Origin of the sequence: Litchfieldella qijiaojingensis (assembly GCF_014651875.1) — a bacterium.
Lineage (GTDB): Bacteria > Pseudomonadota > Gammaproteobacteria > Pseudomonadales > Halomonadaceae > Litchfieldella > Litchfieldella qijiaojingensis.
Window position 1 is genome coordinate 54,293 of record NZ_BMXS01000006.1, and the last position, 56,354, is coordinate 110,646.

The following is a 56,354-nucleotide window of genomic DNA, read 5'->3' on the forward strand; positions in this document are numbered from 1 at the left end:
AGCACTTCCACCGCGTAGTGGACGAGCCTGCACGGTTCGAGGCGCTGCATCGGTTATTGCTCACCCACCGCCCCGAATCCAGCGTAGTGTTCTGCAACACCAAGCGTGAGACGCAAGAGGTTGCCGATGCCTTGTGCGAGCATGGCTTTAGTGCGTTGGCACTGCATGGCGACCTCGAGCAGCGCGACCGCGACCGGACCTTGGAAGTGTTCGCCAACAAGAGCGCTTCGATCCTGGTGGCTACCGACGTAGCGGCGCGCGGTCTGGATATCGAGGCGCTCGACGCGGTGTTCAACTATCAGATCGCGCGTGATCTCGAGGTGCATGTACACCGTGTCGGGCGTACTGGCCGGGCTGGCAGCACGGGTGTGGCCTATACCCTTCTCTCCGAGAAGGAAGCCTATCGGCTGGCACGGCTCGCCGAGTTTCTCGGTCAGGAACTCGAGGCGGAGCCGCTGCCGACCGGTCGGGGACGCGAACAGGCTCCTTTCTCACCCTGCATGGCGACGTTGCAGCTCGACGGTGGCAAGAAACACAAGCTGCGCCCCGGCGATATCCTCGGCGCGCTGACGGGAGAAGGTGGGATCAACGGTGACCAGGTGGGCAAGATCAAGGTCCAGGAGCGTAGTGCCTATGTTGCTGTCCACCGTGACGTAGCCAAGGCAGCGCTGCGGAAGCTGAGCGAGGGGAAGCTAAAGGGACGCTCGTTCCGTGCTCGTCGGGTCATCTGAAAAAGGTTTGCACATTGCTCGTGTCTAGAGAGGGCTGATTACCAAGAACCATGAAAGTACCCAAGAGATTACAACCGCTGGTCGACGACGGCATGATCGATGAGGTCACTACCCAGTTGATGAGTGGTAAGGAAGCGCAGGTGTATGTGGTGCGCTGCGGAGAGCACTTGCGCTGCGCCAAGGTCTTCAAGGAAGCCAAGCAACGCAGCTTCAAGCAGGCGGTGCAGTACCAGGAAGGCCGCAAAGTGCGCAACAGCCGCCGTGCCCGAGCGATGTCGAAGAAGACTCGCTACGGCCAGAAAGAGCAGGAACAAGCTTGGTTGAACGCTGAGGTCGAGGCGCTGTATCGGTTGGCGTCGGCCGGCGTGCGTGTGCCCCAGCCATACGGCTTCGTCGATGGCGTGCTGCTGATGGAGCTGGTAGCCGACGACGAGGGTTATGCCGCCCCCCGGCTGGATGATGTCACCCTGAGCGCGGAGCAGGCCCGCGATTACCACGCCCAAGTGATGGCCGATGTCGTGCGCATGCTATGCGCTGGCCTGGTACATGGCGATCTTTCCGAGTTCAACGTGTTGGTCGACCGACAAGGGCCGGTGATCATCGATCTGCCCCAGGCAGTGGATGCGGCCGGTAACAACAACGCTGCCATGATGTTGGAGCGTGATGTCGACAACATGCGTGCTTATTTCGGCCGCTTCGCTCCGGAACTGTTGATTACCGATTACGGCAAGGAGATTTGGGCGTTGTTCGAAGCCGGCGAATTGCGCCCGGACAGCCCGCTCACTGGTTGTTTCGAACACGATACGACCAGCGTCGATATCGATGATCTGATGTCAGTCATCGACGATGCCCGGGAAGAACAGGCCGAACGCCTGGCACAAAGCTGGGATCCGCAGTACGACGATTGACGCAGGCCCGAAACTCGGGTTTCGCACGTCACTTGGAAGCTGGCCTATCCTTTGAATTCCGGAGTCCTTAGAGGAGCCGGAAATGGTCCAGGCACATCCACAGGCCGGCTGGATTCGCGCCGCGTTGCTGGCGGCCATGGTTGCCTGTGCACCGGCCGCCGCGCAGGATGTCACGGTGTTGCTGGAGGCCTCCCAGGCGGGAGGGGAGCCCCAGCGTCCGGTCTTTGACGACGATGAATACGCCGAACTCCGGGCGGCGATGGTGAGCGACCAGATCGAATCCAGGGGAGTGAGTGATGCGATGGTGCTCGAGGTCATGCGCCGGGTGCCGCGCCACCGTTTCGCGCCGCTGGTATCGGCGCGGCGCGCCTATCGGGATGCGCCACAGCCCATCGGTTACGGCCAGACGATTTCCCAACCCTACATCGTTGCCTACATGACCGAGCGGCTGGCACTGGAAGCCGATGACCGCGTGCTGGAGGTGGGCACGGGCTCCGGTTACCAGGCGGCGATCCTTGCCGAGATCGTCGACGAGGTGGTGACCATCGAAATCATCCGCGACCTGGCCGAAAGCGCCGCCGAGCGCCTCGAACGGATGGGCTATCACAATATCACCGTGCTGCACGGCGACGGCTATTACGGCCACGAGGCGCGCGCGCCGTTCGATGCCATCATCGTCACGGCCGCGGCGTCGCACACGCCACCGTCGCTGGTGGCCCAGCTTCGCCCGGGTGGGCGCATGGTGATTCCGGTGGGGCGCAGTGGCTGGATCCAGAACCTGCTGCTGGTGGAGAAGGACGCCAATGGCGAGGTAGGCACCCGCAACCTGGCCTCGGTGCGCTTCGTACCGCTTACCGGTGGCCACTGATGGCGACGAGAGAAGTTCCGGGCCGACTCGATCTAGTGGCCGTGGCTGGCGTCTCCGCCGCTCTGCTGGCCCTGGAAGTCCTGCTGCTGCGACTGTTTGAGTTCAGCCACTGGTATCACTTCGCCGGGTTGGCCATTTCGCTGGCGTTGCTGGGCCTGGGGGCGGCGGGTACCACCCTGGCACTGGCCGGCCGCTACCGTTTCAGCCGCGGCGACGGCTGGTTCCTTAGCGGTTTGGGGATCACCGGTGCCGGTTTCCTGCTGCTGATCGTGCTGCAGTCACGGGTCGCGCTGCGCCCGGTGTTCGCTGGCTGGGATCTGGGTGAGCTTGCGCGCCTGCTGCTGGTGGACTTCGTTGCCTTCGTGCCCTTCTACGGGACCGGCCTGGCGATTGGCCAAGTCTTCTTGCGTTGGCCTGGTCGTACTCGGTCCCTGTACGCGGCCAATCTGCTCGGCAGCGGAGTGGGCAGCCTGGGGGCTGCGCTACTGCTGGTGATCGTGCCAGTGACGACGGCCCTGGCAGTGGTCGCCGTGCTGTTGTTCGCCTTGGGAAGCGTACTGGGGCTCGCTCATGAGCGACGGGGTGCGGGTGCTCTATGCGCCTTGGGTATGCTGCTGGCCCTGGCCGCCGCCATTCGCCCACCCGAACCAGCCGTATCGGACTTCAAGGCGCTGGCCGAGATCCGCCAGTTGCCCGGTGTCGAGACGCTGGCGGTCCGTCCCGGTCTGCTGGGCCGGCTTGCGCTGTTCCGTGCCGATAGCCTGCGTTTCGCGCCGGGGTTGAGCCTGGGCTGGACCGAGAACGTGCCATCGGTGGATGCGGTGGTAATCGGCAGCGACCGGGTGGTGCCCGTGGCGCGAAGGTGGCCGGCCGAGGCGGATCACATGCGTGCCTCGCTGGCCGGCTTGCCCATGCAACTGCGCCCCTCCGGCCGGGTGCTGGTAATGGGCAGTGGCGCCTGGCAGACCCCTATTGCAGCCCAAGGTCGGGAGACCACCTGGGTCGAGCCCGATGGCAGGATCCTCGATATCGCCCGGTCGCGAGGAGCGAGCGAGGCTGGCGTGACACTGGTCGAGGATGGCATCTGGCGTCACTTGATCCGCGCTACCGACGTTCCTTATTCGATCATCGTCTTCGACATGGCTTGGGAGGAGGGCGACGCCGCTTCCGAGGACTATGCACTCACGGTGGCTGGCCTGGAGCTGGCCCTGGCACGGCTGGCCTCCGACGGCCTGCTCGCCATTCCGCTGTCACTCGACTATCCGCCTCGTTACTATCCTCGCGCGATGGCCACACTGGATCGGGCCTTGCGTCAGCATGGCGCGGCGGAGCCGGGAGAACGGGTGGCCGTGCTGCGTGGCTTGCAGGCGCTGCTAATCCTGGCCTCGCCAACGCCACTGGGGGAGGCGGATCTTAGTGCGCTGCGGGAATTCGCCGAGCAGTGGCGATTCGACACCGCCTGGCTTCCGGGGCTGACACGTGAGCAGACCAATCGCTATCACCGGCTGGAGTCGCCTGTCTTTCATGACGTTGCGCGAGCGTTGTTCGAACAGCGACCGTTACCGCAAGAGGCGAGTCTATTCCATGCGGCTCCAGCCGAGCTAGACAGCCCCTATCCGTGGCGCTCCCTGGCCTGGAGAGAGGCACCGGGACTCGTCCGCGAGCTGGGTGGGCGTGGCTGGAGCTATCTCGACTGGACGCTGATCCTGTCGGTGGTGACGACTGTCGTCGTCGCCGTGCTGGCGTTCCTGTTGATCCTGTTGCCGCTGGGGCGGTTGCCACCGATCGGTCGGCCCTTCAGCCGGCTGTCGGTTGCCGGTTATTTCACCGCGCTCGGCCTGGGCTACATCGTCGTGGAACTGGCGTTCTTCCAGCGCCTGATCCTGTACCTCGGCGAGCCGGTGCTTGCCGCGGCGTTGGTCTTCGCCACCTTCCTGGTCGGCTCCGGCATCGGCAGCGCCATGACCCCGGAAAGCGCCAGCCGTACCAGTGTGGTGCGGATCTACGCCGCCGTGGCCATTGGCCTGGCGCTGGCGCTGGTGCCATTCCTGGCCGTTCGCGATCTCAGCGCTCCCGACTTTCTCCTGCGTGCCATGCTGCTGATCGTGCTGCTGCTGCCCTTGGCCTGGGCCATGGGCCGCCCCTTCCCCTGGGCGTTGCGTCAGCTCGCCGGCGAGGACCGCTGGATACCGTGGGCCTGGGGCATCAATGGCTTCGCCTCGGTGCTGGGGGCTTCGCTGGCGCCGCTGCTTTCCGTTCACTTCGGCCAGAGCACGACCCTAGCGGCGGGTGCGCTCTGTTATGTACTGGCCTTCACCATCGCCGGGCACTGGCTGGCACGTATGAATCGCGGGTGACCCCTCGGGGCATTTTCCTTCTTCCGTCTCCATCTCCTACTGTGTAGGAAAGGGAGACGCCATGAGAAGAAGCTTGCTTGCGGTCGCGGCATTGCTGTTCGCCGTGGTACTCGTCGTTGTCGTGCGTCCCGGACCCTCGGATTCACCGCCACGGTCGGCAGTGTCGAGTGAACAGGGGGATGCAGCGGAGATCGCCAACCGGCGTGGCGCGCTGGTGGATCAGGTCGTGTTCACCCAGGAGTCGGATGTGGGCCAGGTGACCGGGTTGATCGAGGCGGGCTCACACCATGTCTTCACCCAGGGGATCACCAGTACCACCGTATTCCAACGGATACGCGACTCGTTGGCCACGGCGTATGACATTTCCTATGGCACCAATGCCGAGCTTACCCTCAACCCCGTTGGCCCTACCTTTGCCAACGGTGAGCTCAATCCCTTCCATGTGCCGGAGATACGCGAGGCACTCAATTGGCTGGTCGATCGTAACTACATTGCCGAGGAAATCTACGGCGGCCTGGCCGTGCCACGCTTCCTGCCACTGAATACCGCCTTTCCGGACTATGCCCGCCTGGCCGACGTGGCTCGCGAACTGGAGCTGCGCTATGCGCATGATCCGCAAAGGGCAAGGGAGGTAATCCAGCGGGAGATGCAAGCGCTCGGTGTGCGCCTCGTCAATGGCCGCTGGCACCACGAGGGGCAGCCGGTGCGGGTCATCGTGCTGATCCGCACCGAAGACGAGCGTCACCGCGTGGGCAATTACATCGCCAATCTGATGGAAGACGTCGGCTTCACCGTCGAGCGGCATTACCGCACGGCGGAGGAGGCCTCGCGGATCTGGATTGGCGGCGACCCCAAGGCCGGGCGCTGGCATATCTACACCGGTGGCTGGATTGCCGCTGCCATCCAGCGCGATCAGGCACAGAATTTCAGCGATTTCTACACCCCACGCGGCCGTGCAGAACCGCTGTGGCAAGCCTACGACCCGACGCCGGAATTCGACGAGCTCGCCGAACGCCTGCAACGGCGCGACTACCAGAGCAGGGAAGAGCGCCAGGACATGATGGCACACGCCCTGGCGCTTGCGATGGAGAATTCGGTGCGCATCTGGCTGGTGGACCAGCTCAATGTTTCGGCGCGTTCGAGCAACGTGCAAGTCGCCACCGACCTGGCGGGTGGCTTGTCCGGTTCGATACTGTGGCCCTATACCGTGCGCTTCAAGGACCGTGTCGGCGGGGAGATGGTGTTCGGCTCGCCCGACCTACTGACCGAGCCTTGGAATCCGATCGCGGGCAGCAATTGGATCTTCGATCAGATGATCATCCGCTCGCTGCAGGATCCGTCCCTGATTCCCGACCCCTTCACTGGCTTGTATTGGCCACAACGGATCGCGAGTGCGGAGGTGGTGGTGCAAAAGGATGTCCCGGTCACTCGCACGCTGGACTGGCTCAGCGTGAAGACCGCCGCCGAGATCAAGGTGCCCGACGAGGCCTGGATCGACTGGGACGCCAAAGCCGGACGTTTCGTGACGGTGGGCGAGAAGCACGAGGATGGCATCACGGCACGCATCTGTGTGCGGATTCGTTACGAGGAGGGATATCTCGAGCGCCGCTGGCACGACGGGTCGCGGGTCTCGCTGGCCGATGTTGTGTTGCCGTGGATTCTGACCTTTGCCCGTGCCGATCCGGACAGTCGGCTGCATGACGTGGCACACCTCCCCGTATTCGAGGCGTTCCAGCGGCATTTCCGTGGCTGGCATATCGCATCCACCGAGCCGCTGGTGATCGAGATTTACAGCGACCAGATCTATCCCGATGCGGAAACCATCGTCGCCGCCTGGGCTCCGAACACTACCCCATGGCATGTGCTGAGCCTGGGGATCCTGGCCGAGCGCAATGGCGAACTGGCGTTCTCCTCGAACAAGGCCGATCGCCAGCGCGTGGATTGGATGAGTCTGGTGGCAGGGCCCAGCATCCCGGTACTGGAGCGTCATTTGCAGCGGGCGCGCGAGCAGGGCTTCGTCCCCTATCCGGCAGTGCTGAAGGAACTGATACGTGAGGGTGAGGCCACTGAGCGCTATCGTGCCCTGTCCGACTGGCATCGGCAGCGAAACCATTTCTGGGTGGGAGATGGCCCCTTCTATCTGCACTCGGTGCATCCGGTAGCGGGTAGCGTCGTACTGCGCCGCTACGAGGACTTTCCCGACCCGGCCGACAAGTGGCTGCGCTTTACCGAGCCGGAGATTCCGGAACTGGATCTCGACGGGCCGATGGTCGTGGAAAGCGGGGAGGGCGCGACGTTCTCGCTGGCGATCACCTTCGAAGGCGAACCCTATGCCCGCAAAGCGATCGAGCAGGCACAGTTCCTGTTGTTCGATGGGCGTGGCGAACTGGCCAGGAAGGGCAACGCCAAGGCACTCGGTAACGGCCACTGGCAAGTCTCGCTGCCACCCGAAACGGTTGCGAAACTGGGGCATGGCGCCAACAGTCTGGAACTGGCCGTCACCAGTCGGCGGGTGGCACTGCCATCGTTCGCCTCGCACGTCTTCGCCACGGTCCCGGAAGGTGGTTGGAGGAACTCGCCATGAGCCGGGAAACAGCGACTCGTTCCCCCGCCGGGCGTGGTCTCATGCGTGATCTGCGGCGCCTGTCGATCTATACCGTCAAGCGTCTGCTGGCGCTTTTCGTTACCGTGCTGGTCGGGGTCTACCTGACCATCGTCATTGCCAACATGGGGGGGCAGGTCGACGAGCTGCGCATGGTGCAGATCCGCAGCGAGGCTGCCGAATCGGTGCGAGCCAATCCGGACTTCCAGGGCATGAGCTCCGAGGAGCGCAACCAACTGATCCAGCGTCGCGTGGCACTTGAGGTGGAGCGGTTGCGCCTGGACGAGCCCTTCATCCTGCGTAGCGTCGACTATCTCCAGCAGGCCATCAGCCTCAACCTGGGGCGCGCCGAGCAGATGCACAGCGACCGTGGCTCGCGCCAGGTCTACGACATCATCGTCGAGCGTCTGCCGGCGACCCTGCTGCTGTTCGGTACCGCCAATCTGCTGGTGTTCTTCGTTTCGGTATTCAGCGCGTTGTCGCTATCGAGACGCTACGGCAGCTTGCTGGATCGCTGCGTGATTGCCCTGGCGCCGAGTTCGGCGGCACCAGGGTGGTTCTACGGCATCTTCCTGATCCTGCTGTTCGCTTTCGTCATGCCGGTGCTGCCCGCCAGTGGCATGGTAGCGGCGCCGCCGCCCGAGGGGATCTGGGCCTATGCGGCGAGCGTGCTGCGTCACATGCTGCTGCCGCTCACCGCCATGTTCGTGTCGCAACTGTTCGTTTCCATCTACTCCTGGCGCACCTTCTTCCTGATCCATTCCAGCGAGGACTACGTGGAAATGGCTCGGGCCAAGGGACTGCCTTCGAACCTCATCGAGCGGCGTTACATCCTGCGCCCGACCCTGGCACCGATCATCACCAGTTTCCTGCTGATGCTGGTCGGGCTATGGAGTGGCGCGATCATCCTCGAGCAGGTATTCAACTGGCCGGGGCTGGGGTCGTTGCTGTTCCAGGCCATTGGCCACCGCGACACCCCTGTGATCATCGGCTCGGTGGTGATCTTCGCTTACCTGCTGGCGATGACGGTGTTCCTGCTGGACATCCTCTATGCGCTACTGGATCCGCGCATCCGGATCGAGGGGGGCGAGCGATGACGGGCTGGCTCGATGGTTTGCGCGAACTGCGCCGCTATCCCTCGGCAATCCTGGGCATGGCGATCATCGCCCTGTTGGTAGGGCTGTCTATTTATACCGTTGTTGCCATCCCCTATTCCCAGGCGCTGGAGTTGTGGCGTGGCGGCGAGCACTGGCGGATGACCCCGGCCAACGCCGGGCCGGTATGGGCCGACCGCCTGCTCGGTGGTCGGCAGCCCATGACCATCAGTGTGTCCAGTGCCGGCGCAGACATCGAGGAGCGTGCCTTCGAAGGCGGTCGACGCCTGCGGATTCCCTTGACCTTCGAATACGAGCACGAAGGCTTCCCCAGCGAGATCAACCTGTTCCTGCGTGCCGAGGGACACGAGCAAACGCCTTTCGCGCGATTGGTGTGGGAGACGCCCGACGGTCGCGAGATCTCGCTGGGCGGGCATCGCATCGGTCGCCGCGAACGGATTTCGATTTCCCAGAACCGTGCACTCGAGCGCCGGCTGGGAGGCATGGTGCCCCACGTGGGGTTGCTGGCCGAGCCCGACACGCAGCAGGCACCCCGAGTCCAGCCGGGTCGCTACACACTGACGTTGGACGCGGTGGTGTTCGATGAAAAGGCGGATCTCGAGACCAACCTGGTGCTCTATGGCCGAGTGCATGGCATCGCCGGTACCGACCACCAACGCCGCGACCTGCAAGTCGCGCTGATGTGGGGCACGCCGGTGGCACTGGCCTTCGGCTTGCTGGCGGCGGTGGGCACTACCGTGACCACGTTGATCATCGCCGCGCTGGGTGTGTGGTACCGGGGATGGATCGATGCGACCATCCAGCGGCTCACCGAGGTCAACATGATCCTGCCGTTGCTGCCGGTGCTGGTGATGGTCGGCACACTGTACTCCACCAGTATCTGGTTGATGCTCGGTGTCGTAGTGCTGCTGGGCATTTTCAGCGCCGGTATCAAGATGTACCGGGCGATGCTGCTGCCAATCCGCGAAGCGCCCTATATCGAGGCGGCCCAGGCGTATGGCGCCAGCAACTTGCGTATCGTGATGCGCTACATGATCCCGCGCATCCTGCCGGTGCTGATCCCGACCTTCGTCACCCTGATTCCCACCTTCGTGTTCCTGGAGGCCTCGCTGGCCGTGCTGGGGCTAGGGGACCCGGTGCTGCCTACCTGGGGTAAGGTGCTCAACGACGCCCAGGCCCAGAGCGCGCTCTACAACGGCTATTACTACTGGGTCCTGGAGCCGGCGGCGCTGCTGATGCTGACCGGCCTGGGCTTCGCCACGCTGGGTTTCGCCCTGGATCGCGTGTTCAACCCGCGCCTGAGGAGCCTGTGATGAGCGACCGGACACTGCTCGAGGTGGAAGACCTGCACCTGCACTACCAGACCCGGCGGGGTGTGGTGCGTGCGGTGGACGGCGTGAGCTTCGACGTGCGACGCAATGAGGCACTGGTGGTGCTGGGCGAGTCCGGCTGTGGCAAGAGTTCGCTGGCCAAGGCACTGATGCGGGTGCTGCCGCGTAACGTCCACCAGGTGTCCGGCCGAGTTACCTTGGACGGGACCGAACTGTTGGCGATGAGCGACGAAAGCTTTCGGCGTGACGTGCAGTGGGTACGCATGGCGTTGGTGATGCAGGCGTCGATGAATGCTCTCAACCCAGTGGTACGGGTTGGCGAGCAGGTCGTCGAGCCACTGCGTGTGTTGCGGCAATGGCCGCGGGCACGGGCCATGGCGCGGGCGGTGGAAGTCTTCGAGTTGGTGGGAGTATCGACCGACTTCCTGCAGCGTTATCCCCTGGAGCTGTCTGGCGGCATGCGTCAGCGCGTGGTGTTGGCCATGGCGCTGGTCGCCGAGCCGGAACTGGTGATCCTCGACGAGCCCACCTCGGCGCTGGACGTGCTGACCCAAGCCGGCATCATGAACCTGCTCAAGCGCCTCAAGCGTGAACTGGGCACCAGCTTCATCCTCATCACCCATGACGTGGCGACGTCCAGCGAGCTCGCCGATCGCGTGGCGTTGATGTACGCCGGGCAGATCGTCGAAGTCGCCGATGCCGTGCAATTCTTCACCGAGCCAGCCCATCCCTACTCGAAAATGCTGATGGCCAGCGTGCCGCGCCTGCGTCAGGAACACCGGCCCGAGCCGATTCTGGGACAGCCGCCCAGCCTGCTCGAGCCACCGAGCGGCTGCCGCTTCGCCGACCGCTGCCCGTCGTGTTTCAAGCGTTGCGCCCAGGACCCCAAGTTCATCCGACTCGGCGATCGTCGGCGGGTGCGCTGCTGGCTGTACGCGGAAGGAGGCGACCGATGAGCGAATGGCAGCCGGTTACCATCGTCGGGCACGGGGAGCCATTGCTCTCAGTCAGCGATTTGCACACTTGGTTCGAGCTGCGCCAGTGGGGCTTTCTGCGTGTGGGCGCGGTACGCGCGGTCGATGGGGTGAGCTTCGAACTCGCACGTGGCGAGTCGGTGGCATTCGTGGGCGAGAGTGGCTGCGGCAAGAGCTCCCTGGCGCGTACCTTGCTCGGGCTGCATCGACCCACGCGCGGCGAGGTGCGCTTCGCGGGGCGCTCGTTGGGCGGGTTGAAGGCGCGCGAGCTCCAGGCCTATCGGGCCAAGGTGGGCTATGTTCAGCAGGATCCGTTCGGCGCGCTACCGCCGTTCCTGGACGTGCGACGAATCCTTGCCGAACCGCTGATCGTGCATGGGGTGAAGGACCGTGCCCAGCGCGACCGCCGTATCCGCGCAGTACTGGACGAGGTGCGGCTGTCGCCAGCAGAGGAGTTTCTGCCCAAGTTCCCGCACATGCTTAGCGGCGGCCAGCAGCAACGGGTGGTGATCGCACGGGCACTGATCCTGGAACCGGCAATGATCATCGCCGATGAACCGGTCTCGATGCTCGATGCCTCGGTGCGGGTGGAAATCCTCAATCTGCTGCGCCACATTCAGACCCAGCGGGAGCTGACGCTGGCTTTCATCACTCACGATCTGTCCTCGGTGCGCCATTACGCCGAGCGGATCTTCGTGATGTACGCGGGGCGAGTGGTGGAAACCGCCGGCGTGAAGGAACTGCTCGACCACCCCCAGCACCCTTACACCCAGTCGCTGCTCGCGGCGATCGCCGATCCGGACGCGGCGAATGCCACCAAGCAGCGCGAGATTCCCGGTGGCGAACCGCCCAGCCTGTTGCATCCACCCAAGGGCTGCCGTTTCCACCCGCGCTGCCCGCATGCCATGGCCGGCCTTTGCGACGTGGACGAACCGCCCGACTTCGAACCGCGACGCGGTCATTACTCGGCCTGTTGGCTGCATCGCTGAGAGGACACCGTCATGTCGTCACTGGAGGTGTCATGAAGCTCATGCTCTGGGGAGCCGGTATGTCGTTCGCCGGCTTGCTGCTCCTGATGACCATGGTGATTCGCTTGATCGAACCGAGCCTGGCGCTGTCGCTGCTCGGCTATGCCGGGTTGCTGGTCGGTATGCTGGTGGCCGTACTCGGTGCCGTGAACAAGGCAAGCCAAGTGTGTGGAGTAGAGCAGCGCAGAGACCGTGCTTAGCCAGCTCTGACCGCTCCCCTCCCTCGGCCGGCGTCGCCCGACGCCGGCCCGTCCCTGTCTCACCCGCGCCTCTCGTCAGGACGCGGTCACGATAGCGTCGCGGGTGGTGCCCAGCAGTTCCAGTAGCTCCTGGGACTCACGCTCCGGAACACCGTGCTCGTCGAGCACCCCGACGAAGATCTCGACCATGCGATCCCACTCCTCCGCGGTGATGTTCAGGTGGGCGTGAGATTCCTGCATCCCACGACCATGGTATTGACAAGGCCCGCCCGTGGCCTCACAGACGAAGGCCGTCACATGGTACTTGAGATAGGCCGCCGGGACTCGCTGGCGCGCCTCGTCGATGGCCGGGTTCTCGTTCAGCTGCGGATCGGGGATCAGCGTATCCAGAAAATCGCTGACCACCACGCTGATGGGCATAAGCCCGCCCAGTCGCTGATAGAGCGAAGCCTCCTCGTCGTCCTGGGCGAATGCCAGGGCCGGTATGCCCAGGGCGATGACGGTGAACGGAACGATGAGCCACTGCAGCGTCTTGCGGTTGCCTTTCATGATCCTCCCCCTCGCGCCCGACTCGACAGCCTTCCCTGCCAGGCTGCCGGTGATAGCGTCGTTTCATGGTCTCGGTTGGCCGGCACGTCGCGTGCCGGGTATGGACAAGGACGCAGGTGAAGGCGAAAGAGTTCCCGACCACCTGACCGGTCGGACCATCCGGTTATGAGTGTGCAAGGCTAGGCCCTGCCATACTGACCTCAACGACCACAAAACCGGGAGCCGGCATGTTTCCTCTCGCCAAGACCGCGATTGTCGTTGTGGTCATCGCGACAGCGGGTTTCGCCGCGGCCGAGGCCGAAAGCCAGGACGTCCAGAAGTTTCCGGATGTCGTGGACGTCCAAGTGGCGGCCAGCGGTGACAACCGCTTCGATTTCGATGTGACCGTTTCCTCGCCGTACGACTCCCCGGAGCGTTATGCGGATGCCTTTCGCATCATGAGTGCCGACGAGGAGGTGTTCGGCGTACGCGAGTTGCTGCATGACCACGCCAGCGAACAGCCCTTCACCCGGCGCTTGTCCGGTGTCGAGATACCCACCGACATTAGCGAAGTCATCGTGCAAGCGCGCGACAAGACCCACGGCTACGGTGGCGACACCATGCAGGTCGAATTGCCGGGGCGGTGATCTCCGGCGCCGATCAATCGCTGCCCCTTAATTCTCTCGATGAATCACGAACGTCAACTTCTCCACAGGTAAGCACTCCTTCTCCGTGCAGGGTTGCAGTGCCAGTTCGGCCACCAGTGGGCGAGGGGAGGACGCGCTTGCTTCCAGGGTGATAGTCACGCTCCCCGAGTGGATCGACTGGGTATGGCTGGCGCTGCGTTCTGGCGCCGGGTAATCAATCCTCGTATCTTGCCACTCGCTCGCGTCGCGAAGGGTGAGCCGCGTCGCTTCGGGTGTGTCGCTGTCGTGGTCTTGGATATGCCAGCCCGGTTGCATTTCAAGGGTGAAGGCCGCTTGCAAGTGCATGTCGTCGGGCCATTCGCAGCGACAACGGACGCGAATGGCGCCGTCGGCGAGATAGTGGAGCAGACCCGGGGTGGGAGACTCCCACTGACACATGCCCTGCAGGAAGACCGGCGCAGCCAGCGGCATCTGCGCGATAGCCCCGGAGAAGGCCTCGATCTGACGCTCGATCAGCGGGCCTAGTTTGGCGTCGCCGGTGCGCTGGTAAAGGGAGATCAATACCGGCAGCATTAGTGAATTGCCACACACGGTGGCACCATCCATCAGGCTCTTGCTGCGCAGCAATTGTGGCCCCGTGGTTTCGGGTGGGGCGACGAAGAACCCACCGCCGTCCTCATCCCAGTGCCGGGCAAGCAGTTCATCGAGCAACGATCGGGTACGCTCGAGCCAGTGTCGTTCGCCAGTGGTGTCATACAGGGCCAGCAGGGCTTGAAGATAATGTGCGTAATCCTCCAGTTGCGCCGGTATCGAAGCCACGCCGTCGAGACTGGCCCGCCATAGCCGACCATGTTCTTCGTCGTGGTGGTGCTGCCACAGGAACTCGGCGGCGGCGATGGCAGCGTCACGGTAATCGGTTCTTCCCAGGGCATTCGCAGCCTGGGCCAGCGCGGCGATGACCATACCGTTCCACTCGGTGATCTGCTTGTTGTCGCAGAGTGGTGCTGGGCGCTTCGAGCGCGCGGTGTAGAGCTGCCGCTTGAGGTCGGCCAGGGCCTTGTCGAGCGACTCGCGTGGCATGCCCAATGCCTCGGCCGTCTCGTCCAATGGCCGGGGTAGATGGAGCACGTTGGCGCCCTCGAAGTTGCCTTCGCGGGTCACTCCGTAGACCCGCTCGCACAGCACCATGGCGTCGCGTTCCAGCAAGGCGTCGAGCTCATCGTGACGCCACACGAAGAACCTGCCTTCCTCGCCTTCGCTATCGGCGTCGGTGGCCGAATGGAAGCCGCCGCCGGGCGAGCGCATCTCGCGCAGCACGTAGTCCAGGGTTTCCTCGACGATGCGGCGGTACTCCTCGTGTCCGGAAAGCTGCCACGCCCATAGGTAGATCGTGGCCAACTGGCCCTGGTTGTAGAGCATCTTCTCGAAGTGGGGAATCAGCCATGCCTGGTCGGTGGCGTAGCGGTGGAAGCCGCCACCCACCTGGTCGTAGATCCCACCCTGCAGCATGGCATCGAGCGCTTGGCGCAGCGTGGTCCATGCTGGTTGCTGCGAAAGCGGGCGGGTATCGCGCTGCACCTGCTCCAGCAATAGGAACAGGTTGGGCTCCTGCGGGAACTTGGGAGCCTCGCCGAAGCCGCCGTGGTCAGGATCGGCATGCTGTACCAGGGCCTCTGCCACCTTATCGATCAGCCCCTCGGGCAGTTGCGCCGTAGCAGAGGGCGCTAATTGCTGGCGGATGCTCTCGTCGAGTTTCTCCGCGTTCTCGATAAGGTTGTCGCGACTGTCGCGCCAGACCTTCCGGACCTTGCCCAGCAACCCCAGGAAGTGCTCCTTGGGAAAGTAGGTGGCACCAAAGAATGGCTTGCCCTGCGGGGTGAGGAAGCTCGACATCGGCCACCCGCCACGGCCAGAGATCAGTTGCACACCGGTCATGTAGATCTCGTCCAGGTCGGGGCGCTGTTCGCGGTCCACCTTGATCGACACGAAATGGCGGTTGAGGACGTCGGCCACCTCCTCGTCGTCGAAGCTCTCCTCCTCCATCACGTGGCACCAGTGGCAGGTGCTGTAGCCGATCGACAGGAACACCGGCTTGTCCTCCCGAGCCGCCTTGTCGAAGGCTTCATCGCCCCACGGATACCAGTCGACGGGGTTGTGGGCGTGCTGGAGCAGGTAGGGAGAGTCCTCCAGGATCAGACGATTGGTGTAGATCGGTTCGCCCTGTTCATCCACGAACCGGGTGCGGACGTCATAGAGCGAGCGCTTGCGCTCGCGTGCCTGCTGGAGTGCTTCCGGCGTGGTCATGGGTTGCCTCCGGGTTGGGGGCTTTGTCTTTACCGTGGCATGTGGCTCGGGAGAAGGAAAGCTTCAAGGGCCATATGGTTACCGACACGGCCAGCGGTAGTCTCGTTCACCGGGCTCTGGGCCAAAGTCTGCCAGCGATGGCAGCGACAACCGCCAGTAGCGGTACCCAGGCACCCCGTACTTCCATGGTGTCGAGCGTGAGCCAGCTCAGCAGACACCACAAGCCCGGGATCACCAGTAGCGGCCACGCCCTGTGTCTCGGGATGGCTGCCGTCAGCATGCCCAGCGTGGCGATGGCGAGCGGGTCGGGGAAGATGCCGAACACTTCCGCTGTGGATATCGAACGACCCGCGTAAGCGGGCAGCAATGGGTGCAGGAGCAGTGCATGGAGAAACAGTGCGATTCCCAGGATACGTGGAATGCTCCAGCGAGCTGGCATGGAGAGATCGCCCTTGAGGGTGCCTATTCCGACCAGTAACAGGGCCTGTAGCACGAATAGCGGCACGACATAGACCATGGCCCAGTTGATGGTGGCATAGTGCTGCCACAGAAAGTTCCAGGCCACGAACACCCAGGCCGCCGCCAGCAGCGCGGCGATCAGCCGGTCGGACCAGGGGCGTGGCCGTAGCATGCTGGCTAGAATCAGCACGCCCAGCAACAGGGCGAGCAATTGCCAAGGCCACAGCGCCTGGTTGTGCAGCTCGATCAGCCGCCAGTAGACGCGCGGCGAGAATAGCAGGAAGTCCTCGGCGCGGTAGGTCCACCACTCGGACATCACACCGGACATCACAAGTCCCTGACGTATGCGGCCATGCGCTGGCGCATAGCGTCATCGGGCAATGGCGGTCCGATCGCGGCCATGTTCTCGCGTACATGATCGACGCGGGTCGTGGCGGGAATGGCACAGGTCACCGCCGGGTGGGAAATGATGAACTTGAGGATGAATTGCGCCCAGCTCTCGGCGCCAACCTCTTCTGCCCACGCCGGTAGCGGTTCGCTTGCGAGCCGTTCGGTCAGCCGGCCCTGTTGGAAGGGACGGTTGACGATCACGCCGATACCTCTCTCCCTGGCCAGTGGTAGCAGCCGCTGTTCGGCCTCGCGGTCGACGACGTTGTAAGTGAGTTGCACGAAGTCCAGTGGCTCGTTGCGCATGATGCGCTCGAAACGGTCGTGACGCCGGCCATGCGAGGTGGTGATGCCCACGTAGCGTACTTCGCCGGCTTCCTTCATCTCGAACAGCGTCTTCAAGTGCGCTTGCCAAGCGACCAGATTGTGAACCTGCAGCAGGTCGAAGCGCGGCACGCCCCATTCGGCGCGGGACTCCTCGATCTGTGCAGGGCCACTATCGGCGTCCGAGGTCCACACCTTGTCGGTCGAGAACACCTGGTCGACCGCCCCGAGCTGGCGCAGTCCATGGCCAATCGTCGCCTGTGAGGAACCGTACATCGGCGAGGAGTCGATCATGCGACCGCCTCCCTGGAAGAAATGCTCCATGACCGCCGTACACTCTGCCAGCAGTACCGGATCATTGCCGACGTTGAAGGTGATCCAGCTTCCCAAGCCAACCGCAGGCAAGCGTTCCCCCGTGGACGGGATCGGCCTCGTTCCCGGTTTCTCCTCCTGTGCCAGCGTATCAAGGGGAGGCAGCGCCGAGGCGGCCGCAGCCAGCAGCATGCCTTGCAGCACCGTGCGGCGTGATAGCTTGCCGTGGCTATGCATGGTCACCTCCCGGCAGCATCGAGCACTGTCTGAAAACTGCCTTGGCTCGGTAACGTTGTGGACATATCCATCAGGCAGTGTAGTGGCCGTGACTCGGGAGGTGGGAACTATTGCCCAGCCGCCGAAATCTGCTGGTGACACGTGGAAGCCACCGAACAATTGACATCGGTCAAGAGTATTTCGAGAGAAGTTACCCTACCTTCCTTAGGACGGACCAGGGGACAGGGGCCGAGAAATGGGATTCACATCTACGGGAGGCCACGACCGTCATGCCATACGATCAACAGGATGTCGCGAAACTGATTCTTATGCCGGAAGAACTGCTTGTTCTGGCCGATACGCACGAAACCCATGAGATGCACCACTATCGGCGTCTCGCCTTCAGTTTCCTGCCCTTCGATGTGGGCATCAGTAAGCTCATGGCCGCACTGGGCGTCGAATGCGAACGACGTCTCGACACGCAAAGGGAAGTCACACAGGAACTGGGATTGTCTGACCTCATCACCACTGGCGAGGCTGGCAATGCGGCACGCTCTCCCTTTGGCAAACACTATTTCTTCATCGTCAATCGAGCCATGGCCATGGCGATGCTGACCCAAGTCATCGCTTCTGCCGATTATTCGCTGCGATTCCATGAGCACTTGCAGAGCGCCAACGCGATGCCCGAGCTGGATCCGATGCTGAAGGGGTTCGTCAAGCAGAAGCAAGCCGAATGCCGCATCCTGCAAGAGAGCCTGGATAGCCTGGAGTCCAGCGTCGACAGCGTCTCGATGCCCGCGATGGCCAGTTATCGTCAGCGATCTCTCTGGTAGTCAGCCGGCCCCTGCGACACCGCTAAGCACGACACCGCTAGGAGATCACCGGGTGTTCGCTTTCCAGCGCCTCGGTGATGCCACCTTGCGGTGTCCTCTCGAGATAGGTCGAGAGCACGACGTAACTACGCGTTGCCTTTACGCCCGGTGTGGCGTAAAGCTTGGCAAGCAACCCTTCGAGCGCCCGGCTGCTTTTGCAGCGCACCTTGAGCAGCATGCAGGTGTCGCCGGCGACGGAGTGGATCTCCTCCAGTTCCGGAAGCTCGGCGAGCGATAGCAGTTCCTGTGTCTTTCCCCACCCCATGGTATCGACGTGCACGAAGGCAAGCAGTGGCTTGCCCGTCGACGGACCGTCCAGTACCGCCACCGTGCCACGAATTCGTCCGGCGGTGCGCAACCGTTTCACGCGCTCATGCACGGCGGGTGCCGAGAGTCCGACGAGACGTCCCAGTTCGGCGTAACTGAGGCCAGCATCCCTCGCCAGTTCACTTAATATCTTTCGGTCGAAGCTATCGAGTGGACGTGCGTCGATATGGCGGTCCCGAATATCTTCTGTTTTTTCATTATTCTGCATATTTTTGATTGTCCGGAAGGAGGTTCGTCAACTAAACAATAATCCTGAACTCAGTTTAGGAACGATCATGATTAGCCGCAATGTCTTGCTCCTCACCGGATCGATTGCCGTCATCGGCGCCAACTCCCTGGTGCTGAGCCCGATTGCCTCCTCTGTCGCTGCCTCGTTTTCCGGAGTCGATGCAGCCGGTGTCATGACCGCGGCGGCCATCTATGGGCTGGCGACGGCGGCCAGTGCTCTGACGCTGGCCTCGGTGGCGGATCGAATCGGCGCCGAGCGCGCCTTGGTACGTGCGTTGCTGATCCTGGTCGTGGCACTGGCGGTGGCGGCACTTTCTCCCACGCTCGTGGTGTTGTGTCTTGCACAAGGGCTGGCCGGCCTGGCGGCAGGAACCGCGCTTCCGGCCATCTATACGCTGGCGGCCCAGGTCGCCGAAAAAGGTCGCGAGAGCGAGACGCTGGGGGTCGTACTGACGGGGTGGACACTGAGCCTCGTTGCGGGTGTCAGCCTTTCCGCCGTGATGGCCGATATCGTGCACTGGCGTGCCGTGTTCGCGGTGCTGGCCTTGGGTGCGGCAGGGCTGGCAATCGGCGTGGGCAGGAGCAAGGCGTGGGGCATGGCCGTGCGCGCGACAGTGCCGACCTCGCCGCTGACGGCATTACGGGTACCTGGAATCAAAGCCGCTTTGCTGAATGTTGCCGCCTACATGACGGCCTTCTATGGCCTTTACACCTATCTTGGCCCGCATCTTGGCGAGTCGCTGAGGCTGCCCACCACCTTCGCCGGGCTGGCGACCTTCGCCTATGGCATGGGTTTCGGACTGGCGGCGCCATTGGGGCGTCTGATCGATCGTTACGGCATGCTCACGGCCGCTGTCGTCACCTTCGCCGGCTTGACGCTCGTCTACCTCGGCATGGCGGCCGCTTCCGGCATGCCCGCCATCTTGCTGGTGCTGTGTGTCGCATGGGGGCTTGCCAATCACATCGGTCTCAACCTGATCGTGCGTGGGCTTACGGAACTCGATCCGTCGCAGCGCGGTGCCATCATGGGGCTTTACAGCACCATCACCTACCTTTGCGTGTTCGCCGGTGCACTTCTCTACCGCCCGCTTTTCGCGTACTTCGGGTTCGCGGCCTGCGCGCTGGTTTCGGCGGCATGCATCGTGCCGGCCTTGGGCTGGTCATTCAGCCGTCTGCCGCCGCGGATGGCGCAAGAGGGGAGCTGATTCGGTCGATGCCCGGGTCACTCGCCCTTGATCCGTGTGATGAATGGCCAAGCGGTAAAGGTGAAGTCCTGATCCGCAACCTGTTGATGGCACTCGAAGCAGGAATCCATGCTCCTATCCTGCCGAGTGCCGTCCGGCTGGAACCAGGCATATTCCCATTCGCCATTGCGTTTCTCTTCGGAATATTCTTCCCCCCAGCCTTGCTCCTTTTGCTGCACGAAAACGTTGGTGATTTCATCGGTGGGGATGAAGCGGCCGTTGGCGTCCCGTAGCGGCTCGCCGTTGTCCGTTAGTTCCGCCTCATGGTCCTCCATGACCACGATGGTGCCTTGCGGTAGTGGCTCGTTCGGCTGTGCCGTCGCCAAGGCATCGGCATTGATGTACATGAAGCGCACGATGGGTGGGTCGCGATCGGGTTTATCCACCGTCGTATAGCGAACGAAGGTGCTGGCGTAGTTTTCCGGGAACTCGACGTTCTCCGGTCCTGCTATCGCGATACCCGCCATCAGCGCCGTGACAGTCGTCGCGAGGCTCAGCCGCCATCGGTTTTTTTGTCGTAGCATGGTGCGCCCTTCCAGATGATGAACGAGCAAAAACCGTTGCCCTGAGGGTGCTTCGATTCCATTCAGGCTTAGGTCAGGGCATTTCGGTTGTCAATCGAACGTCACTTCGGCTGGGCGTCCCGTGATCGGAGGCTTTCTTCCGGGGTTTCGAGGATGCGGCGGATCTCGTCGAACTCCAGGGTTTCATACTGTTCCAACGCGCTGGCGAGGGCGTCGAGACGATCGCGGTGGCGCTCGAGCAATTCACGTCCACGGGACTCGATATCCACCAGAAGCCGACGAACTTCGTCGTCGATCATGGCAGCCGTGGCTTCGCTGTGCTCGCGACCCTGGCCGAGTTCCTTGCCGAGGAAGACGTGTTCCTGGCTTTGTGGGAAGGCGGCGGGGCCAATGCGCTCGTTCATGCCCCAGTGGGCCACCATACGTCTGGCGAGTTGTGTCGCTTGCTGAAGGTCGTTCTCCGCGCCACTGCTGACTTCGCCGAAGACGATGGACTCGGCCAGGCGCCCGCCGAACATCACGGTGATGCGGTCTCGCAGGTAGGATTCGTTGTAGTTGTAGCGCTCTTCCTCGGGAACCTGCGCGGTCACCCCCAGTGCTTGTCCTCGCGGGATGACCGTGACCTTCTCCAGTGGGTCGGCGTTGGGCAGCAGATAGGCCAATAGCGCGTGACCGGCCTCGTGATAGGCCACGATATGTCGCTCTCGCTCGGAAAGTGCCGCTTCCCGTACGTCGCCGAGCAAAATGCGGTCGCGTGCATCGGCGAAACACGCCCAGTCCACCTCGTGTTTCTCACGACGCCCGGCAAGCAGGGCCGCTTCGTTTGCCAGGTTGGCGAGATCGGCGCCGGAGAAGCCGGTGGTGATCTGTGCCAGGCGCTCCAGGGAAACGTCTTCGGCCAAGGGAATGTTCGCCGTATGCACCTGGAGAATCGCATGACGCGCCTGCCGGTGGGGGCGTTCCATGGTGATCTTGCGGTCGAAGCGGCCGGGACGTAGTAACGCCGGATCGAGCACGTCGGGACGGTTGGTGGCGGCTAGCACCACTACCGATTCCTCTACCTCGAAGCCGTCCATCTCGGCGAGGATCTGGTTGAGGGTCTGTTCGCGCTCGTCGTGACCGCCCCCCATGCCGGCGCCACGGGTGCGGCCCACGGAGTCGAGCTCATCGATGAAGATCACCGAGGGCGCTTCGTCCTTGGCCTGTTTGAAGAGATCGCGTACCCGCGAGGCACCGACACCGACGAACATTTCGATGAACTCGGAACCGCTGACACTGAAGAACGGCACGTTGGCCTCACCAGCCACGGCACGTGCCATCAGGGTCTTACCGATGCCGGGCGGCCCCATCATCAGGATGCCGCGTGGGATCTTGGCACCGAGTTGATGGAAGCGTGCCGGGTTCTTGAGAAACTCCACCACTTCGGCGATTTCCCGCTTGGCATTGTCCGAGCCAGCTACGTCACTCATGCGGACATGGCTGTCTTCGCGCCGGATCCTCCTGGCCTTCGACTGGCCTATACCGAAAAGCCCGCCTCCCGACATCGCCTTTTGTTGCATGCGATACCAGAACCAGAACAGCAGGCCGAGGATCAGGATCAGGGGAAGCATTCCCATCAGGAGCTGCTGCCACCATGGCGATTCGGTCGACAAGGCCTTGATATTCACACCATGTTGCTCGAGTCGGTCGAGCAACTGCTGGTGGTCCATCTCCGGGAGCACGGTTTCGAATGCCTGTGCGTCACCGACTTCCAGGTTCCTGCGGCCTTCTTCGGTCAAGGTGCCATCGACTTGCTGGCCCTGCAGGGTAACCTCGTTCACGTAGCCGTCCTCCACGGCTTCCAGGAATTCGGAGTAGCTGAGTTCGGCCTGTGTCGGCTGCTGCTGACCGTCGATGTAGTAGAAGAAAAGCAGGAATCCGAGCGACAACCAGACGAACAGCATCCACTGTTGCCGGAACTTGTTCCGGAACTCCTCGTTCGGGTCCGGCCGGCCATCGTCATGTTGCGCTTGGCCTTGCCGCTTCCCGTTCCGCCGATCGTCCCGCTGTGTCATGGACACTCCATAGGCAATCAGGCTTTACTTGAACCATGGTGCCGTCAGCGAGGTTTTACAAGGCATTTTCCGGTCGAGGATCATGAGTCCGTGGTTACCGGCGAGGTTTATGGTCATGCCACTCAACGCCTTTCATTCTGCTGTCCAGGCCTGGTTCGAGCGCGATCTTGGCGTGCCCACCGAGGTTCAGGCCCGAGCCTGGCCGGCGATTGGCGATGGTGGCCATGTGCTGATCGCCGCGCCAACCGGCTCCGGCAAGACCCTAGCGGCCTTCCTGGCCGCCATCGATGGCTTGGTGCATCGCGGTCTGGAGGAGGAACTGCCCGACGAGACAGTGGTGCTCTACGTTTCGCCGCTGCGGGCGTTGTCCAACGATATCCAGCGCAACTTGCAGGCGCCGTTGGCGGGCATCGGTGCGGAGTTGGCGGAACGTGGCCTAGCCGAACCGGGGATCCGCGCCTGGGTGCGCACCGGCGACACGCCTGCCGGAGACCGCGAGCGCATGCGCAAGCGACCGCCCCATATCGTGGTCACCACCCCCGAATCGCTCTACATACTGCTGACTTCGGAATCGGGCCGGCGCATGCTCTCCAGCGTGCGCTCGGTGATCGTCGACGAGATCCACGCCGTCGCCGGCACCAAGCGCGGTTCGCACCTGGCACTGTCGCTGGAGCGGTTGGCAGCGCTGACCGATACGCCACCGCAGCGCATCGGGCTGTCCGCCACGCAAAAGCCGGTGGAGGAAGTTGCCGCCTTCCTCACTGGCGGCACCGAATGCACGGTGATCGATACCGGCCATGTACGCGAGCGTGACCTGGCCATCGCAGTGCCCGGCTCGCCGCTGGCCGCGGTGATGGCCAACGAGGTTTGGGAGGAGGTCTACGATCGCCTGGCGGCATTGGTGGAGAAGCACCGTACCACCCTGATCTTTGCCAATACCCGTCGAGTTTGCGAGCGGGTAGCGCGCCACTTGGCCGATCGCCTGGGCGAGGCGGTGGTGACCTCGCATCATGGCAGCCTGGCTCGCGAACATCGCCTGCAGGCGGAACAGCGTCTCAAGCACGGAGAGCTGCGTGCACTGGTGGCCACGGCATCGTTGGAACTGGGCATCGACATCGGCGAGGTCGACCTGGTCTGTCAGCTTGGTTCGCCGCGCTCCATGGCCGCTTTTCTGCAGCGGGTGGGGCGTTCCGGCCACGGCGTTGGGCGTTTGCCCAAGGGACGACTGTTTCCGCTGACCCGCGACGACCTGCTGGAGTGCACGGCATTGATGGGAGCCGTCAAAGCGGGCGACCTGGACCGCCTGCATATCCCCGAGGGGCCGCTGGACGTATTGGCCCAGCAGGTGGTGGCCGAAGTTGCCGGTGCGGGAGAATACGACGAGGAAGTACTATTCCAGCAACTGACCGCGGCCTGGTCGTATCGCGCATTGAGCCGGGAGAGCTTCGATGCGGTGTTGCAGATGCTCGCCGATGGTTACACCACGCGTCGCGGGCGACGTGGTGCCTATCTGCACCGCGACCGGGTCAACGGTCGGCTGCGGCCGCGGCGAGCCGCGCGGTTGGTGGCGCTGACCAACGGCGGCGCGATACCCGATCAGTTCGATTACGACGTGATGCTGCAGCCCGAGGATATCCGCGTCGGCACGGTCAACGAGGACTTCGCCTTCGAAAGTATGCCAGGCGATGTCTTCCAACTCGGCAACCAGGGCTATCGCATTCTCAAGGTGGCGACCGGGCGTGTGTTCGTCGAGGACGCCAAGGGCGCGCCGCCGAGCATTCCCTTCTGGTTCGGCGAGGCACCGGCGCGTACCGAGGAGCTGTCCCAGGCAGTGTCGCATCTGCGCGCCGGTGTGGATGAACGCCTGGCGGACGGCGGCGAAGACGCTGCGTACGAGTGGCTGGAAACGAACTATGGCCTCTCCTGCGAGGCGGCCGAGCAGCTTGCCGCATATCTGGCACGGGCGCGGGCGGCACTCGGCGTCGTGCCCAGCCAGGCGCACTTGGTGCTCGAACGCTTCTTCGACGAGGCCGGTGACATGCACTTGGTATTGCATGCCCCATTCGGCTCGCGACTCAATCGCGCCTGGGGGTTGGCGCTGCGCAAGCGCTTGTGCCGCAAGTTCAATTTCGAGCTTCAGGCGGCGGCGCTGGAGGACACCATCGTGCTATCGCTGGGCCCCACCCACAGCTTTCCGCTCGACGAGGTATGGGGCTATCTGAACAGCAAGACGGTGCGCGAGGTGTTGATCCAGGCGCTGCTCGATGCGCCGATGTTCGGCATGCGCTGGCGCTGGAACGCCTCCATCGGCTTGGCGGTGCCGCGTACCCGCAATGGCCGACGGCGCCCACCGCAATTGCAGCGTCAGGATGCCGAGGACCTGCTGTCGGTGGTGTTTCCCGACCAATTGGCCTGTGCCGAGAACCTGGCCGGTGCCCGCGAGATTCCCGACCATCCGCTGGTTTCCCAAACACTGCATGATTGCCTGACAGAGGCCATGAACGTGTCTGGACTGGAACGCCTGCTCGAACGACTGGAGCAGGGGGAAATCGTCGTGAGCAGCCGGCATCTCGCCGTACCCTCGCCGTTGGCGGAAGAGGTGGTTAATGCCCGGCCTTACGCCTTTCTCGACGACGGTGCCCAGGAGGAGCGTCGTACCCTCAGCGTGCGTACCGGCGACGCCCTGGACGTGGCGGATGTCGCCGCCTCGGCCCGCTACGACCCCGAGGTCGTGCGTCGCGTGTGTGATGAGGCCTGGCCGGAGCCACGCGATGCGGACGAACTTTACGATGCCCTGGTGCTGAGTGGGTTCATCACCGCTAGCGAGGGGGCCGGGTGGCAGTCCTGGTTCGAGTCTCTGGCCACGTCACGCCGCGCCACGGTCGTCTCGGTTCCAGGAGGCGATACGCTGTGGGTCGCCGCCGAGCGGCTGGCCGAGTTGTGTGAGCTCCAGCCACAGGCGACGCTTGCTCCAACCATCGAGGCGGTGGGGGCGATGCCCGACGATACCGACACGGCCCTGATCGAGTTATTGCGCTCGCGCCTCGAGGCGCTCGGGCCAACGACCGCCACGGTACTTGCCGCTCCGCTGGGAGTGACGATGGAGCGGGTGACGACTGCGCTGGCTCGACTGGAAACCGAAGGTTTCGTGCTGCAGGGCAGCTTTGCCGGCGGCTCCAGCGAAGTCGAGTGGTGCGAGCGGCGCCTGCTGGCGCGGATGCATCGCTATGCCGTCGATCGTAAGCGTGCAGAGATCGAGCCTGTCAGCATCCAGCACTATCTGCGCTTTTTGTTCGACTGGCATGGCTTGTCAGAGCGGCCGGAAGGGGTAGAGGCGTTGGCTGCCGCCGTGGAGCGGCTGGAGGGTTTCCCGGTGGCGGCAGGGGCTTGGGAGCAGGATGTGCTACCGGCGCGCATTGCGCATTATTCCTCCTATCTGCTGGATCAACTGCTCGCCAGCGGTCGTTTCGTGTGGTTGCGCCTGGTGTCACCGCGAGTGGCGGCGGACGATGAGCGCCACCGCCCGGGGCCACTGCGCAACACGCCGATCGCACTGATCGAGCGACAAGCGCTGGGTGACTGGCGTGCCGCCGCACCGGGCCCCGATGCCGAGGCGTTACCACTCTCTGGCGGTGCCCGTAGGGTGCTGGAGGCACTGCAGGCCGGTGGGGCGATGTTCTTCGCCGACTTGCTCGCGCCCACGCGCATGCTGCGCACCCAGGTGGAGGAAGCGCTGGGCGAGCTGGCGGCCTGGGGCCTGGTCACTTCCGATACCTTCAACGGCCTGCGGGCGTTGATCGCGCCTGCCCACAAGCGCCCGCCGATTGGCTCGGCCGGCCGGCGGCGTCGCCGACGCCAGGCACCGGGCGTGGAGACCGGAGGTCGCTGGTCATGGCTGCCGGTACCGGAACCTGAAGACACCGCCTTGACACGGCGGATCGCCACCGACCTGGAAAGTCTGGAGCATATCGCCTGGGTATTGCTGCAGCGCTACGGTGTGGTATTCCGGCGGGTGCTGGAACGCGAGTCGGCGTTGCCACCTTGGCGCGAGCTGCTTTACGTCTATCGTCGCCTGGAGGCACGCGGAGAGATTCGCGGGGGGCGTTTCGTGCAACAGTTCTCGGGCGAGCAATTCGCGTTGCCCGAGGCGGTGGGAGCACTCAAGGCCATGCGCAAGCGTGAGCCGGACGGCACCCGCGTTGTGGTTTCAGCCGCCGACCCGCTCAACCTGCTGGGGATTCTCACCCCCGGGGCGCGCCTGCCGGCGGTATCCGGCAATCGGCTGCTCTATCGCGACGGAGTGCCGGAAGCAGTACTGCAAAATGGTGATGTCCACGCACTGGAGTCACTGTCCGCCACGGATCAGTGGCAGGCGCAGGATCTGCTGCGGCGTGGAGCTGGTTACCGTCCATCTTCATCGCAGAGTCAGACATCGCACATGGCGTGACTCATGGAACGATGCGTAAGCGGCGGCGTCCTATCAAAGCATGATAGCAATCCCTCGTATAAGAAATGCGGCGTGCATGCTTGACGTGGGGTGAGCGGCGTGGCCCATCTCCGCTCGAGCTTGCCCACCGGGGAGAAGTGCCCCATGAACGCCTTCGCCAAGTTGGCTCTCGCCTCCATCGTGGGTCTGTCGATCTCGGTTGCCCCCTTGTCTGCCACCGAAAGCAGGGCGGCGGGCGTGTTCGTGCACGGGGGGGCGCATCAAGTCGCGGGAGTACATGTCGGTGGGGTGCTGGTGGTGCACGGCCACGGGCATCCTTCGACGTCGGTCGTGATCATCAAACGGCATCATGGGAAGCGGCATGGCTTCCATAGGCGGCACCATGAGCCGAGGCGTCCCATTGGTATTCGTCACGAGGCACTACAGGGCGAATTCGACGAGGGTGTTCGCTTCCTGAGCCCTCGGCGAGGGCGGCACCATCGATTCGATCATGGGTTACGGCGGCACCACCGATTCGATCATGGGGTACGGCGGCACCATCGATTCGATCATGGGGTACGGCGGCACCATCGATTCGATCATGGGATACGGCGGCACCATCGATTCGATCATGAGCGGATACGGCAGCACCGTTTCGGCGTTGGGCACTTTGGCACACGGCTGCGGGATGACGTTCGTGGCATGCAGCCACGAGGGACAGGCAGCATCCGGCCACGCGAGCGTCACTCTTTTGGTAGCCCGCTCATCAAGCATGAGTCGGGGTTCGGGGCCTCAACATGGAGATAACTGCTACCCTTTCAAGAACACTACCTACCCATGACACGCCACCCATAGCGGGGGGGAAACCATGCCCGATCGATCCCCTGAGTGCATTCGTAATATTGCCCTGACCGGCGCGGCCGGGGCTGGCAAGACGACCTTGGCCGAGGCCCTGTTGGCCATGGCTGGTGTCGTGAATGATGCCGGAAGTGTGGAGAAAGGCTCCACGATCAGCGACACCGCCCCCCAGGAGAAGGCCCTGCAGCACTCCATCACCGCGTCGGTGATGGGGCTCGAATGGGGAAAAACGTGGATCGACCTTATCGACACGCCTGGCTATGCCGACTTTCAGGGGGCTGCTTTGTCGATCCTGCCCGCCGTGGAAACGGTGGCAGTGGTGGTCAATGCTCGTAGCGGGATTGATGCCGCCACCCGGCGGATGATGCAGTGGGCCGAGGCTCGCAGGCTGTGTCGGTTGATCGTGATCAACCAGATCGATGCCGCGCCCTCCGGGCTATCCGCACTGTCGGACGAGATTCGCGCCACTTTCGGCCCGCAATGCCTGCCGCTCAACTTGCCTGCATCGGGCGCGGAACGAGTGTCGGACTGCTTTTTCGCTCCCGACGGCGAGTCGGACTTTTCCTCCGTCGCCGAGACTCACGAGATGCTGGTCGATCAAGTGGTGGAACTCGACGAGGAATTGATGGCTGTGTATCTGGAGCAGGGCGAGGAACTCGACCCGGAACAACTCCATGAGCCTTTCGAGGCGGCACTGCGCGACGGGCACTTGGTGCCCGTTTGTTTTACCTCGGCCACCACCGGTGCCGGAGTGCGCGAGTTGCTGGAGGTGTTCTCACGGCTGATGCCCAATCCGCTGGAGGGCAATCCGCCGCCCTTTCTACGCGAAGACGAAGACGGCAAAGGCACGCGCGAGTACCGAGCCCGCCCGGACCCCGATGCCCATGTGCTGGCGCATGTGGTCAAGATCGAGCACGACCCATTCCTCGGCAAGATGGCGGTGTTCCGCGTCCATCAAGGTACCGTCACCCGGGATACCCGGTTGTTCGCGGGCGACGCACGCAAGGCATTCCGGGTGGGAACTCTGTTTCGTCTCCAGGGGCGGCAACACTTGGACGTGTCGCGCTGCGGCCCTGGCGAGATCTGTGCCCTGGCTAAGGTGGACGAGGTGACCTTCGACACCGTACTGCACGACTCCCACGACGAGGACCATATCCATCTGCGCCCCGTGGAACTGCCCGCTCCGGTGTTCGGGTTGGCGATTCAGGCAACGCGCCACGGCGACGAACAGAAGCTCTGGGAAGCGCTGGCGAAGATGGTCGAGGAAGACCCAGGCCTGCAGGTGGAGCAGGACCCCGCGACCCAGGAAACGGTGCTCCGTGGGCTGGGGGAACTGCATCTGCGCATGGCCCTGGAACGCCTGAGCGAGCGTTACCGCGTGGAGGTCGAGACCAGTCCGCCTTCCATTGCCTACCGGGAAACCATCACCATGCCGGCCGAGGGGCATTGCCGGCACAAGAAGCAGACCGGCGGCGCCGGCCAGTTCGGTGAGGTGTTCCTGCGCGTGGAGCCGCTGGAGCGAGGCCAGGGCTTCGAGTTCGTGGACACCATCCGTGGCGGCGTCATCCCGGGTTCGTTGCTACCGGCGGTGGAAAAGGGCGTTCGCCAGGCCATGGCGAGTGGAGCGATTGCCGGCTATCGGTTGCAGGACATCCGAGTCACTGTCCACGATGGCAAGACTCATCCGGTGGATTCCAAGGAGATCGCCTTCGTCATCGCTGGTCGCAAGGCCTTCCTGGATGCCGTGCACAAGGCTGGCCCTATCGTGCTGGAGCCCATGGCGGAACTGGTGGTCGAGGCCCCGGGTACTGCCATGGGGGACATCACCGCCGACCTGTCGGCAAGCCGTGGGCGTATCCAGGATACCCGCTCGATGAGCGATCAAGTCAGCATTCATGCGGTGGTGCCTCTAGCCGAAGTGGCGGACTACCCCAATCGTCTCAATGCCATGACCGGTGGCTCAGGCACCTATACCCTGCAGTTCAGTCATTACGAACCGGCCCCTGACAACGTCCAGCGGCGTTTGATGCAGGACTATCGGCCGACGAAGGAAGAGGAAGCATGATATGACTCAGACTGTCTCGGCTGCTTACGACAACATAGACAAGGCCATCAACGCCTTCGATGAACTGGTGTCCGACGGGTTTCCTCGTGAGTCGCTCTTCCTCGACAAAGAAACCAATCAGGTCAAGGTGATCGTCCCTGACCCGGTGCAGCGGGAAGCGGAAGAGATTCTGCGGCGCCATGAACCGGAGCGGGTCTGGGCGCAGCCATTTCAGCCCCAGTAGGCCGTAGACATGACACGACCCGGAAGACCGGGTCGTGTAGTTCTGCGATGAAATAGCGTTAGGCGTAACCCCATTCAATGCCTGCGGTGGCGGCGCTCCCGCTCGTCGATACGCACTGGCTGGCGCGTGAGGTGCCGCTTGCCTCCAACGCCGGCATGGATGGCAATGGCCAGGATGGCTGCGGCGGCCAAGCCAACGGTTAGAGTCTCGATGGTTCCCATTGGGCTCCTCCTGCTGACGTGTGGGGTTGCGACACCTGGGGCTGACTGGCTCCGTCGGCGCCATGCATCGGTGAGTTCTAGCATAGACAGCATCGACGCGATTAGGTGCCCTGCTATCTTACCTTAAGCGTAGATCATCCCCGCTTCCTGGTGTTTTTCCATTGCTAGCGGTTGTCAACGAGGAAGCATGACAACGGAGAGGAGAATATCGATGAAGGTCGCAGCAGTGCGCAGCCCCGGTGGTCTGGATCGTCTCGAAATCAACGATGGGGCGGAACCCGCTGAGCCAGGGCCGGGTGAGATTCGCGTTCGCGTGCATGCCAGTTCACTCAACTACCACGACTATGGCGTCGTCTCGGGAAGAAAGCCGACCGGAGACGGCCGCATCCCGATGTCCGACGGAGCCGGGGTGGTCGAGGCAGTGGGCACAGGTGTCGAAGAGTTCGTGGTAGGTGATGCGGTCGTCTCCACCTTCTTCCCGACCTGGCTGGACGGCCCGGCGCGAATAGGCGACTTCACCACCGTCCCCGGTGACGGCGTCGACGGTTATGCCTGCGAGCAGGTGGTGCGCCCGGCGACCTGGTTCACGCATGCACCCAAGGGATACCGCCACGCCGAGGCGGCGACGCTGACTACCGCCGGGCTCACTGCGTGGCGGGCGCTGGTGGTCGACGGTAACCTCAAGGCCGGCGATACGGTGCTGACGCTGGGTACCGGCGGTGTGTCGATCTTCGCCCTGCAGTTCGCAAAATTGATGGGCGCGCGGGTGATTGCTACCTCCTCGTCCGACGAGAAGATCGAACGACTCAAGGAGCTAGGCGCCGATCACACGCTCAACTACAAGCGCGAGCCGGAGTGGGGGGCACACGTGAAGGAGTTGAACGGCGGGCGCGGCGTCGATCATGTCATCGAGGTCGGTGGTTCTGGCACGTTGCCGCAGTCCATCGAGGCCGTACGCATCGGTGGGCATATTTCGATGATCGGTGTGCTCACCGGTCGTGTAGGGGAAGTGCCCACCGCCAAGCTGATGGCCAAGCAGGCCCGCCTGCAGGGCCTGATCGTGGGCAGCCGACAGCATCAGATCGAGATGATCCGCGCCCTTGAGGCAGGCAGCATGCGACCGGTGATCGATCGTAGCTTCTCGCTGGAAGAGATCGCCGACGCCTTCCGATACGAGGAGGCGGGACGCCACTTCGGCAAGATCTGCCTGGAATTTTGATGGAGAAATGGATCGCCATTGGGGTGGGATATCGGACTGGCAGCCTGCGACATCAATACAGCCGTTTCTGTCCGTCATCGTCGATGATCGCCTGCATTTGAGGCACGCTGGCCTCGAGAGCGCCATGCGCTACCATCGCCTCGGCAAGTGAAGGTACCTCTCGCGTGTCGGGCCAGTGTGCTGGGTTCCACAGGTGTGAGCGCACGATGCATTTGGGGCAGTGCATGAACGCTGCTTCGACGCTCACGACAAGAACAAGGTTGGGTGCTTTTCCCGCCACCGCCAGTCGTTCCTGTAGCGCCTTGTCTCGTACGATACACGCCTTACCCCTGACTCGCAGGGTGTCGCCAATCCCTGGAATCAGGAATATCAATCCGACCTGCGGATGTACGAGCAGATTTTCGAAACTGTCGACCCGGTTGTTTCCGAGTCGATCCGGGATCGCTAATGTGTTCGCATCGAGTACGGCGACAAATCCTGCTGGGTCGCCTTTTGGCGAGAGATCCAACCGATTTTCCAGCCCGCGTGTCGCCACGACGACAAAAGGTGATGCGGCAATGAAGCGCGCACAGATATCGTCTATATGGTCGATCACCTTGTGACTGACCTTGCGGCTGGGTTCCTTTATCAATTCACGAAGCCGCACACGCGAGGTGATGACTTCGTCAAATCGCCTTTCCATGATTCGCTCCTGATCGGACGGGGCCTGATAGAGTCACAGGCCCCTTCCAATGTCATTAGGCGGTTTTTGCCAATGTCGCGGGCGTGATGTTCTGATTCATTCGAAACAGGTTTTCGGGATCGAATTGCTGTTTCACCTGTTGGAGCCGGGCGTAGTTGTGGCTGTAGGCGCTATCGATACGCTGTGTTTCGTCCTCGGTAAGGAAATTGACGTAACCACCGCCGGTGGCAAACGGTGCGGTATCGCGGAACACGTTACGCGACCAGTCTCGTATGCGTTCGTCTTCACTGGCGTCGCGCCACCGACCATGCACGTTCATGACGAAGTTGGCATCGCGTCCGGCATAGGCCGTATCGGTTTCGGCGATCTCGCCAGCCACACCGCCCAACTGGGCGACGAATATTTCGCACTCGGGGCCGGGTAGCATCCTGGCGGAATCGATCAGTGTGTCGATCAGTTCATCCGTGATCATGTTGAAGTTATTCGACTTCCAGTAGTTTCTGGCGCCCTCTGTAAGGAGTGGATCGAAGGCGGTCTGGAAGTCGGCATAGGGTTGTCCTCCCAATGCACTGCCGAGTGGGTTGCCGAAGTCGAGCAGCGAAGCCGTTAGCTGCTTGCCTTTTTCGAGGTCGCCGTTAAATGCCGCAGCGAAAACCACCACTGGCAGGCCATGGGACGACTCAGGAAGAAATGGTAGGGGCGGGGCTTGACGCAGTACCGTCCAGACACTGAGCTCCCTCGGGGCATTGGCAATGAAATCGCGCCAGGCACGTAGCACCTGCTGTGCCTCGGCAAACGGGTAAACGACCAATCCTGCATGAATCAGAGGACCTACAGGGTGCAGTTGGAATTCGAAAGAGGTGACGATGCCGAAGTTCCCGCCCCCGCCGCGAATGCCCCAGAACAATTCAGGCTCCTGTGTCGCCGAAACGACATGACGTTGGCCGTCGGCCGTCACGATATCGGCAGAAACGAGGTTGTCGATGGTCAAGCCATGCTGACGCGTGAGCCAGCCGAAGCCGCCGCCGAGGCAGAGTCCGGCAACTCCGGTCGTGGAATTGATGCCCAGCGGGGTCGCCAGTCCATAAGCCTGTGTCTCGCGGTCGACATCGCCGAGCAATGCACCTGCGCCGACACGCGCCGTTTTCTTCTCGGGGTCGACGCGCACGCTGCGCATTGACGATAGATCGATCATCAATCCCCCAGATGGCCGCCCCCGCGAACACTGACTAACATATGGTGAGTTCGTGCAAAGTCGATCGCATTGCATACATCCTGCGTGCCGAGGCAGCGGGCAATCAGTGCTGGACGGCGATCTACCATCGCATTCCATATGGCACGTGTTTCGTCGTAGCCTTCGTCCGTTGCGGTGAGAACACCGCCACGAATATGCTGAGCCAGTTCGGCGACCACGTCGGGGGACAGCGAAGCCGATGCCCCGTCGAGGGTTTGATAGATCAGGTGTTGTTGCATGGGAATCTTCCTTTGAATTCAAGTGCCTGTGACATGCGGAGGCATGACCCGAACTTGCGGCGGCGTATCGTTGCGTGTTGCAAGAGGAAGTATGCGAGTTTGGAATCATGCTTAACTGCCTCAGGTTCCAGCACACATAGCCAAAAGTCCGGTTTGTCACGGTTCACTGAGTTCGCTGTGTCGATGACAGAGCGCTGCATTACTCACCCCAGAGAAAGTTCATGAGTCAGGACACGTTGTCTGAGGTGTTACGCAGCATCCGCTTGCGAGGGGCGGTGTTCTATCACGTCGAAGGCAATGCCAGTTGGGTGAGCGAGGCACCGGCTGCCATCGATGTCGCTGACCTGATCATGCCGGGGATCGAGCATGTCATGGCCTATCACGTACTTACCCATGGCTCGTGCTGGGCCACTGTGATCGGCAAAACACCGGTTCCCTTGCAGGAAGGCGACGTGGTGGTGTTTCCCCGTGGCGACCCGCATGTGATGTCGAGCGAGCCAGGTATGCGTGGCCAGCTGGATATGCACCCATATCAGCTGCCACGCCCGGAGCAGTTGCCGTTCTTCGCCAGCCGGAAAGGTGATTCCCTCTCGATGTCACGGTTTGACCGAGGAAGTGGACAGGTTGATGCGACGTTGGTGTGTGGCTTCTTCGGTTGCGATGCACGCCCTTTCAATCCATTGCTCGCCAGCTTGCCGCATCTCCTCCATGTACGTGCGGGGCAGGACAGGGCTGAAGATTGGATAACCCACTTCATCCGTTTTGCGCTTTCCGAATCGGTCCACAAGCGTCCAGGGGGTGAAGCTCTGCTCGAGCGGTTGAGCGAGACCATGTTCGTCGAGTTGGTGCGTCGTTACCTTGAGGAGATGCCGGAAGGGCAATCGAACTGGCTTGCCGGCTTGCGTGATCGCTATGTGGGGCGTGCGTTAGCGCTGTTGCATGAGCGGCCCGGCGATACTTGGACGATCGACAAGCTCGCCGACCGAATCGGTTTGTCACGCTCGGCATTGCACGAGCGCTTCGCCCGGTTTACCGGCCATCCCCCGATGCAATATCTGACTAAATGGCGAATGCAGGTGGCCGCTGGGTTGTTGCGGCAATCGAATGCCCCACTTGCCTCGATCGCGCTCGAAGTAGGCTATGAGTCGGAGACAGCGTTCAGCCGCGCATTTCGGCGCGAAACCGGAATGCCACCGGCCGCGTGGCGGCGTGAGCAGTCACGGATGGCGGAGCGTGCCATGACAGAGCGCTCGGTCTGATGGATGAGCCATGCTCGTGCTTGAGTGTGCTGCAGCTGTTCAAGGGAGCGCCAGGCTTGGGTCACGAAATGTCTCGATGATCCAGCGCTTGACGGTGCAGGCGGCAGGACTGAGCAGTGGCTTTCTGGCATGGGCCAGATAGATATGCCGCCGGGCGGGTAGTGAGGCATCGAATGGTACCACCAATCGTCCGCTCTCCAGGGCCTGACGGCTGAGGAGGGAGTCGCCCAGGGCGATACCGAGGCCGTTTTCTGCCGATTGGTGGGCGAGCAGGGCCTGATCGACATGCAATCGGTGGGTATCGGAAAGCTTCAGATCATGGGCTTGGATCAGGCGTGGCCAGTCCTGGTGCAGGATGTCGTTGATCAGGGTGACACCGTGCAAGTGACCATGAACAAGGTCTGGGTGAGCAGCCAGGTAGGCCGGGCTGCATACCGGAAATATATGGAGTTGGGTCAGCAGGGTGCAGTCGAGCTGATCGTCGGCTCGGGGCAGATAGCGAATCGCCAGGTCGTTGCCGGCCTCTTGTAGCGAGTAGAGCAGCGACGAGGCATTCAATCGTAGTTCGATATTCGGATGGCGGGAACGGAAGGCGGGCAAGGCCGGGCCGAGAAACAGCAGGGCGAAGGCGGGTGGCAGGGACAGGCGTACCACCTTGAGACGGTCCAACTGTTGCATCGACTGGCTGACACCAATCAGTTCCTCCATCAGCGGAGCAATACGTCGATAGTAAGCGTTGCCTGCCTCGGTAAGCACGATGGAGCGAGCGCGTCGCTCGAATAGTGTCATCCCCAGCCAATTCTCCAGGCTCTTGATCTGCTGGCTAATCGCCCCGGGGGTAACGGCGGCCTCGTCAGCCGCTTTCTTGAAGCTGAGGTGCTGCGCGGCAAGGCAGAAGCACTGGATGGCTTTGAGGGGTGGTTGGCTCATGGGCGAGATTTTCTATTGCATGAGAACGTAATAACTCGTTTGTCGGTTTATCAGAAAACATCGAGGATGGCGACTATTGACCAATTTTGGCCACTGGAGTCGCCGTCATGCGTTCTGATCGCCTGCCTGCTACCACTTGGTGGTTGATCCTGTGTGGCTCATTGCTGCTCATGCTTTCGTTCGGTCTTCGCTCCAGTTTCGGGTTGTTCGTGCAGCCTCTCAACGAGACCAACGGCTGGGGGCGCGACATCATCGGCCTGGCCTTGGCGATCCAGAACCTGAGCTGGGGCGTGATTGCGGTATTGGCCGGTGGGTTGGCCGACCGCGTGGGTACGGTGCGTGTCCTCATCGGAGGGGCTGTGCTTTATGCCCTAGGCATGTGGCTGACCGCGGACGTGGATCAGGTCTGGGTGCTGCATGGCGGTGCCGGGCTGTTGGTCGGTGCCGGCGTGGCGGGTACGGCGTTTGGCATCGTGTTGCCGGCGATGGCACGGGTGGTGGACGAGTCCCGGCGCCAATGGGTGTTGGGGATCGGAACGGCAGCGGGATCCATGGGCCAGTTCCTGCTGGCGCCGGTGGTGCAGGGGCTGATCGACTGGCTGGGATGGAGTGGCGCGCTCAATGCCATGGCGCTGATGAGCTTGATGATGGCGCTGCTGGCCATGCCGCTGGCTGCATCGGACAAGGGCCCGGGTGGCGCCGCGCAGAGTGTTACGCCTGGAGAATTTGCCGCGACGCTCAAGCTGGCGCGTGGCCACGTCTCCTACTGGCTGCTGACCGCTGGCTTCTTCGTCTGTGGCTTCCACCTCGCCTTCATCACCGTGCATATGCCGGCCTTCCTGGTCGATGCCGGCTTCGATGCCAAGGTCGGCGCCTGGTCGATCAGCCTAATCGGGCTGTGCAACGTGGTGGGCGCCTTCATGGCAGGGGTGATTTCCGGGCGAGTCTCCAAGCGCCTGGTGCTGATCGCAATCTATGGCGGGCGTGCCGTGGCCATCACGCTGTTCATGTTGTTGCCGCTGAGCTTGACCAGCGTGCTGGCGTTCAGCTGTGCGATGGGTTTCCTGTGGCTGGCCACCGTACCGCCGACCACCGGTCTGGTGGCGACCATGTTCGGCACTCGCTACATGGCCACACTGTATGGCGTGGTATTCCTCAGCCACCAGATTGGCAGCTTCACTGGTGTGTGGCTGGGTGGCTGGCTCTACGAGACGACCGGCACGTATGATGTGGTGTGGTGGAGCGGCGTGGTGCTGAGCCTGGTGACCATGGCGCTGCACTGGCCGATTCGTGAGACAGCCGCCTTGGACGAGCCGAAGGCGGCCGTCGCCACCTGAGTTAGCCTACACATTGGCGTGGTTCTGGAGAGACCTCATGCTTCTATCGGCGCAAGCCATCGCTGCCATGGTGGGTGAGAGGAAGGTGCATTTCCTCAACCCTCAGGCCGTCCGGCTCAACAAGTCGTTGGGCGATGCGGTGGGAATGAAGAACCTCGGTGTGCACCTGATCACCGTCGAGCCCGGTCACTTCTCGACCGAGTTTCACGTACACCACTACGAGGAGGAGGCCATCTACGTCCTCGCCGGGCAGGCAAGTTTGACTCTGGGCGAAGAGACGCACCATATCGGACCGGGCGATTTCATCGGTTGCCCGATCAACGGCGTTGCCCATGAGATGTTCAACGACGGCGACGAGCCCTTGGTGTGTCTGGTAGTTGGCCAGCGGCTAGCCCAGGACGTGACCGACTACCCGCGTCAGCGGAAGAGACTGTATCGAAATAGCGGCGAGTGGAACGTCGTGGATCATGACGATATTGAATCATTCAAGCGCTGATAGAGGCTCTTGCTCACCTATCCATGGAGGGGTTATGGAAATTCGATCCTATCGACCGGGCGATGAAGAGCCGCGCCGATGAGCATCACCCTTGTCCTGATCGCTATCACCGTCGTCATCTCCCTGCTAGCCTGGCAACAGCCGCGCCTGCTCGATGCCCTGATTTTCTGGCCGCCCGGGGTGGCGAAGGGCCAGTGGTGGCGTCTGCTCAGCCATGGTTTCATTCATGCCGATGGCGCCCACTTGCTGTTCAACATGGTCACCCTGTATTTCTTCGGTACGGTGATGGAACGAGTGTTGACGCCACGAATCGGCTCGATGGGATTCGTATTCTTCTATCTGGCCGGTATCCTGATCGCGATCCTGCCTAGCCATTTTCGCCACCGGCGCGATGCCAACTACCGTAGTCTGGGAGCTTCCGGCGCGGTCGCCGCCATGCTGTTCGCCTATATCCTGCTGCAGCCCTGGTCGCTGCTGTTGGTGTTCTTCGTACCGGTTCCGGCTATCGTGTTCGCGGCTGCCTATGTGGCCTACTCGATCTGGGCACAACGGCGTGGGAGCGACAACATCAATCACAGCGCACACCTGTGGGGCGGAGCCTGGGGCGTGGTATTCCTTGTTTGGCTCGAACCGAGGCTAGTAGCGCGGTTCATGAACGAATTGCTGGCACCCTTGGGCACGTGACAAGGCCGCGGTGCCCCGGTGCCAGCAAAACCAGCTTCGTTGCCATTCCAAGGCTAGAGGTCGATCATCACCTCAAACCCGCCCCAAAACATGCGCTTGGCATCGAAGGGCATCGTCTTCGGGTCCATGTCGGCGATACGTGGATCTTTCATGACTTGCTCGTTGACGCGATCGCGATGCTCACGCGACTCATACACGATGTAGGAGAACACCACCGTTTCGTCGTCCTTGAGGTTAACGCTTTGCGGGAAAGAGGTGACCTGGCCAGGCTGCACGTCGTCGGCCAGGCATTCGACGACCTTGAGTGCGCCATACTCGCGCCAGATCTCGCCTGCTTCCTGGGCCAGGCGGCGATAGGCTTCCACATTCTCCCTGGGAACCGGCAGGACGAAGCTGTCGATGTAGTTCATAACGTTCATTCCTCCCTAAGCGTTCCCATGTCACGAAAGCGCTCGATCGACTCGCTGGGGCCGAAATCCTCCAGTTCGAACAGTTGGCGCACTTCGATCTCGGCTTTTCCGCCATCGACGGCGGGATTGGGGAAGCGTTTCGTCCACTCGAGCGCTTCTTCTCGTGACTGCACCTGAATGAGGGTGTAGCCGGCGATCAGCTCCTTGGTTTCGACGAAGGGGCCGTCGGTCACGCTATGCTTATCGCCGTCGTAGTGGATACGCCAGCCCTTGGAACTGGGCTGAAGGCCCGAGGCATCGAGCAGGAGGCCGGCTTTGGCCAACTCCTCATGATAATCAGCCATCGCCGCGATCAGCTTGTCCTCGGGCATCACACCCGCTTCCGAGTCCAGGGTGGCCTTGACCAGAATCATGAAACGCATCGTTACTCCTCCTTCTCGCAGTTGATCATCCATGGCACGCCATATTGATCGGTCAGCATGCCGAAGCGCTTGGCCCAGAAGGTTTCCTCGAGCGGCATCTGCACCGTGCCGTTGTCCGCCAAGGCCTGGAAGATGCGTTCGGCTTCCTCCGGGGTGTCGATATTGAGCGTAATGTGGGCACCCTTGATGGCTTCGAATGGGACAGGACAATCGGGCGTCACATCGGAGCCCATCACCCATTGGCCGTCCACTTCCAGCCGGGCATGCATGATCTTGTCGCGGTGTTCCGGCGGCGTTTGCATGCAGTCTTCCGGGGCTTCCGCATAGGTGTGCATCGCCACGATGTTGCCGCGGAGACAGCGTGCGTAGAATTGGAAGGCGGTCTTGCAGTCACCTTTGAAGGTGAGATAGGTGCTCAGGCGCATGGTGTTGTCCTCCGAGTTGGTTTCCACACACTAGTCGAATGGCATCGCGTCAGTTCGACAGGGCGATGGATTCTTTTGGCCAGAGGTTTTGCTAGCCATAGGTTGGCCGCTGGGGCCACCCCGGCGGTGAATCCTCGAAGTCCTCCTGGCGGCCGTATGGCGTGCGGTCGAGAAGAGCATAGGCGTCGGTGAGGCTTTCGCAGCCGCGGGCGTAGGTCGAGTAGGTGTGGAAGACCTCGTCTCCGAGGCGGAAGAACACGCTCAGGCCGTGGCATTCGCCCGACATGAAGTGTGGCTCGTCGCTGCGCTGCTTAAGTTCCGCCTTGCTGCAATAGTTGTATTCGGGAAGGGCAACGCTCTCGTCGAGGGTGACGTGGAAGTCGTAGTTGAAATCGCTGCCGTGGGACGAGACCCAGGGCCAGCGCCAGCCTTGCTGGGCCTTGTAGGCCTCGAGCTTGGCCAGCGGCGCGCGGGAGACGAGCGCGAAACTGGTATCGCGATCATGCAGTAGCGAGAGATCGCCCAGGGCGTTCACGAAGCCCGTGCAGCCGCTGCAGCCGTTGTCCCACTCCGGGTCGAACATGAAGTGGTAGACGGTGAGCCGGCGACGCTCGGCACTCACCGCATCCATCTGATGGGTCAGGGCCTTCTCTTTCGTCAGCAGCCGCTTGCGAGCCTCGAGCCAAGTGTCGCGAGGGGCAATCTCGGGATGTGCCACTTCGTTGTGTGCCATGACGATATCTCCTGTTGCCATCGTTGCAGGAGATAGTCGTTCGGGGCATTCGAGAATCGACAGTGGCCGCGATATCGAGATGTGGACGTGTTAGTACGCCACGCAGAAACGTTGGTTGCGATGTCGTGGCTCTTCCACCTCGTCGAGCATGGCCACAGCGTAGTCCTGCACCGAGATGAGGCTATTGCCCTCGGCGTCGGTGAGCAGTTGGTCGCTGCCAAGCCGGAAGTTACCGGTGCGCTCGCCGGGGAATATTTCGGCAGCGGGGGAGAGAAAGGTCCAGGTTTGAGCATCCTGATCGCGCAGTCGCTCCAGGGCCGCCTTGGCACCTTCGGCGGAAGTCTTGTATTCAGCGGGGAAATCGGGCGTATCGATCAGCAACTGGCCGGGAGCCACTTCCAGCGAACCGGCACCACCGACGACCAACAGGCGTTCGACACCGGCGGCCATAGTGGCGGCAAGGATCGAATCGAACCCTTGGACATAATAGCCGCGAACGTCCTGCTGGGCGTGACCGCTGAAGGCACTGAGCACCACGTCGGCCTCACGCAACTGTTCCGTGAGTGCCTGGGTATCGAGAACGTCGCTTTTCTCGACCGTCAGGTTGGGGCGTGCTTCGATGCGCTCCGGCCGGGTCACCAGTGCCTTGACCTGGTGGCCGCGTTGCAGGGCTTCGTCGCGTAGTGCCGAGCCAATGAAACCGCTGGCACCGATAAGTGCAATCTTCATGGGTCCCTCTCCTCGAAAGATAAGTAATGGCAACGATGGTGCGGCTATTGTCATGTCGAACATTGATGTGAAAAATAGCCCAATCGATAATTTACTGTTGTTTTTTCAATAACAATCAGGAGTTGGCATGGCCAATAACGATGGCCTGGATCTCAATGGGTTGCCGATCTTCGTCGCCCTGGTGGAGGCGGGCAGCTTTACCGCCGCGGCGGAGCGGCTGGGATGCACCAAGACCCGGGTGAGTCTGCAGATTCGTCAATTGGAAGAGCGGCTGGGAGTTGCGTTGTTCCATCGCACCACTCGCCGGGTCAACCTGACCGAGGCGGGCGAAGCCTTCTATCGTGAGTGTCGCCCCTTGCTGGATGGATTGGGTCAAGCGGTGAGCGCGGTGGAGTCGCATCGGCATTCCTTGAAAGGGGAATTGCGCATCACGGCACCAGAGGGTTATGCGGCGCAGGTCATAGGCTCGGCGGTGGTGAAGTTCAGTGCGGAACATCCCGAGCTTGCCATCGAACTGCGTAGCGACGACCGGGTGAGTGACATGGTCAAGGAAGGCATTGACCTGGCGATTCGGGCGGGTTGGTTGAGGGATTCTTCGCTGCGCTCCAGCCGGCTTGGCAGTTTTCGCCAGTATGTGGTGACCTCGCCCATCTATCTCAAAAGACACGGTATCCCCCAGCAGCCGGAGGAACTCGCTCACCTCGACTGGGTCGCCTTCACGCGACTGCCTTCGCCGTTGACCTGGACCTTCCGCAAGGAGCACGAAGAGCGCAAGGTTCAGATGCATGCACGCTTGAAAGCCAACTCCGCCGGGGCATTGAGCACGCTGCTCGCCGCCGGTGCTGGTGTCTCGGTGCTGGCGGACATCCCCGCCGACGCGGAGATCCGCGCCGGCAGACTGGTGAGAATACTGGAGGATTGGTCGCTGCCGGAGGGCGGTGTGCATGCCGTCTACCCACCGGGACGTCATGTGCCCGCCAAGGTAAGGGCCTTTGTGAACTTCCTCCGTCAGTACCTCGAGACTCGCTGACTACCCTTTCGGATTATCTTGCCTCTTCGTATTCGTCGTGGCGTTTCACCCAATCCATCAGGTTGTGGTGGGGCCCCGTCTCGTTGCGACCTTTCGGCGTCATGTCGAGCAGCATGTAGGTGCTGTCGACGAGTTCGTCGCCACGGCCGTAGGTCGAATAGGTGTGGAAAACATCGCCGTTGGCGTCCTGGTAGAACACGCTGAGACCGGATAGATCCTCGATCGAGACATCGGTCGTCGTATAGTTGTAGTAGACCGGCCCCTTGGCGATCTCCTCGGGCCTGAACGAAACATGGAAGTCGTAGTTGAAATCGCTGTCGTGCGAGGAGACCCACTTCACGCGCCAGCCCATGCGCTTGCGGTAAGTCTCGATCTCGGCGAGCGGCGCCCGCGAGACCCGCACCAGGCTCACGTCATGGTGCTCGAGATGCACCAATGTGCCTTCGATGTGATCGGCCGAGAAGGAGCAGCCGACGCAACCCGCGTCCCAGCCTGGCCCGAACATGAAGTGGTGGACGATCAACTGGCTGCGCCCGTCGAACAGCTCGGCGAGCGTCTTGCGGCCTTCGAGCGTATCGAAGACGTATTCCTTCTCGACTTTCACCCACGGCAAGGCACGGCGCTTGGCGTTCAGGTCATCGCGCAAGCGGGTCAACTCTTTTTCCCTTGTCAGTAGCTCCTTGCGGGCGGCAAGCCATTCGTCGCGGGATACGACGCGTCGGGATATTTCATCGTGCGGTGACATAAGGATTACTCCTATTGCTGTCGTTGCACGAGTTAGTCGTTCGCGGAAGTGGGGATTCGACAGTGGGTCGAGCAAATTCAGCTATGATCCATCGCTTGCGTCAGCCCACACTTGGGTGCGCAGTGCTGGCGATCTCGTCGTAGCCGTGCCCGACAAACTGCACGAAGCAGAAGCCGTGGCCGAAAGGGTCGGCCATTAGCGCCAGCTTGCCCCACTCATGAGTGGTGACAGGCTGCTCCAACTTAGCGCCAGCAGAGACTGCCGTCTCCACGGCCGCATCAATGTCTTCGACCACGAAATCCAAATGGATCGGTGTCCAGTGCCGGCCGTAATGACGATGCTGTTCATCGTTCTCCCAGGCGGGAGTGCCGGCGCGCTTGGCCAGCAGGTAGAGCGGCGCCGGGCCGCCGAGCAATTCCACGCCATCGTCGCCGAATCGACGGCCGACCTTGAGTCCGAAGGCGGTGGTGTAGAACCCGATGGCACGTTCGAGATCGTCCACATCGAGATTGACGAGGAAGTCCATGACGGCGCTCCTGCTTCGTCGGTCAGGCAAGATCCGTGTATCCGGTGTAAGGGAAACGCTGAATAAATAGGCGAGCAGCTTCAAGCACAAGGCGCCCGGAGCGCAGCAACCGGAGCATATGGGGTATATGTGAGGCTTGCGAGCACCGCGTAACGCAGTGATTGGGCTGCGCAGGCCTTTATTCAGTGCTTCCTAAGTGTAAGAGGGAACTTATCACCGCGTGAGGGTCAAGATGCATGGGAACTGACTAATGTGAATGCTGCTCAAGTACTTTGGAATAGGAGATATGCCGTGTCTGATACTCGAGCCGATAATCCGCTTACCCTGCATTTCGGTCGGGAGGAACTGGTGATCCGGCGCCGCTATGAGACGCTCAGCATCGCCAATGACTTCCTGATCGCCATCTGGTTTCTGGCCGGTAGCATCCTGTTTCTCTATCCCAGCATGGAGAGAGTTGCCGTATGGCTATTCATCATCGGTAGCTTCCAGTTCCTGGTTCGTCCCACCATTCGCCTGGCCAGCCACATCCATCTCCAGCGAGTGCCGCCGAGTCATTGGGAGAGTTGAGACACATCAAACGAAGCGAAGCGTTCGCGCTCGGGCGTGCCTTCACGCTGCTTGTCTTGCCACTTCGCCGCGATGAACACTGGTGCCTCGGAGGGCGGCAGTGGTTCCTTGCCTAGAATATGGTCGGCGGCCTTCTCGGCGATCATGATGGTCGGGGCGTTGATGTTGCCATTGGTGACGCTGGGCATGATCGAAGAGTCGACCACGCGCAGGTTGTCGATGCCATGCACGCGGCACTCGGAGTCGACCACCGCCATCGGGTCGCTGCCCATGCGACAACTGCCGCAGGGGTGGTAGGCGGTCTCGGCCGTTTCAGCTACCCAGGCGTCGATCTGGGCATTGCTCTGGACGCCTTCGCCGGGGGAGATCTCCTCGCCGCGGTAGGCATCGAAGGCAGGTTGGGCGAATATCTCGCGGGTCAGGCGCAGAGCGGTGCGGTAGTCTTGCCTGTCCTCTTCTTCTTGCAGGTAATTGAAGAAGATTTCCGGCGGAGCGGCCGGGTCGCTGGACTTGAGACGCACCCAGCCGCGGCTCTTGGGCTTGTTGGCGCCCAGGTGTACCTGGAATCCGTGCCCCTTGACTGCGCTGGAACCATCGTAGGCGATGGCCCCGGCTAGGAAGTGGTATTGCAGGTCGGGGTACTTGAGCCCGGCACGGCTGCGGATATAGGCATTGGATTCGAAATGGTTGCTGGCGCCCAAACCGCTCTTGAAGAAGAACCAGCGGGCGCCGATCCACAGTCGCGCCAGGGGGTTGAGCCAGCCGTTGAGGGTGATTTTCTGAGTACAGGCCCGCTGGACCCAGACTTCCAGATGGTCATGGAGGTTCTGCCCCACGCCGGGCAGGTCATGGACCACCTCGATGCCATGATGCTTGAGGTGCTCGGCGGGGCCGATGCCGGAGAGCATCAACAGCTTGGGTGAGTTGAAGGCACTGGCGGCAAGGATGACCTCGCGCTTGGCTCGTACGCGTACGACCTTACCGTGCTGACGATACTCGACTCCCACTGCGTGTACCCCATCCATTAGGACGCGAGTGGTCAGGGCATGCATCTCGAGCCTGAGATTGGCGCGCTTCAGCGCTGGCTTGAGATAGGCATTGGCGGTGGAGCAGCGCACCCCGTCACGCACGGTCATGTCCATGCGGCAGAACCCTTCCTGGCGACAGCCATTGTAGTCCTGGCTTTCCCCGTAGCCTGCCTGGCGCCCAGCCTCGATGAAGGCGCGATAGAGCGGGTTCTTCATGTTGTTACCGTTGCACACCCCCAACGGGCCGCCGATGGCGCGATACTCGTCAGCGCCGTAGATGCAGTCCTCGGCGCGCTTGAAGTAGGGCAATACCTCAGCATAGCTCCAGCCCTTGGCGCCGAGTTCGACCCACTCGTCGAAATCGCCGGCGCAGCCGCGCACGTAAGCCATGCCGTTGATCGACGACGAGCCGCCGATCACCTTACCTCGCGCTTGGTGGATGCGGCGCCCCTTCAGGCCCGGCTCCGGCTCGGTGTACAGTCCCCAGTCGAAACGCGGCATGTTCAGTGGGATGGAGAAGGCGGTGGGCATCTGGATGTAGATCGACTTGTCCTTGCCGCCGAATTCCACCACCAGCACCTGGTGGTTGCCGTCGGCACTCAGCCGGTCGGCCAGCACCGAGCCGGCCGACCCGGCACCGACGATGATGTAATCGACGGACTGGTCGAAGACCTCCTGGTCGCTCATGACGTCCCTCCTTGTGCGTCAGCGTCCCGCTGTGGTTGGATCATCCGGCATGATGGCTTCGGCGCCAGGCAATTCCCGCTGGCTATGCAGGAAGAACAGGTGTCGCTCGTATTGGTCGAGGATATCGGCGATCAGTTGCTCCTTGGAGTAACCGTAGACGTCATAGCCCTGGCCTCCCTCGCCGATGTGCACCTGCAGACGGTAGTAATGGGTGCCAGCGCGCGTGGCGCGGATGGAGAAGGCGGGCATGGCGCACTGGTGTGGCCATATCTGATAAGTGAAGTCCTGCTCGCCACCCAGGCTCACGTTCAGTGCCAGGTGTTCGTCCTTGCCTCTGCCCTCGACGATCTCCACCGGGAAACCCTTCTCGGAAAGTACCTCGCGAATCTCCTCCATGGCGGGTCTGCCCACTTCGGCGAGGAAGCGTCGCGCCTGTTCATGGCTGGGGAAACTTACGGCACGGGTCAGGCGCTGGCGCCAGTGATGGCCGACACCCTCGCCGGGCATGGTACGACCGGATAGGTGGCCGGCCATGCTGGCACGCAGGCTGTCTTCCTTGAGCCCTTCGACCTTCAAGGCCTTGAACAACCCAAGCATCATCAGGAACAGCACGAGTGCAAAAGGTAGGCCCATGATCACCACGGCACTCTGCAAGGCACCCAGGCCGCCGGCCATCAGCAGCGCCAGAGTCAGCACGCCGATGATCGCGGCCCACAGGATACGCATCCAGGAAGGGGCGTCATGGTTGGGGTCGGTGAGTACCGAGGTCAGGTTGGAGAGCACCAATGAACCGGAGTCGCCCGAGGTGACGAAGAACACGATGGCGAGGATGGTCGTCACCACCGTGGTCAGCCCGACCCAAGGGTAGCTTTGCAGGAACAGGTAGATGGCCGAGCCGGGGTTGTTCATGGCCTGCTCGCCAAAATTGACGACACCGGCATCGTTCATCACCAGGTCGATGGCGCTGTTTCCCATGATCGACATCCACGCCATCATGAAGGACAACGGCAGGATCAGGGTGCCGGCAACGAATTGACGGATGGTGCGGCCCCGCGAGATGCGCGCCAGGAACAGCCCCACGAAGGGTCCCCAGGCGATCCACCAGGCCCAGAAGAATACCGTCCAGGCATTCAGCCAGTCGGTGGGTGGGGCAAAGGCATAGGTATTGAACGACAGGCTGATGAAGCGGCCCAGATAGTCACCGACATTCAGCACCAGCGCATTGAGCAGGAACAGCGTCTTGCCGCTGAACAAGATGAACAGCATCAGCAACAGTGCCAGCAACATGTTGAACTCGGACAGCCGGCGGATGCCCTTGTCGACCCCGGTTACTGCGGAAATGGCGGAGAACACCACGATCAGGATGGCCAACGCCGCCTGGGTGATCGTGCTCTCCGGGATGCCGAACATGTAATTGAGGCCGAAATTGAGCTGAATGATGCCGATACCCAGGCTGGTGGCGATGCCGAACACCGTGCCCAGCACCGCGGCGATGTCCACGCCGTGGCCGATGGGGCCACGAATTCGTCTGCCGAAGATCGGATAGAGTGCGGAGCGGATGGTCAGTGGCAGGCCGTGTCGATAACTGAAGAAAGCCAGCGACATGCCGACCAGGGTGTAGATGCCCCAGCCGGACAGGCCCCAATGCAGGAAGGTCAGCTCCATGGCGTGGCGCGCGGCTTCGGCGGTGCCGGGGTCACCCTGTGGTGGTGCCAGGAACTGAGTGACCGGTTCGGCGATACAGAAGAACAGCAGGTCGATACCGATGCCGGCGGAGAATAGCATGGCCGCCCAGGTGATCATGTTGAAATCGGGAGTGGAGTGGGCCGGACCGAGACGCAGCTTGCCGTAGCGCGACAGGCCGATACAGATGACGAAGACCAGGTAGACCACCACGGCAACGAAATAGAACCAGCCGAAAGTGTCCGAGATCCATGCCAGGACCGCATTGATCACGTGGCTGGCCAAGGACGTGAATGTCATGGTCCACAGGGCGAAGGCTACGATGCCGATGGTCGAGCCATAGAAGACCACTGGGTTGATGCGGTCGCGCGGCTGCTCTGGCGGCTTCTGTGAGGTAACGGATTCGTTCGCCATATCCCCCTCCTTCGGAATGGATCGGTGCCAGCCGAGGCCGCACAGCATCTCGATGACCTGCAACGGTCATTTCGACTGCTGCATGAGCAGGCAAAGGCGACATCGATTTTGCGCATCCTATCGTTACCGCACGTCACCCGATGAGACCGGGGAGGGTGACATGCCTTTGTGGTATAGAGGGCGAACGACAAACTTGTCCAGTGTCAAAGTTTGTCCGAAAAGTGCCAGCACTAGCGGACTTATCAAACAGAAACTATCGGCTTTTACGGCTAACGGGTGGGTTTCAGCATATTTCCGGTAGGGAGGCACGTCGAAATGAAAAGGGCCCGCCGGATCGAAAGAACGGCGAGCCCTTGGAGCTTCAAGCAGCGGTCAGGCTGTTGCCACGGGTAACTGGGCCGTTTCCCACTCCGCCTTGCCGCCCTTGAAGACGGCAACGTTGGTATAGCCCAAGGCGGTAAGCTGGTTGGCTACCATGTCCGAGTTCTGGCAGGTCGCGCTGGCGCAGTAAACCACAATCTCGGCATGTTTGTCCGGCAACAGTTCGGGCGCGCGCTGCTTGACCTGGTCGTGGTTGATGTTGACGGCATTCGGCAGGTGCCATTGCCGGAAATATTTCTCCGGCAGTGCCTCTACCAGGGTTGGGCGCTCCCGACCGTCGAGGCGGGCGGCAAGATCTTCACGGCTGATGGTCTTCATGGTTCATGCTCCTATTTGCCTTGCCTGTAAATCCGTTGCCTCGGCAACGTGATAACCAGCGTAGAGTTTGCGATCGGGCAATGAAATCAGCAAAATTTGCAATAGTTCATTGCAAAGGTGCAAGACATGCACTTTGACTGGGATGACCTTCGCCTTTTCCTGGCGATTGCCCGTGCCGGCACCCTGGCGGGTGCGGCGAGAACGCTTGGTGTCAACCACTCGACCGTATTCCGTCGGCTCAACGCCATGGAGTCCGGCTTGCAGGCGCGGTTGTTCGAACGACTGCCGGAAGGCTATGTGCCGACCTCGGCCGGCGAGGCGTTGTGGCTACGCGCCGAACGCGTGGAGGAAGAGGCCCAAGCGATCGAGCGGGAATTGAGCGGTCGGGACGTACGGCTGTCGGGTCGGGTGCGGCTCACCACCACCGACACGCTGGCCAATGGCTTTCTGGCGCCGGTGTTCCAGGGCTTCTGCGAGTGCTATCCAGGCATCGAGTTGGAGTTGTTGATCGTCAGCGCCTTTCTGGATCTTGCGCGACGCGAGGCGGACGTCGCCATTCGCCCAACGCAGGCTCCGCCGGAGAACCTGATCGGGCGCAAACTGGGCGCTATCCGTTGGGGAATCTACGGCGCTCGCGACTATCTGCGCCAACGTCCTCCGCTCACCGATCTGAACCGGCCCGAGGGTCATCGCTTCATTGGTGGCAACGAGCTGATCGGACACCTCGCCAGCACCCGATGGCTGAACGAGCGGGTGTCGGCAGACGTTTTCGCGTTACGAACCAACAGCATCGTGGCGGCCATGGGAGCCGCCCGCGCGGGGACCGGACTTGCGGCATTGCCGCACTATATGGCTCGGCAGGAGCCCGAGCTGGAATGCGTGCTGGCGATTGGCCCGGAGGTGGCGACCGATCTGTGGCTGCTGGTGCACCCGGATCTGCGCCACAGCGCCCGTGTTCGTGCCTTCATGACGTATGCGGTCGAAGCGGTGAGGCAGCGTCAGGCCGAATTGGAAGGTGGGTAGTCAAAGCATTCGAGCCTGCACCGTGGTGCAGGCCCGAACGCTTGGATTTCATGCCGTTCTGGCCAGTGGCGCAGGGGCGATGTTCTGGTTGATCCGGAACAGGTTCTCGGGGTCGAATTGCTGCTTGATCTGCTGGAGTCTGGCGTAGTTCTGGGCATAGGCGCTGTCGACCCGGTTGCCTTCGTCCTCGGTCAGGAAGTTGATGTAACCGCCACCAGTGGCGAAGGGAGCGGTGTCGCGGAACACGCCGCGCGCCCAGTCCCGCACCTTGTCATCATCCTCGGCGGCTTGCCAACGACCGTGAACGTTCATCACGAAATTGGCGTCGCGCCCGGCATAGGCAGTGTCCGTCACCGCTACCTCGCCGGCGGCGCCGCCGAGCTGCGCAATGAAAACTTCGCATTCGGGGCCCGGTAGGCTTGTCGCACCGCGGATCACCATATCGATCAGGGCATCCGTGATTTCGATGAAGTTGTGAGATTTCCAGTAGTTTCTCGCCCCCGGTGTCAATAGGGGGTCGAAGGCTGTCTGGAAGCCGGCATAGGGCTGTGTCCCGAGCATGCTGCCGGCCGGTTCGCCGAACTTGAGCACTTTGGCCGCCAGGCGTTCGCCTTGCTTTGGATCGCCACTATAGACCAAGGCGAATACCACCACTTCCTTGCCGTGGATCGATTCGGGCAGGAACGGTAGCGGCGGCGCCTGACGCAGTACCGCCCAGACGCTGAGTTCGCGTGGCGCGCCGGCGTTGAAGTCGCGCCAGGCACGCAGCACCTCTTTTGCCTGTGCGTAGGGATACACGACCAGGCCGGCATACACCTGGGGGCCGATAGGGTGGAGCTGGAACTCGAAGGACGTCACCACCCCGAAGTTACCGCCACCGCCACGAATGGCCCAGAACAACTCGGGCTCCTGAGTGGCGGAGACGATACGCAGTTCACCGTCGGCGGTCACGATATCGGCGGAGATGAGATTGTCCACGGTCATGCCGAGCTTGCGTGTCAGCCAGCCGAAACCGCCGCCCAGGCACAGCCCGGCCACCCCGGTCGTGGAATTGATCCCCAGCGGAGTCGCAAGTCCAAAGGCCTGGGTCTCATGGTCGACATCGCCCAGCAATGCGCCGGCAGCGACACGTGCCGTTTGCTTCTCCGGGTCGACCCGTACGTTGCGCATCGCCGAAAGGTCGATCGTCAGGGCACCGTCGGCCACGGCATTGCCGGCGATATGGTGACCGCCCCCGCGTACGCTCAGCAGCATGCGGTGGGTGCGGGCGAAGTCGACCGCGTGACGCACATCCTGAGTGCCGAGACAGCGGGCGATGAGCGCTGGGTGGTGATCGACCATGCCGTTCCAGACGCTGCGGGCTTGCTCGTACTCCTCATCGGTGGCGGTAAGTACTCCGCCGCGGATGCCCTGTGACAAGGCGTCTATCTCCTCGGGCGATAGCGAGGCAGAAGTGCCATCGAGGGTCTGATAGGTCAAGTGTTGCATGGGGGACTCCTTGTGGAATGAGGGAGAGCGTCAGGCAAGCTTTGCCCCGCACCTGAAGTGCAGGGGAAGAAGTCGTCACGAGTTGAAGTATGTGGACTCGGGCTCGCCCTCGGCTGACTCGAACTCCGCCGGACTTGACCGGGAAGCCGGGTTTGTCATGGCGATGGACCGATTCGTCCGCGATACTGGTTCAGGCAGGCGTGTATATGCCCCTTCCTCTCCTAGCTGCGAGGCGGACATGAGCCAGGACGCGTTGTCTCAGGTGCTGCGTAGCATTCGCTTGCAAGGGGCGGTGTTCTATCACGTCGAGGGTAATGCCCCTTGGGTGAGCGAGGCGCCATCGGCAGCCACGATTGCCGAACGGCTCATGCCCGGGGTCGAGCACGTGATGGCGTATCATGTCCTCACCCATGGGGAGTGCTGGGCCTCGGTGGTCGGTGAATCGGCGGTGGCCTTGCGCGAAGGTGACGTGGTGATCTTTCCGCGAGGCGACCCGCACGTGATGTCGAGTGAGCCGGGTATGCGCGGGACGGTGGACCTGGCTCCCTACGAGTTGCCTCGACCGGAGCAACTGCCGCTTTTCGCCAGCCGGCAAGGGGACTCCCTGTCGATGTCGCGTCTGGATGGCGAGCGGCCCAGTGCGACCCTGGTGTGCGGTTTCTTTGGCTGCGATGCCCATCCATTCAACCCATTGCTAGCCAGTCTTCCACAACTGCTCCATGTGCGCGCCAGGACCGACGAGGATGACGATTGGATACGTCATTTCATCCGCTTCGCGCTTGCCGAATCGACTCACAAGCGGCCCGGTGGCGAAGCGTTGCTCGAGCGGCTGAGCGAAACGATGTTCGTCGCACTGATGCGACGCTATCTCGATGAAATGCCGGAAGGGCAGTCGAACTGGCTGGCTGGACTGCATGATCGCTACGTGGGACGCGCCCTGGCGTTGTTGCACCAACGGCCGGGCGATGCCTGGACGATCGATAAGCTTGCCGGTCGCATCGGTCTATCGCGTTCGGCCCTGCACGAACGCTTCGCTCGCTTTACCGGCCATGCGCCGATGCATTATCTGACGAAATGGCGCATGCAGGTGGCGGCCGGGTTGTTGCGACAGTCGAGTGCACCTGTCGCCTCGATCGCGCTCGAGGTCGGTTATGTATCGGAAGCCGCGTTCAGCCGTGCCTTTCGACGCGAAACCAACTTGCCGCCGGGCGCATGGCGACGCGAGCAGACCCGTCTGATTGAGCATATGACCAAGTCGGATGTCTCAGGGGTGTCAGGTGGCGTTTCCGATGGCAGCCAGCTGTCAACGGTGCCATTCTGATATTGCCACCTTTACAACCGCTTGGCGGTCAGAAGGCGCCCTATGTCACTATCAGCCATCAAGCGCTTCACGGTGCCATTGTTTATCGGGCTGTTGCTGTTCTCTTGGTTCAACGTGGCTGCCGGTCGGGAGCTTGCCGCCGATATCGACGACATGGTCGAGGTCGAGGTCGCCACCGTGGCCGTGGCGGGGCCGATCGCTACACCTGTCGTGCTGTTGCGGGAGCCAGGCGCGCGCGAGGTGATCCCGATTTTCATCGGCCCCATTGAAGCTGGTGCCATCCTGCGTGGCCTGCGTGGCGAGATCCCACGCCGCCCCATGACGCACGAACTGCTCGGCGATGTACTCGACGGCATCGACGTGCGGCTGGAACGGATTTACGTCGATGCCATCGTCGACAACACCTTCCTCGGCATGCTCGAGTTGCGACAGAAAGGACAGGATACCCCGATCCGTATCGATAGCCGGCCAAGCGACGCGATCGCGTTGGCCTTGAAAGCTGGTGCGACGATCCATGTTGCGCCACAAGTGCTGGAAGCCGCGCGGCTGATCGAGTACGAAGGGCTGGATGATCAAGTGGTATCCGCTCTCGGGATTACCGTGACGCCGGTTACTGATGACCTGCGCGACGCACTCCAACTGCCTGACGAGGCTGGGGTCCTGGTCAGTGATGTCAGTGGCCCAGCCGATGAGGCCGGAATGGAACCCGGTGCGTTGTTGCTCAAAGTGAATGGTCAGACGCCGCAAACGCCGATGAACTTCCTCGAGCTCGTACGCAAGACTCCCCGAGGCGAGGACGCGCGTCTACGCTATTGGCAGGATGGCGAGGAGCATGTCCTTGCACTGTCGACCGACGTGCCGCCACCCCGCCAGCGCCCGCGTGAAGAGGAAGAATCGGGGATCAGGATGTGAGGCATGTCGATTTCGGAGGCTCGTGAACGACTAGTCGATAAGACAGTCGCTGGGGAGTCCGTCCGTTATGAAATACCTGTGCCTGATCTACAACGATGAAAAGAAACTCGAAGCCATGCCGCCCAGTGAGATCGAGGCTGTGGTCGAGGAGTGCCAGGTGCATTGCGAAAGCCTGACGGCGAGTGGCCATCTGCTCGCTGGGGCTCGTCTGGGGCCGGTGGCGAGTGCAGCCACGGTGAGAACCCGCAACGGCAGTGCGCTGGTCACTGATGGCCCCTTTGCCGAAACGAAGGAGCAATTGGGCGGATTCCTGCTCATCGAAGCCCGGGATCTGAACGAAGCCATCCGCATTGCTTCGCATATACCTCCCGGACGGCTGGGGTGTGTCGAAGTACGCCCGATCCGCGACTACGCCGGTTAGAGCCGCTGCTGGAGCGGCGGTAGTCGCGATGGGAACCATCCAAGCCGGCCTGACGGCCGGAATCGCTCAGTAAACTGAGCTCCCACGACTCCCCGGGGTCGGGTAGTGGGTGGGAGCGCAGCTTCGCTGCGCGATGAATCCAGCACGTTTCGAGAAAGCCGTCTTGGTGCCGAGCGATTACGCTATAGGTACTACTTTGCTCACCCTTTCCTTAGCGAGACGGGTGTCGGCGATGAGCACGCTTTTCATCAGCCACAGCAGCAACGATGCCACGGCGGCTCGCGAGATGGCCGACTGGTTGCAACGACACGGCCATCACTCGCTGTTCCTCGACTTCGATGTCGAGCACGGCATTCCGGCCGGTCGCGACTGGGAGCGTGAACTCTACCGCCATCTTCGTGCCTGCCAGGCGCTGATCGTGTTGTGCAGTGAGCACTCCATGGCTTCATGCTGGTGTCTCGCCGAGTTGAGTCACGCCCGCGCCCTTGGCAAGCGGATTGTTCCGGTACGCATCTCTCCCTGCACGCTGCGTCCCCAACTCGCGGAGCTCCAGGTGATCGACCTGATCAAGGAGCCGGAAGTAGGCTACGAGCGACTTCGCCAGGCACTGGCAAGCGTGTTCGCCTGGGATAGCCGCCGGCCTCCCTATCCTGGCCTGATGGCCTTCGACGAGTCGGATGCGGCCATCTTCTTTGGCCGCGACGCCGAGGTCCAGCAGTCACTGGATCGTCTCCACCAGTTGCGACGCTTCGGTGGGCCACGCCTGCTGCTGTTCCTGGGAGCATCGGGCAGCGGCAAGTCCTCGCTTGTACGTGCCGGGATCATGCCTCGGCTGCGAGCCTCGCCGGAGGCCTGGACGCTGATCGGCCCGATTCGTCCTCGGGACCGACCTCTCGACGAGCTGACCGCCCAGCTTGCGCGGGGGTTGGCCGACGAGGGTGTGGCGGTCGAGGGGCTAACGGCATTGGCGGCGAATGCCGATTCAGCTCCCGAACTGCTGTCCACGGTTCACCGCGAGCTGCGCAGGCGGTCTGGCAAGGAGCATACGGTACTGGTGTTGGTCGTCGATCAGCTCGAAGAGCTGTTGACGGGCTCGGCCCAGGCCGAGCAGTTCATGCGAATCCTGCGTCCCGTTCTGCACGACACCAGCTCCCCCGTGCTGGTCATCGCCACCCTGCGCTCGGATTTTCTGGGCGCACTGCAGGAACATCCAGCCTGGCGTGACGTCACCCTCATGCCGTTGACCGTGGAGCCGCTGTCGGTGGAGGGCTTCTCGGCGGTCATCGAAGGGCCGGCGGAGCTTGCCGGGCTCGATCTCGAGCCCGGCCTGGTCCAGGCGATGGTCGCGGATACCGCCACCGAGGATGCCTTGCCGCTGTTGGCATTCACCCTTCGCGAGCTGTGGGAAAAGGGGAGAGCGGACGGGTGCCTTACCCTGGCCGAGTATCGCGATGGACTTGGGGGGCTGCACGGTTCGGTGGCAAAGGCCGCCGAGGCGGTGCTCGAGGCGGCCGCGCCTTCCCGGGAACAGAGACAGGCGTTGCGCGCCGCCTTGTTTGCCTTGGTGAGACTCGACGACGAGGGGCGTTATACGCGCCAGGTGGTGCGCTGGCAGGACTTGCCTAGCGCAAGTCATCCACTGCTGGAGCGATTCGTCCAGGCGCGTCTGCTGATTTCTGGCAGTCACGATGGGGAGCGCACCTTGGAGGTGGCCCACGAAGCGTTGTTTCGGGTCTGGCGTCGGCTTAACCGCTGGCTGGAGGCCAATCGCGAGGCGCTGCGGATCCACGATGGGTTGCGTCGTGCCACCGCCGAGTGGGAAAACGGCGGTCGCCCCGTCGAGCTGCTGGTGCATCGTGGCAGTCGTCTGGAAGCAGCGGAGGCGCTTGCGCGCGAAGGTCCTTTCCCGCTCAACGATATGGAGAGGAGCTATCTGCAGGCGTGCCTCGAGCTTCGCGACGCCGAGCTTGCCGAGAGCCGGCGTCGGGAGCGGGTCAAGCGACGCTGGATTGCGGCGACGGGGCTGACACTATTGCTCGGTGTCATCGGGCTGTCCTGGTTCGCCTGGTCGCTGCACCAGCAGGAGCAGATCACCCGACAGAGTCTGGCCGAATTGCACTGGGCCAACGCGGTGAGTGCACGTGATCGTGACCACAGTCCCCTCAAGGCGAGCCATCATTTCATGCAAGCTGCGGAGCTGGCGCTGGACTCGACACAAGCGGAGAGCGCCTACTGGGCTGGAGAGCGCCTGGGATCAGGGCCACGACTCGTCGCGACGTCCGAGGCCAGCTCTGCTCTGGTGACGGCCGCTTTCGTCAACACGGGCAGCGAAATGCGACTCTGGGCCGATGATGGTGGCAGTCTTGCCTGGATCGAGGCGGATGGTGTGGCGGATCTTGCGTTCCCAGTGGGGCAGGGTTTCGTGCAGACGGTCTCCCCGACAGGCACTTTCTGGCACAGCCGGATCGTCGTCCATGGCGAGGACGGCCGCGCCGAAATCCGTGATCGTCGCAGTGGTGCTTTGTTGCTCGAGCCCCCTCCGGCACTGGAACGGCTGTGGATCGGTGACACCGATGAGTCCACGGCCGTGAGTCTGCACGCCAACGGCGGCGCCTGGGTGTGGGACCTGACACGTGGTGTGCGCCGTGGGGCGCTGCCAAATGTCGACGTGGATGGTG

General features: G+C 62.3%; 52 protein-coding genes (2 of these 52 running past the window's edge). 28 read left to right on the forward strand and 24 right to left on the reverse strand.

Annotated elements, in window-relative coordinates:
• From dbpA to IE093_RS08095, 10 genes are all read left to right on the forward strand, one after another.
• Positions 1-731, forward strand: partial view of an ATP-dependent RNA helicase DbpA gene (gene dbpA, locus IE093_RS08050; protein WP_189467964.1) — the 3' portion only. The gene continues 670 nt to the left of window position 1, outside the view; only the last 731 of its 1,401 coding nucleotides appear in the window; its start codon lies off the left edge, out of view; its stop codon occupies positions 729-731.
• Positions 732-781: 50 nt separating this feature from the next.
• Positions 782-1,639 carry a PA4780 family RIO1-like protein kinase gene (locus IE093_RS08055; protein ID WP_189467966.1) on the forward strand — a complete coding sequence of 286 codons (858 nt, stop codon included), beginning with the start codon at positions 782-784 and terminating at the stop codon, positions 1,637-1,639.
• Positions 1,640-1,721: 82 nt separating this feature from the next.
• Positions 1,722-2,507, forward strand: a complete 786-nt coding sequence (locus tag IE093_RS08060) for a protein-L-isoaspartate(D-aspartate) O-methyltransferase (protein ID WP_229803387.1) — start codon at positions 1,722-1,724, stop codon at positions 2,505-2,507.
• Positions 2,507-4,864, forward strand: coding sequence for a hypothetical protein (locus tag IE093_RS08065; RefSeq protein WP_189467967.1), 2,358 nt, complete (start codon positions 2,507-2,509; stop codon positions 4,862-4,864). The genes IE093_RS08060 and IE093_RS08065 overlap by 1 nt, the downstream gene beginning before the upstream one ends.
• Before the next feature lie 61 nt (positions 4,865-4,925).
• Positions 4,926-7,448: an ABC transporter substrate-binding protein gene (locus IE093_RS08070; RefSeq protein WP_189467970.1), complete on the forward strand. Its 2,523-nt coding sequence runs from the start codon at positions 4,926-4,928 to the stop codon at positions 7,446-7,448.
• Positions 7,445-8,563 (forward strand): ABC transporter permease, encoded by a 1,119-nt coding sequence (locus IE093_RS08075; RefSeq protein WP_189467971.1) that lies wholly within the window; start codon positions 7,445-7,447, stop codon positions 8,561-8,563. The genes IE093_RS08070 and IE093_RS08075 overlap by 4 nt, the downstream gene beginning before the upstream one ends.
• Positions 8,560-9,894: an ABC transporter permease gene (locus IE093_RS08080; RefSeq protein ID WP_189467973.1), complete on the forward strand. Its 1,335-nt coding sequence runs from the start codon at positions 8,560-8,562 to the stop codon at positions 9,892-9,894. Before IE093_RS08075 ends, IE093_RS08080 begins: the two co-directional genes overlap by 4 nt.
• The gene (locus tag IE093_RS08085) at positions 9,894-10,868 is read left to right on the forward strand and encodes an ABC transporter ATP-binding protein (protein WP_189467975.1); all 975 of its coding nucleotides are present in this window, start codon (positions 9,894-9,896) and stop codon (positions 10,866-10,868) included. The genes IE093_RS08080 and IE093_RS08085 overlap by 1 nt, the downstream gene beginning before the upstream one ends.
• A complete protein-coding gene (locus IE093_RS08090) occupies positions 10,865-11,875 on the forward strand; it encodes an ABC transporter ATP-binding protein (RefSeq protein ID WP_189467977.1) in 1,011 nt (336 codons plus the stop codon). The genes IE093_RS08085 and IE093_RS08090 overlap by 4 nt, the downstream gene beginning before the upstream one ends.
• 32 nt (positions 11,876-11,907) lie before the next feature.
• A complete protein-coding gene (locus tag IE093_RS08095; RefSeq protein ID WP_189467979.1) occupies positions 11,908-12,114 on the forward strand; it encodes a hypothetical protein in 207 nt (68 codons plus the stop codon).
• Positions 12,115-12,189: 75 nt separating this feature from the next.
• On the opposite strand, the gene IE093_RS08100 is transcribed toward IE093_RS08095, so the two are convergent.
• A complete protein-coding gene (locus IE093_RS08100) occupies positions 12,190-12,663 on the reverse strand; it encodes a group I truncated hemoglobin (protein WP_189467981.1) in 474 nt (157 codons plus the stop codon).
• Positions 12,664-12,890: 227 nt separating this feature from the next.
• Between IE093_RS08100 and IE093_RS08105 the strand changes: the two genes are divergently transcribed.
• Complete coding sequence (locus IE093_RS08105; protein WP_189467983.1) at positions 12,891-13,289, forward strand: hypothetical protein; 399 nt, start codon at positions 12,891-12,893, stop codon at positions 13,287-13,289.
• A 27-nt stretch (positions 13,290-13,316) separates the two neighbouring features.
• On the opposite strand, the gene IE093_RS08110 is transcribed toward IE093_RS08105, so the two are convergent.
• The 3 genes from IE093_RS08110 to IE093_RS08120 form a co-directional block, all read right to left on the reverse strand.
• Entirely contained in the window at positions 13,317-15,593 is a 2,277-nt protein-coding gene (locus IE093_RS08110; RefSeq protein WP_189467985.1) for a DUF255 domain-containing protein, read from the reverse strand.
• A gap of 106 nt (positions 15,594-15,699) precedes the next feature.
• Complete coding sequence (locus IE093_RS08115) at positions 15,700-16,380, reverse strand: DUF6064 family protein (RefSeq protein WP_229803389.1); 681 nt, start codon at positions 16,378-16,380, stop codon at positions 15,700-15,702.
• Positions 16,380-17,312, reverse strand: a complete 933-nt coding sequence (locus IE093_RS08120; RefSeq protein ID WP_189467987.1) for an aldo/keto reductase — start codon at positions 17,310-17,312, stop codon at positions 16,380-16,382. Before IE093_RS08120 ends, IE093_RS08115 begins: the two co-directional genes overlap by 1 nt.
• 269 nt (positions 17,313-17,581) lie before the next feature.
• Between IE093_RS08120 and IE093_RS08125 the strand changes: the two genes are divergently transcribed.
• Complete coding sequence (locus IE093_RS08125) at positions 17,582-18,124, forward strand: hypothetical protein (protein ID WP_189467989.1); 543 nt, start codon at positions 17,582-17,584, stop codon at positions 18,122-18,124.
• Between the two features lie 37 nt (positions 18,125-18,161).
• Here IE093_RS08125 and IE093_RS08130 read toward each other — a convergent pair whose 3' ends face one another.
• Positions 18,162-18,698 (reverse strand): Lrp/AsnC family transcriptional regulator, encoded by a 537-nt coding sequence (locus tag IE093_RS08130; protein WP_189467991.1) that lies wholly within the window; start codon positions 18,696-18,698, stop codon positions 18,162-18,164.
• 67 nt (positions 18,699-18,765) lie between these two features.
• Between IE093_RS08130 and IE093_RS08135 the strand changes: the two genes are divergently transcribed.
• Complete coding sequence (locus IE093_RS08135; RefSeq protein WP_189467993.1) at positions 18,766-19,923, forward strand: MFS transporter; 1,158 nt, start codon at positions 18,766-18,768, stop codon at positions 19,921-19,923.
• Positions 19,924-19,940: 17 nt separating this feature from the next.
• Here the strand turns inward: IE093_RS08135 and IE093_RS08140 are convergent, their stop codons facing one another.
• On the reverse strand, positions 19,941-20,486 hold the full coding sequence (locus tag IE093_RS08140) for a cytochrome P460 family protein (protein WP_189467995.1): 546 nt from the start codon (positions 20,484-20,486) through the stop codon (positions 19,941-19,943).
• Between the two features lie 101 nt (positions 20,487-20,587).
• Positions 20,588-22,540 carry an ATP-dependent zinc metalloprotease FtsH gene (gene ftsH, locus IE093_RS08145; protein ID WP_189467997.1) on the reverse strand — a complete coding sequence of 651 codons (1,953 nt, stop codon included), beginning with the start codon at positions 22,538-22,540 and terminating at the stop codon, positions 20,588-20,590.
• Between the two features lie 115 nt (positions 22,541-22,655).
• Between ftsH and IE093_RS08150 the strand changes: the two genes are divergently transcribed.
• Positions 22,656-26,987 (forward strand): DEAD/DEAH box helicase, encoded by a 4,332-nt coding sequence (locus tag IE093_RS08150; RefSeq protein ID WP_189467999.1) that lies wholly within the window; start codon positions 22,656-22,658, stop codon positions 26,985-26,987.
• 495 nt (positions 26,988-27,482) lie between these two features.
• Here IE093_RS08150 and IE093_RS08155 read toward each other — a convergent pair whose 3' ends face one another.
• The gene (locus tag IE093_RS08155; protein ID WP_189468001.1) at positions 27,483-27,740 is read right to left on the reverse strand and encodes a hypothetical protein; all 258 of its coding nucleotides are present in this window, start codon (positions 27,738-27,740) and stop codon (positions 27,483-27,485) included.
• 94 nt (positions 27,741-27,834) lie between these two features.
• On the opposite strand from IE093_RS08155, the gene fusA reads away from it, so the two are divergent.
• On the forward strand, positions 27,835-29,889 hold the full coding sequence (gene fusA, locus IE093_RS08160; RefSeq protein ID WP_189468004.1) for an elongation factor G: 2,055 nt from the start codon (positions 27,835-27,837) through the stop codon (positions 29,887-29,889).
• Position 29,890: 1 nt separating this feature from the next.
• Positions 29,891-30,112, forward strand: a complete 222-nt coding sequence (locus IE093_RS08165; protein ID WP_189468006.1) for a hypothetical protein — start codon at positions 29,891-29,893, stop codon at positions 30,110-30,112.
• A 74-nt stretch (positions 30,113-30,186) separates the two neighbouring features.
• On the opposite strand, the gene IE093_RS08170 is transcribed toward IE093_RS08165, so the two are convergent.
• Positions 30,187-30,333 carry a hypothetical protein gene (locus IE093_RS08170; protein WP_189468008.1) on the reverse strand — a complete coding sequence of 49 codons (147 nt, stop codon included), beginning with the start codon at positions 30,331-30,333 and terminating at the stop codon, positions 30,187-30,189.
• A gap of 211 nt (positions 30,334-30,544) precedes the next feature.
• On the opposite strand from IE093_RS08170, the gene IE093_RS08175 reads away from it, so the two are divergent.
• Positions 30,545-31,552 carry a zinc-dependent alcohol dehydrogenase family protein gene (locus tag IE093_RS08175; RefSeq protein ID WP_189468010.1) on the forward strand — a complete coding sequence of 336 codons (1,008 nt, stop codon included), beginning with the start codon at positions 30,545-30,547 and terminating at the stop codon, positions 31,550-31,552.
• Between the two features lie 52 nt (positions 31,553-31,604).
• On the opposite strand, the gene IE093_RS08180 is transcribed toward IE093_RS08175, so the two are convergent.
• From IE093_RS08180 to IE093_RS22450, 3 genes are read right to left on the reverse strand one after another with little or no spacing between them, the layout of a single operon-like run.
• Positions 31,605-32,234 (reverse strand): MSMEG_1061 family FMN-dependent PPOX-type flavoprotein, encoded by a 630-nt coding sequence (locus IE093_RS08180; RefSeq protein WP_189468012.1) that lies wholly within the window; start codon positions 32,232-32,234, stop codon positions 31,605-31,607.
• 55 nt (positions 32,235-32,289) lie between these two features.
• Positions 32,290-33,429, reverse strand: a complete 1,140-nt coding sequence (locus IE093_RS08185; protein ID WP_229803391.1) for an FAD-binding oxidoreductase — start codon at positions 33,427-33,429, stop codon at positions 32,290-32,292.
• Positions 33,429-33,707, reverse strand: coding sequence for an FAD-dependent oxidoreductase (locus IE093_RS22450; protein ID WP_229803393.1), 279 nt, complete (start codon positions 33,705-33,707; stop codon positions 33,429-33,431). The genes IE093_RS08185 and IE093_RS22450 overlap by 1 nt, the downstream gene beginning before the upstream one ends.
• Before the next feature lie 221 nt (positions 33,708-33,928).
• On the opposite strand from IE093_RS22450, the gene IE093_RS08190 reads away from it, so the two are divergent.
• Entirely contained in the window at positions 33,929-34,966 is a 1,038-nt protein-coding gene (locus IE093_RS08190) for an AraC family transcriptional regulator (RefSeq protein WP_189468014.1), read from the forward strand.
• A gap of 39 nt (positions 34,967-35,005) precedes the next feature.
• Here the strand turns inward: IE093_RS08190 and IE093_RS08195 are convergent, their stop codons facing one another.
• Entirely contained in the window at positions 35,006-35,896 is an 891-nt protein-coding gene (locus IE093_RS08195) for a LysR substrate-binding domain-containing protein (protein WP_189468016.1), read from the reverse strand.
• Positions 35,897-36,003: 107 nt separating this feature from the next.
• On the opposite strand from IE093_RS08195, the gene IE093_RS08200 reads away from it, so the two are divergent.
• The 3 genes from IE093_RS08200 (at position 36,004) to IE093_RS08210 (ending at position 38,413) form a co-directional block, all read left to right on the forward strand.
• The gene (locus IE093_RS08200; RefSeq protein WP_189468018.1) at positions 36,004-37,233 is read left to right on the forward strand and encodes an MFS transporter; all 1,230 of its coding nucleotides are present in this window, start codon (positions 36,004-36,006) and stop codon (positions 37,231-37,233) included.
• Positions 37,234-37,270: 37 nt separating this feature from the next.
• Positions 37,271-37,729 (forward strand): cupin domain-containing protein, encoded by a 459-nt coding sequence (locus IE093_RS08205; protein ID WP_189468020.1) that lies wholly within the window; start codon positions 37,271-37,273, stop codon positions 37,727-37,729.
• A gap of 78 nt (positions 37,730-37,807) precedes the next feature.
• Entirely contained in the window at positions 37,808-38,413 is a 606-nt protein-coding gene (locus IE093_RS08210; protein ID WP_189468022.1) for a rhomboid family intramembrane serine protease, read from the forward strand.
• 53 nt (positions 38,414-38,466) lie between these two features.
• Here the strand turns inward: IE093_RS08210 and IE093_RS08215 are convergent, their stop codons facing one another.
• The 5 genes from IE093_RS08215 to IE093_RS08235 form a co-directional block, all read right to left on the reverse strand.
• Complete coding sequence (locus IE093_RS08215) at positions 38,467-38,823, reverse strand: DUF1428 domain-containing protein (RefSeq protein ID WP_189468023.1); 357 nt, start codon at positions 38,821-38,823, stop codon at positions 38,467-38,469.
• 5 nt (positions 38,824-38,828) lie between these two features.
• On the reverse strand, positions 38,829-39,245 hold the full coding sequence (locus IE093_RS08220) for a YciI family protein (RefSeq protein WP_189468025.1): 417 nt from the start codon (positions 39,243-39,245) through the stop codon (positions 38,829-38,831).
• A 2-nt stretch (positions 39,246-39,247) separates the two neighbouring features.
• Entirely contained in the window at positions 39,248-39,670 is a 423-nt protein-coding gene (locus tag IE093_RS08225) for a VOC family protein (RefSeq protein WP_189468027.1), read from the reverse strand.
• A gap of 91 nt (positions 39,671-39,761) precedes the next feature.
• Positions 39,762-40,403: a DUF899 family protein gene (locus tag IE093_RS08230; RefSeq protein ID WP_189468029.1), complete on the reverse strand. Its 642-nt coding sequence runs from the start codon at positions 40,401-40,403 to the stop codon at positions 39,762-39,764.
• Between the two features lie 90 nt (positions 40,404-40,493).
• Positions 40,494-41,132 (reverse strand): NAD(P)-dependent oxidoreductase, encoded by a 639-nt coding sequence (locus IE093_RS08235; protein WP_189468031.1) that lies wholly within the window; start codon positions 41,130-41,132, stop codon positions 40,494-40,496.
• Between the two features lie 127 nt (positions 41,133-41,259).
• Between IE093_RS08235 and IE093_RS08240 the strand changes: the two genes are divergently transcribed.
• Complete coding sequence (locus IE093_RS08240) at positions 41,260-42,162, forward strand: LysR family transcriptional regulator (RefSeq protein WP_189468033.1); 903 nt, start codon at positions 41,260-41,262, stop codon at positions 42,160-42,162.
• A 13-nt stretch (positions 42,163-42,175) separates the two neighbouring features.
• Here IE093_RS08240 and IE093_RS08245 read toward each other — a convergent pair whose 3' ends face one another.
• Entirely contained in the window at positions 42,176-42,907 is a 732-nt protein-coding gene (locus tag IE093_RS08245) for a DUF899 domain-containing protein (protein WP_189468035.1), read from the reverse strand.
• Positions 42,908-43,007: 100 nt separating this feature from the next.
• Complete coding sequence (locus IE093_RS08250) at positions 43,008-43,433, reverse strand: VOC family protein (protein WP_189468037.1); 426 nt, start codon at positions 43,431-43,433, stop codon at positions 43,008-43,010.
• Positions 43,434-43,724: 291 nt separating this feature from the next.
• Here IE093_RS08250 and IE093_RS08255 point away from each other — a divergent pair, with 291 nt between their 5' ends.
• The gene (locus IE093_RS08255; RefSeq protein WP_189468039.1) at positions 43,725-44,000 is read left to right on the forward strand and encodes a YrhK family protein; all 276 of its coding nucleotides are present in this window, start codon (positions 43,725-43,727) and stop codon (positions 43,998-44,000) included.
• On the opposite strand, the gene betA is transcribed toward IE093_RS08255, so the two are convergent.
• The 3 genes from betA to IE093_RS08270 all read right to left on the reverse strand — a co-directional run bounded on the left by betA (position 43,985) and on the right by IE093_RS08270 (position 48,511).
• Positions 43,985-45,715: a choline dehydrogenase gene (betA, locus tag IE093_RS08260; protein ID WP_189468041.1), complete on the reverse strand. Its 1,731-nt coding sequence runs from the start codon at positions 45,713-45,715 to the stop codon at positions 43,985-43,987. The two genes, IE093_RS08255 and betA, sit on opposite strands and share 16 nt — an antisense overlap.
• An 18-nt stretch (positions 45,716-45,733) precedes the next feature.
• The gene (gene betT, locus IE093_RS08265) at positions 45,734-47,812 is read right to left on the reverse strand and encodes a choline BCCT transporter BetT (RefSeq protein ID WP_189468043.1); all 2,079 of its coding nucleotides are present in this window, start codon (positions 47,810-47,812) and stop codon (positions 45,734-45,736) included.
• Between the two features lie 372 nt (positions 47,813-48,184).
• A complete protein-coding gene (locus IE093_RS08270) occupies positions 48,185-48,511 on the reverse strand; it encodes a rhodanese-like domain-containing protein (RefSeq protein WP_189468045.1) in 327 nt (108 codons plus the stop codon).
• 126 nt (positions 48,512-48,637) lie between these two features.
• Between IE093_RS08270 and IE093_RS08275 the strand changes: the two genes are divergently transcribed.
• Positions 48,638-49,534, forward strand: coding sequence for a LysR family transcriptional regulator (locus IE093_RS08275; protein ID WP_189468047.1), 897 nt, complete (start codon positions 48,638-48,640; stop codon positions 49,532-49,534).
• A 48-nt stretch (positions 49,535-49,582) separates the two neighbouring features.
• Here IE093_RS08275 and IE093_RS08280 read toward each other — a convergent pair whose 3' ends face one another.
• On the reverse strand, positions 49,583-51,022 hold the full coding sequence (locus IE093_RS08280) for an FAD-binding oxidoreductase (protein ID WP_189468049.1): 1,440 nt from the start codon (positions 51,020-51,022) through the stop codon (positions 49,583-49,585).
• Positions 51,023-51,260: 238 nt separating this feature from the next.
• On the opposite strand from IE093_RS08280, the gene IE093_RS08285 reads away from it, so the two are divergent.
• The 4 genes from IE093_RS08285 to IE093_RS08300 form a co-directional block, all read left to right on the forward strand.
• Complete coding sequence (locus IE093_RS08285; protein ID WP_189468051.1) at positions 51,261-52,343, forward strand: AraC family transcriptional regulator; 1,083 nt, start codon at positions 51,261-51,263, stop codon at positions 52,341-52,343.
• 42 nt (positions 52,344-52,385) lie between these two features.
• On the forward strand, positions 52,386-53,255 hold the full coding sequence (locus tag IE093_RS08290; protein WP_189468052.1) for a bifunctional nuclease domain-containing protein: 870 nt from the start codon (positions 52,386-52,388) through the stop codon (positions 53,253-53,255).
• 67 nt (positions 53,256-53,322) lie between these two features.
• Complete coding sequence (locus IE093_RS08295) at positions 53,323-53,676, forward strand: YciI family protein (RefSeq protein ID WP_189468054.1); 354 nt, start codon at positions 53,323-53,325, stop codon at positions 53,674-53,676.
• A 232-nt stretch (positions 53,677-53,908) separates the two neighbouring features.
• Positions 53,909-56,354, forward strand: the 5' portion of a protein-coding gene (locus IE093_RS08300) for an nSTAND1 domain-containing NTPase (RefSeq protein ID WP_189468056.1). The gene runs 1,859 nt beyond the window's last position; only the first 2,446 of its 4,305 coding nucleotides appear in the window; the start codon lies at positions 53,909-53,911; its stop codon lies off the right edge, out of view.

What these genes read in the sequence shown, in the direction of transcription:
- IE093_RS08250 (WP_189468037.1), bottom strand. Translation starts at nt 43,433, where the DNA reads ATGGACTTCCTCGTCAATCTCGATGTGGACGATCTCGAACGTGCCATC.
- betA (WP_189468041.1), bottom strand. Translation starts at nt 45,715, where the DNA reads ATGAGCGACCAGGAGGTCTTCGACCAGTCCGTCGATTACATCATCGTC.
- IE093_RS08295 (WP_189468054.1), top strand. Translation starts at nt 53,323, where the DNA reads ATGAAATACCTGTGCCTGATCTACAACGATGAAAAGAAACTCGAAGCC.
- IE093_RS08120 (WP_189467987.1), bottom strand. Translation starts at nt 17,312, where the DNA reads ATGCATAGCCACGGCAAGCTATCACGCCGCACGGTGCTGCAAGGCATG.
- IE093_RS08205 (WP_189468020.1), top strand. Translation starts at nt 37,271, where the DNA reads ATGCTTCTATCGGCGCAAGCCATCGCTGCCATGGTGGGTGAGAGGAAG.
- IE093_RS08115 (WP_229803389.1), bottom strand. Translation starts at nt 16,380, where the DNA reads ATGTCCGGTGTGATGTCCGAGTGGTGGACCTACCGCGCCGAGGACTTC.
- IE093_RS08240 (WP_189468033.1), top strand. Translation starts at nt 41,260, where the DNA reads ATGGCCAATAACGATGGCCTGGATCTCAATGGGTTGCCGATCTTCGTC.
- IE093_RS08125 (WP_189467989.1), top strand. Translation starts at nt 17,582, where the DNA reads ATGCCATACGATCAACAGGATGTCGCGAAACTGATTCTTATGCCGGAA.
- IE093_RS08105 (WP_189467983.1), top strand. Translation starts at nt 12,891, where the DNA reads ATGTTTCCTCTCGCCAAGACCGCGATTGTCGTTGTGGTCATCGCGACA.
- IE093_RS08285 (WP_189468051.1), top strand. Translation starts at nt 51,261, where the DNA reads ATGAGCCAGGACGCGTTGTCTCAGGTGCTGCGTAGCATTCGCTTGCAA.
- IE093_RS08140 (WP_189467995.1), bottom strand. Translation starts at nt 20,486, where the DNA reads ATGCTACGACAAAAAAACCGATGGCGGCTGAGCCTCGCGACGACTGTC.
- IE093_RS08150 (WP_189467999.1), top strand. Translation starts at nt 22,656, where the DNA reads ATGCCACTCAACGCCTTTCATTCTGCTGTCCAGGCCTGGTTCGAGCGC.
- IE093_RS08130 (WP_189467991.1), bottom strand. Translation starts at nt 18,698, where the DNA reads ATGCAGAATAATGAAAAAACAGAAGATATTCGGGACCGCCATATCGAC.
- IE093_RS08090 (WP_189467977.1), top strand. Translation starts at nt 10,865, where the DNA reads ATGAGCGAATGGCAGCCGGTTACCATCGTCGGGCACGGGGAGCCATTG.
- IE093_RS08100 (WP_189467981.1), bottom strand. Translation starts at nt 12,663, where the DNA reads ATGAAAGGCAACCGCAAGACGCTGCAGTGGCTCATCGTTCCGTTCACC.
- IE093_RS08280 (WP_189468049.1), bottom strand. Translation starts at nt 51,022, where the DNA reads ATGCAACACTTGACCTATCAGACCCTCGATGGCACTTCTGCCTCGCTA.
- IE093_RS08165 (WP_189468006.1), top strand. Translation starts at nt 29,891, where the DNA reads ATGACTCAGACTGTCTCGGCTGCTTACGACAACATAGACAAGGCCATC.
- IE093_RS08230 (WP_189468029.1), bottom strand. Translation starts at nt 40,403, where the DNA reads ATGGCACACAACGAAGTGGCACATCCCGAGATTGCCCCTCGCGACACT.
- IE093_RS08270 (WP_189468045.1), bottom strand. Translation starts at nt 48,511, where the DNA reads ATGAAGACCATCAGCCGTGAAGATCTTGCCGCCCGCCTCGACGGTCGG.
- IE093_RS08180 (WP_189468012.1), bottom strand. Translation starts at nt 32,234, where the DNA reads ATGGAAAGGCGATTTGACGAAGTCATCACCTCGCGTGTGCGGCTTCGT.
- ftsH (WP_189467997.1), bottom strand. Translation starts at nt 22,540, where the DNA reads ATGACACAGCGGGACGATCGGCGGAACGGGAAGCGGCAAGGCCAAGCG.
- IE093_RS08070 (WP_189467970.1), top strand. Translation starts at nt 4,926, where the DNA reads ATGAGAAGAAGCTTGCTTGCGGTCGCGGCATTGCTGTTCGCCGTGGTA.
- IE093_RS08155 (WP_189468001.1), bottom strand. Translation starts at nt 27,740, where the DNA reads ATGCTTGATGAGCGGGCTACCAAAAGAGTGACGCTCGCGTGGCCGGAT.
- IE093_RS08235 (WP_189468031.1), bottom strand. Translation starts at nt 41,132, where the DNA reads ATGAAGATTGCACTTATCGGTGCCAGCGGTTTCATTGGCTCGGCACTA.
- IE093_RS08215 (WP_189468023.1), bottom strand. Translation starts at nt 38,823, where the DNA reads ATGAACTACATCGACAGCTTCGTCCTGCCGGTTCCCAGGGAGAATGTG.
- IE093_RS08195 (WP_189468016.1), bottom strand. Translation starts at nt 35,896, where the DNA reads ATGAGCCAACCACCCCTCAAAGCCATCCAGTGCTTCTGCCTTGCCGCG.
- IE093_RS08065 (WP_189467967.1), top strand. Translation starts at nt 2,507, where the DNA reads ATGGCGACGAGAGAAGTTCCGGGCCGACTCGATCTAGTGGCCGTGGCT.
- IE093_RS08185 (WP_229803391.1), bottom strand. Translation starts at nt 33,429, where the DNA reads ATGATCGATCTATCGTCAATGCGCAGCGTGCGCGTCGACCCCGAGAAG.
- IE093_RS08095 (WP_189467979.1), top strand. Translation starts at nt 11,908, where the DNA reads ATGAAGCTCATGCTCTGGGGAGCCGGTATGTCGTTCGCCGGCTTGCTG.
- IE093_RS08080 (WP_189467973.1), top strand. Translation starts at nt 8,560, where the DNA reads ATGACGGGCTGGCTCGATGGTTTGCGCGAACTGCGCCGCTATCCCTCG.
- IE093_RS08190 (WP_189468014.1), top strand. Translation starts at nt 33,929, where the DNA reads ATGAGTCAGGACACGTTGTCTGAGGTGTTACGCAGCATCCGCTTGCGA.
- IE093_RS22450 (WP_229803393.1), bottom strand. Translation starts at nt 33,707, where the DNA reads ATGCAACAACACCTGATCTATCAAACCCTCGACGGGGCATCGGCTTCG.
- IE093_RS08290 (WP_189468052.1), top strand. Translation starts at nt 52,386, where the DNA reads ATGTCACTATCAGCCATCAAGCGCTTCACGGTGCCATTGTTTATCGGG.
- IE093_RS08055 (WP_189467966.1), top strand. Translation starts at nt 782, where the DNA reads ATGAAAGTACCCAAGAGATTACAACCGCTGGTCGACGACGGCATGATC.
- IE093_RS08210 (WP_189468022.1), top strand. Translation starts at nt 37,808, where the DNA reads ATGAGCATCACCCTTGTCCTGATCGCTATCACCGTCGTCATCTCCCTG.
- IE093_RS08135 (WP_189467993.1), top strand. Translation starts at nt 18,766, where the DNA reads ATGATTAGCCGCAATGTCTTGCTCCTCACCGGATCGATTGCCGTCATC.
- IE093_RS08200 (WP_189468018.1), top strand. Translation starts at nt 36,004, where the DNA reads ATGCGTTCTGATCGCCTGCCTGCTACCACTTGGTGGTTGATCCTGTGT.
- IE093_RS08060 (WP_229803387.1), top strand. Translation starts at nt 1,722, where the DNA reads ATGGTCCAGGCACATCCACAGGCCGGCTGGATTCGCGCCGCGTTGCTG.
- fusA (WP_189468004.1), top strand. Translation starts at nt 27,835, where the DNA reads ATGCCCGATCGATCCCCTGAGTGCATTCGTAATATTGCCCTGACCGGC.
- IE093_RS08225 (WP_189468027.1), bottom strand. Translation starts at nt 39,670, where the DNA reads ATGCGCCTGAGCACCTATCTCACCTTCAAAGGTGACTGCAAGACCGCC.
- IE093_RS08220 (WP_189468025.1), bottom strand. Translation starts at nt 39,245, where the DNA reads ATGCGTTTCATGATTCTGGTCAAGGCCACCCTGGACTCGGAAGCGGGT.
- IE093_RS08170 (WP_189468008.1), bottom strand. Translation starts at nt 30,333, where the DNA reads ATGGGAACCATCGAGACTCTAACCGTTGGCTTGGCCGCCGCAGCCATC.
- betT (WP_189468043.1), bottom strand. Translation starts at nt 47,812, where the DNA reads ATGGCGAACGAATCCGTTACCTCACAGAAGCCGCCAGAGCAGCCGCGC.
- IE093_RS08110 (WP_189467985.1), bottom strand. Translation starts at nt 15,593, where the DNA reads ATGACCACGCCGGAAGCACTCCAGCAGGCACGCGAGCGCAAGCGCTCG.
- IE093_RS08245 (WP_189468035.1), bottom strand. Translation starts at nt 42,907, where the DNA reads ATGTCACCGCACGATGAAATATCCCGACGCGTCGTATCCCGCGACGAA.
- IE093_RS08075 (WP_189467971.1), top strand. Translation starts at nt 7,445, where the DNA reads ATGAGCCGGGAAACAGCGACTCGTTCCCCCGCCGGGCGTGGTCTCATG.
- IE093_RS08175 (WP_189468010.1), top strand. Translation starts at nt 30,545, where the DNA reads ATGAAGGTCGCAGCAGTGCGCAGCCCCGGTGGTCTGGATCGTCTCGAA.
- IE093_RS08085 (WP_189467975.1), top strand. Translation starts at nt 9,894, where the DNA reads ATGAGCGACCGGACACTGCTCGAGGTGGAAGACCTGCACCTGCACTAC.
- IE093_RS08275 (WP_189468047.1), top strand. Translation starts at nt 48,638, where the DNA reads ATGCACTTTGACTGGGATGACCTTCGCCTTTTCCTGGCGATTGCCCGT.